General features: G+C 50.8%; 49 protein-coding genes and 1 pseudogene (2 of these 50 running past the window's edge). 31 read left to right on the top strand and 19 right to left on the bottom strand.

Features of this window, described 5'->3' with window-relative positions; all coding sequences use genetic code 11:
* From BR86_RS0103035 to BR86_RS0102910, 25 genes and pseudogenes are all read left to right on the top strand, one after another.
* Positions 1 to 334: the 3' end of a L,D-transpeptidase family protein gene (locus tag BR86_RS0103035; RefSeq protein WP_031471530.1), read on the top strand. It extends 983 nt beyond the left edge of the window; 334 of the gene's 1317 nt are visible here — the last part of the coding sequence; its start codon lies beyond the left edge, outside the window; its stop codon occupies positions 332 to 334.
* 190 nt (positions 335 to 524) lie between these two features.
* The gene (mutS, locus tag BR86_RS0103030; protein ID WP_031471529.1) at positions 525 to 3158 is read left to right on the top strand and encodes a DNA mismatch repair protein MutS; all 2634 of its coding nucleotides are present in this window, start codon (positions 525 to 527) and stop codon (positions 3156 to 3158) included.
* A 16-nt stretch (positions 3159 to 3174) separates the two neighbouring features.
* Entirely contained in the window at positions 3175 to 5418 is a 2244-nt protein-coding gene (gene mutL / locus BR86_RS0103025; protein ID WP_031471528.1) for a DNA mismatch repair endonuclease MutL, read from the top strand.
* Between the two features lie 29 nt (positions 5419 to 5447).
* Positions 5448 to 6395, top strand: a complete 948-nt coding sequence (miaA, locus tag BR86_RS0103020; RefSeq protein WP_031471527.1) for a tRNA (adenosine(37)-N6)-dimethylallyltransferase MiaA — start codon at positions 5448 to 5450, stop codon at positions 6393 to 6395.
* A 51-nt stretch (positions 6396 to 6446) separates the two neighbouring features.
* The gene (locus BR86_RS0103015) at positions 6447 to 7730 is read left to right on the top strand and encodes a methionine gamma-lyase family protein (RefSeq protein WP_031471526.1); all 1284 of its coding nucleotides are present in this window, start codon (positions 6447 to 6449) and stop codon (positions 7728 to 7730) included.
* Between the two features lie 175 nt (positions 7731 to 7905).
* A complete protein-coding gene (gene radC, locus BR86_RS0103010; RefSeq protein WP_031471525.1) occupies positions 7906 to 8604 on the top strand; it encodes a RadC family protein in 699 nt (232 codons plus the stop codon).
* A pseudogene (gene mreC, locus BR86_RS0103005) lies at positions 8605 to 9417 on the top strand (rod shape-determining protein MreC); the annotation flags it as partial. It lies immediately after the preceding gene.
* 227 nt (positions 9418 to 9644) lie between these two features.
* Entirely contained in the window at positions 9645 to 10154 is a 510-nt protein-coding gene (gene mreD, locus BR86_RS0103000) for a rod shape-determining protein MreD (protein WP_031471523.1), read from the top strand.
* Between the two features lie 15 nt (positions 10155 to 10169).
* The gene (locus tag BR86_RS0102995; protein ID WP_031471522.1) at positions 10170 to 13043 is read left to right on the top strand and encodes a penicillin-binding transpeptidase domain-containing protein; all 2874 of its coding nucleotides are present in this window, start codon (positions 10170 to 10172) and stop codon (positions 13041 to 13043) included.
* Positions 13044 to 13147: 104 nt separating this feature from the next.
* A complete protein-coding gene (locus BR86_RS0102990; protein ID WP_031471521.1) occupies positions 13148 to 14269 on the top strand; it encodes an FtsW/RodA/SpoVE family cell cycle protein in 1122 nt (373 codons plus the stop codon).
* Between the two features lie 76 nt (positions 14270 to 14345).
* Positions 14346 to 14741: a methylglyoxal synthase gene (locus BR86_RS0102985; RefSeq protein WP_031471520.1), complete on the top strand. Its 396-nt coding sequence runs from the start codon at positions 14346 to 14348 to the stop codon at positions 14739 to 14741.
* Positions 14738 to 15763, top strand: coding sequence for a D-alanyl-D-alanine carboxypeptidase family protein (locus BR86_RS0102980; RefSeq protein WP_081844012.1), 1026 nt, complete (start codon positions 14738 to 14740; stop codon positions 15761 to 15763). Before BR86_RS0102985 ends, BR86_RS0102980 begins: the two co-directional genes overlap by 4 nt.
* 99 nt (positions 15764 to 15862) lie before the next feature.
* Positions 15863 to 16282 carry a hypothetical protein gene (locus tag BR86_RS0102975; RefSeq protein ID WP_031471518.1) on the top strand — a complete coding sequence of 140 codons (420 nt, stop codon included), beginning with the start codon at positions 15863 to 15865 and terminating at the stop codon, positions 16280 to 16282.
* Between the two features lie 196 nt (positions 16283 to 16478).
* A complete protein-coding gene (locus BR86_RS0102970; RefSeq protein WP_031471517.1) occupies positions 16479 to 17912 on the top strand; it encodes a biotin/lipoyl attachment domain-containing protein in 1434 nt (477 codons plus the stop codon).
* A 138-nt stretch (positions 17913 to 18050) separates the two neighbouring features.
* The gene (locus BR86_RS0102965) at positions 18051 to 18569 is read left to right on the top strand and encodes a cell division protein SepF (protein ID WP_031471516.1); all 519 of its coding nucleotides are present in this window, start codon (positions 18051 to 18053) and stop codon (positions 18567 to 18569) included.
* Positions 18570 to 18680: 111 nt separating this feature from the next.
* A complete protein-coding gene (gene lspA / locus BR86_RS0102960; protein ID WP_051684545.1) occupies positions 18681 to 19184 on the top strand; it encodes a signal peptidase II in 504 nt (167 codons plus the stop codon).
* A 30-nt stretch (positions 19185 to 19214) separates the two neighbouring features.
* Positions 19215 to 20126, top strand: coding sequence for an RluA family pseudouridine synthase (locus BR86_RS0102955; RefSeq protein WP_143099306.1), 912 nt, complete (start codon positions 19215 to 19217; stop codon positions 20124 to 20126).
* Positions 20127 to 20520: 394 nt separating this feature from the next.
* Entirely contained in the window at positions 20521 to 21189 is a 669-nt protein-coding gene (locus BR86_RS0102950; RefSeq protein ID WP_031471513.1) for a cytidylate kinase-like family protein, read from the top strand.
* A 5-nt stretch (positions 21190 to 21194) separates the two neighbouring features.
* Positions 21195 to 21548, top strand: a complete 354-nt coding sequence (locus BR86_RS14490) for a GNAT family N-acetyltransferase (RefSeq protein ID WP_051684544.1) — start codon at positions 21195 to 21197, stop codon at positions 21546 to 21548.
* Positions 21549 to 22165: 617 nt separating this feature from the next.
* Positions 22166 to 24262: a hypothetical protein gene (locus tag BR86_RS0102935; RefSeq protein ID WP_161767265.1), complete on the top strand. Its 2097-nt coding sequence runs from the start codon at positions 22166 to 22168 to the stop codon at positions 24260 to 24262.
* Positions 24263 to 24482: 220 nt separating this feature from the next.
* Positions 24483 to 25268: a hypothetical protein gene (locus tag BR86_RS0102930; RefSeq protein ID WP_031471510.1), complete on the top strand. Its 786-nt coding sequence runs from the start codon at positions 24483 to 24485 to the stop codon at positions 25266 to 25268.
* Positions 25269 to 25536: 268 nt separating this feature from the next.
* Positions 25537 to 26574 carry a uroporphyrinogen decarboxylase family protein gene (locus BR86_RS0102925; protein ID WP_242841552.1) on the top strand — a complete coding sequence of 346 codons (1038 nt, stop codon included), beginning with the start codon at positions 25537 to 25539 and terminating at the stop codon, positions 26572 to 26574.
* Between the two features lie 69 nt (positions 26575 to 26643).
* A complete protein-coding gene (locus tag BR86_RS0102920) occupies positions 26644 to 27753 on the top strand; it encodes a tripartite tricarboxylate transporter substrate binding protein (RefSeq protein WP_031471508.1) in 1110 nt (369 codons plus the stop codon).
* Positions 27754 to 27808: 55 nt separating this feature from the next.
* On the top strand, positions 27809 to 28282 hold the full coding sequence (locus BR86_RS0102915; RefSeq protein WP_031471507.1) for a tripartite tricarboxylate transporter TctB family protein: 474 nt from the start codon (positions 27809 to 27811) through the stop codon (positions 28280 to 28282).
* A 16-nt stretch (positions 28283 to 28298) separates the two neighbouring features.
* The gene (locus tag BR86_RS0102910; protein ID WP_031471506.1) at positions 28299 to 29834 is read left to right on the top strand and encodes a tripartite tricarboxylate transporter permease; all 1536 of its coding nucleotides are present in this window, start codon (positions 28299 to 28301) and stop codon (positions 29832 to 29834) included.
* A gap of 58 nt (positions 29835 to 29892) precedes the next feature.
* Here BR86_RS0102910 and BR86_RS0102905 read toward each other — a convergent pair whose 3' ends face one another.
* The gene (locus BR86_RS0102905) at positions 29893 to 30516 is read right to left on the bottom strand and encodes a phosphatase PAP2 family protein (RefSeq protein ID WP_051684543.1); all 624 of its coding nucleotides are present in this window, start codon (positions 30514 to 30516) and stop codon (positions 29893 to 29895) included.
* A 191-nt stretch (positions 30517 to 30707) separates the two neighbouring features.
* Positions 30708 to 31232, bottom strand: coding sequence for a YgjV family protein (locus BR86_RS0102900; RefSeq protein WP_051684542.1), 525 nt, complete (start codon positions 31230 to 31232; stop codon positions 30708 to 30710).
* Positions 31233 to 31548: 316 nt separating this feature from the next.
* On the opposite strand from BR86_RS0102900, the gene BR86_RS0102895 reads away from it, so the two are divergent.
* From BR86_RS0102895 to BR86_RS0102885, 3 genes are all read left to right on the top strand, one after another.
* On the top strand, positions 31549 to 32451 hold the full coding sequence (locus BR86_RS0102895) for a LysR family transcriptional regulator (protein WP_031471503.1): 903 nt from the start codon (positions 31549 to 31551) through the stop codon (positions 32449 to 32451).
* Between the two features lie 281 nt (positions 32452 to 32732).
* On the top strand, positions 32733 to 33020 hold the full coding sequence (locus BR86_RS0102890) for a hypothetical protein (protein ID WP_031471502.1): 288 nt from the start codon (positions 32733 to 32735) through the stop codon (positions 33018 to 33020).
* Positions 33021 to 33060: 40 nt separating this feature from the next.
* Positions 33061 to 33321, top strand: a complete 261-nt coding sequence (locus tag BR86_RS0102885) for a TIGR03905 family TSCPD domain-containing protein (protein ID WP_031471501.1) — start codon at positions 33061 to 33063, stop codon at positions 33319 to 33321.
* Between the two features lie 263 nt (positions 33322 to 33584).
* On the opposite strand, the gene BR86_RS0102875 is transcribed toward BR86_RS0102885, so the two are convergent.
* On the bottom strand, positions 33585 to 34586 hold the full coding sequence (locus tag BR86_RS0102875) for an isocitrate/isopropylmalate dehydrogenase family protein (RefSeq protein WP_031471500.1): 1002 nt from the start codon (positions 34584 to 34586) through the stop codon (positions 33585 to 33587).
* A gap of 125 nt (positions 34587 to 34711) precedes the next feature.
* Entirely contained in the window at positions 34712 to 36013 is a 1302-nt protein-coding gene (locus tag BR86_RS0102870; RefSeq protein WP_031471499.1) for a CitMHS family transporter, read from the bottom strand.
* Between the two features lie 348 nt (positions 36014 to 36361).
* Here BR86_RS0102870 and BR86_RS0102865 point away from each other — a divergent pair, with 348 nt between their 5' ends.
* The 3 genes from BR86_RS0102865 (at position 36362) to BR86_RS0102855 (ending at position 40643) form a co-directional block, all read left to right on the top strand.
* Positions 36362 to 37057: a response regulator transcription factor gene (locus tag BR86_RS0102865; RefSeq protein WP_031471498.1), complete on the top strand. Its 696-nt coding sequence runs from the start codon at positions 36362 to 36364 to the stop codon at positions 37055 to 37057.
* 35 nt (positions 37058 to 37092) lie between these two features.
* Positions 37093 to 39372, top strand: coding sequence for an ATP-binding protein (locus BR86_RS0102860; RefSeq protein ID WP_031471497.1), 2280 nt, complete (start codon positions 37093 to 37095; stop codon positions 39370 to 39372).
* 221 nt (positions 39373 to 39593) lie between these two features.
* Positions 39594 to 40643, top strand: a complete 1050-nt coding sequence (locus BR86_RS0102855) for a tyrosine-type recombinase/integrase (RefSeq protein WP_031471496.1) — start codon at positions 39594 to 39596, stop codon at positions 40641 to 40643.
* A gap of 219 nt (positions 40644 to 40862) precedes the next feature.
* Here BR86_RS0102855 and BR86_RS0102850 read toward each other — a convergent pair whose 3' ends face one another.
* The 15 genes from BR86_RS0102850 to BR86_RS0102775 all read right to left on the bottom strand — a co-directional run.
* The gene (locus BR86_RS0102850) at positions 40863 to 41162 is read right to left on the bottom strand and encodes a HigA family addiction module antitoxin (protein WP_031471495.1); all 300 of its coding nucleotides are present in this window, start codon (positions 41160 to 41162) and stop codon (positions 40863 to 40865) included.
* Between the two features lie 15 nt (positions 41163 to 41177).
* Entirely contained in the window at positions 41178 to 41456 is a 279-nt protein-coding gene (locus tag BR86_RS0102845; protein ID WP_031471494.1) for a type II toxin-antitoxin system RelE/ParE family toxin, read from the bottom strand.
* Positions 41457 to 41682: 226 nt separating this feature from the next.
* The gene (locus BR86_RS0102835; RefSeq protein ID WP_031471493.1) at positions 41683 to 43113 is read right to left on the bottom strand and encodes an SH3 domain-containing protein; all 1431 of its coding nucleotides are present in this window, start codon (positions 43111 to 43113) and stop codon (positions 41683 to 41685) included.
* A gap of 346 nt (positions 43114 to 43459) precedes the next feature.
* On the bottom strand, positions 43460 to 44791 hold the full coding sequence (locus BR86_RS0102830) for an ATP-binding protein (protein ID WP_031471492.1): 1332 nt from the start codon (positions 44789 to 44791) through the stop codon (positions 43460 to 43462).
* 296 nt (positions 44792 to 45087) lie between these two features.
* Complete coding sequence (locus tag BR86_RS0102825) at positions 45088 to 45384, bottom strand: hypothetical protein (protein ID WP_143099299.1); 297 nt, start codon at positions 45382 to 45384, stop codon at positions 45088 to 45090.
* A gap of 143 nt (positions 45385 to 45527) precedes the next feature.
* Positions 45528 to 45953 carry a FoF1 ATP synthase subunit delta/epsilon gene (locus BR86_RS0102820; protein WP_031471490.1) on the bottom strand — a complete coding sequence of 142 codons (426 nt, stop codon included), beginning with the start codon at positions 45951 to 45953 and terminating at the stop codon, positions 45528 to 45530.
* Position 45954: 1 nt separating this feature from the next.
* Positions 45955 to 47343 (bottom strand): F0F1 ATP synthase subunit beta, encoded by a 1389-nt coding sequence (atpD, locus tag BR86_RS0102815; protein ID WP_031471489.1) that lies wholly within the window; start codon positions 47341 to 47343, stop codon positions 45955 to 45957.
* Complete coding sequence (gene atpG, locus BR86_RS0102810) at positions 47340 to 48278, bottom strand: ATP synthase F1 subunit gamma (RefSeq protein ID WP_031471488.1); 939 nt, start codon at positions 48276 to 48278, stop codon at positions 47340 to 47342. The genes atpD and atpG overlap by 4 nt, the downstream gene beginning before the upstream one ends.
* A 17-nt stretch (positions 48279 to 48295) precedes the next feature.
* Positions 48296 to 50134 carry a F0F1 ATP synthase subunit alpha gene (gene atpA / locus BR86_RS0102805; protein WP_081844007.1) on the bottom strand — a complete coding sequence of 613 codons (1839 nt, stop codon included), beginning with the start codon at positions 50132 to 50134 and terminating at the stop codon, positions 48296 to 48298.
* 10 nt (positions 50135 to 50144) lie between these two features.
* Positions 50145 to 50618, bottom strand: a complete 474-nt coding sequence (locus BR86_RS0102800) for an ATP synthase F0 subunit B (protein WP_031471486.1) — start codon at positions 50616 to 50618, stop codon at positions 50145 to 50147.
* A 13-nt stretch (positions 50619 to 50631) separates the two neighbouring features.
* A complete protein-coding gene (gene atpE, locus BR86_RS0102795) occupies positions 50632 to 50853 on the bottom strand; it encodes an ATP synthase F0 subunit C (RefSeq protein WP_031471485.1) in 222 nt (73 codons plus the stop codon).
* A 91-nt stretch (positions 50854 to 50944) separates the two neighbouring features.
* The gene (locus BR86_RS0102790; protein WP_031471484.1) at positions 50945 to 51631 is read right to left on the bottom strand and encodes a F0F1 ATP synthase subunit A; all 687 of its coding nucleotides are present in this window, start codon (positions 51629 to 51631) and stop codon (positions 50945 to 50947) included.
* 305 nt (positions 51632 to 51936) lie between these two features.
* Positions 51937 to 53094, bottom strand: a complete 1158-nt coding sequence (locus BR86_RS0102785) for an NAD(P)H-dependent oxidoreductase (protein ID WP_242841551.1) — start codon at positions 53092 to 53094, stop codon at positions 51937 to 51939.
* 59 nt (positions 53095 to 53153) lie between these two features.
* The gene (locus BR86_RS0102780) at positions 53154 to 54443 is read right to left on the bottom strand and encodes a Rossmann-fold NAD(P)-binding domain-containing protein (protein ID WP_031471482.1); all 1290 of its coding nucleotides are present in this window, start codon (positions 54441 to 54443) and stop codon (positions 53154 to 53156) included.
* A gap of 37 nt (positions 54444 to 54480) precedes the next feature.
* On the bottom strand, positions 54481 to 57671 hold the 3' portion of the coding sequence (locus BR86_RS0102775; RefSeq protein ID WP_031471481.1) for a nucleotidyl transferase family protein. The gene runs 1720 nt beyond the window's last position; the window shows 3191 of its 4911 coding nt (coding positions 1721-4911); the start codon falls outside the window, past its right edge; it ends in the stop codon at positions 54481 to 54483.

The raw sequence follows: 57671 nt of genomic DNA, 5'->3' as shown, positions 1-57671 counted from the left end.
CAAGTTCCGCTGGAGATTTATGATCGACGACAGCTATACCCAGTGGGCGACCAGAGTGGTCGGCGGTGTCATGATGCACTCCATCACCTATGCCGCACCGAACAACCAGACACTGAATACGGCCGGTTACAACCGTCTCGGTATTTCTCTGTCTCACGGCTGCATCCGCCTTGTGGCAAAGAACGCAAAGTGGGTATACGACAATTGTAAGCTCGGTACATCCGTAACAATCTATGAGGATGCAACCAATCCGGGGCCGTTTATGATTCCGGATCAGATTACGGTTCGCGATGACCAGAACTGGGATCCGACCGATCCGGAACTTGGAAACTGAGTTGCGTGAGCAAAATGCCGGCGTCCATGACCTGATGAGACGCTGACAGCTGCCGCGGAACGAGAGAATCCCGAAAACGGGACTCGAATCGTATATAGAAAAGCGCGGTGCGATCAGGGCCGGAAAAGCCCTGTTACACCGCGCTATGTCTGTCTATTAGAGGGGAGATCGACCAGTGGCACTTTCACCGATGATGGCGCACTATCTGGAGATGAAGAAGCAGTATGAAGACTGTATTCTGTTCTACCGGATCGGCGATTTTTATGAGATGTTTTTTGAGGATGCAAAGACCGCATCCCGTGAGCTGGAACTGACACTGACCGGAAAAGACTGCGGTCTGGAGGAGCGCGCGCCGATGTGCGGCGTTCCGTTCCACGCGGTGGACGGATATATAACCCGTCTGGTCAAAAAAGGATATAAGGCCGCGATTGCGGAGCAGGTAGAGGACCCGAAGCTTGCCAAAGGCCTCGTGAAGCGCGAAGTCATCCGCGTGGTCACTCCCGGAACGCTGCTCGGAGAGGGCAGTGTGGAAGAGACCAAAAACAATTATCTGATGGGAATTGTGTGTCTCGACCGCACCTTCGGCATTGCCGCCGTCGATGTCACAACCGGCGATTATCTGGTGACGGAAGTCTCCTCCAAGCGGAGCCTTACGGATGAGATCAACCGGTTTGAGCCGGCAGAGATCGTGTGCAATGAACCGCTGATGATGAGCGGTCTGGATATGGATGACCTGAAAGCACGGCTGAACATTGCGGTATCGGTCCTTGAACACCGGTATTTTTCCGATGACGTGTGCCGCGGTCTTCTCGAGGAGCATTTCCATGTCGGCAATCTCGGCGGCCTCGGTCTCGGCGATTATCCGGTCGGAACCATTGCGGCCGGTGCGGTTCTGTCTTATCTGTATGAAACGCAGAAAAACCATCTCGATCACCTGACACATATCACGCCATACACCACCGGCCAGTATATGATGCTGGACACTTCCACTCGCCGGAATCTCGAACTCACGGAGACGCTTCGTGAAAAGCAGAAGAGGGGTACGCTGCTCTGGGTTCTCGACCATACAAAGACAGCCATGGGCGCGCGCCTTCTGCGCAGCGTGGTGGAACAGCCGCTGATTGACCGGGAACGGATTGTAAGCCGTCAGAACGCGGTGGATGAGTTCAATATGAATTACATTTCCCGCGAGGAGATCTCCGAGTACCTCGGCCCCATCTATGATCTGGAGCGCCTGATCGGAAGAATCAGCTACAAAACGGCGAATCCCCGGGACCTGATCGCGCTGGCATCATCCCTTGAAATGCTGACGCCCATCAAAGATCAGCTGAAGAGTTTCACTTCGGATCTGATCCGTGAAACCGAAGAGGAGATTGATCCGCTGGATGACATCCGCACGCTGATCCGGTCCGCCATCAACGACGAACCTCCGGTCATGCTCCGGGAGGGCGGAATCATCCGGGAAGGATATTCCAAAGACGCCGACGAACTGCGCATGGCGAAGACCGAAGGCAAAAACTGGCTTGCGAATCTCGAGGCGTCCGAGCGGGAGAAGACCGGAATCAAAAACCTCAAGATCAAATACAATAAGGTCTTCGGATACTATTTTGAAGTCACCAATTCGTTCAAGGACCTCGTACCGGATTACTTCATCCGCAAACAGACTCTGGTCAATGCCGAGCGCTATACCACCGAAGAACTGAAGAATACCGAGGAGAAAATTCTCGGATCGGAAGACCGGCTGTATTCCCTGGAATACGATCTCTTCGTGGATGTGCGCGACCGGATCGCCGAACAGGTGACGCGGATCCAGAAGACGGCGCGTGCCATCGCCAAGACCGATGTGCTGGTCTCTTTCTCCGTCGCCGCAACCCGGTTCGGATATGTCAAGCCGGCCATCAACGAAAAAGGGCTGATCCGCATCAAAAACGGACGCCACCCGGTGGTGGAACGCATGATGAAAAACAATCTGTTTGTGGCAAATGACACCTTCCTCGACAATTCCCGGAACCGCTTTGCCATCATCACCGGTCCGAACATGGCCGGAAAATCCACCTATATGCGGCAGACCGCCCTCATCACGCTGATGGCGCAGATCGGTTCCTTCGTACCGGCGGACGAGGCGGACATCGGCATCGTCGACCGCATCTTCACCCGTGTCGGTGCTTCGGATGATCTTGCCAGCGGTCAGAGTACCTTCATGGTGGAGATGACCGAGGTCGCCAACATTCTCCGGAATGCCACCCGGAATTCCCTGGTCATTTTGGATGAGATCGGCCGCGGAACCAGTACGTTGGACGGAATGGCCATCGCCTGGGCGGTGGTGGAATTTGTGTCTTCCACGAAGACACTGGGCGCCAAGACGCTGTTTGCAACGCATTACCACGAGCTCACCGAGCTGGAGGGTGCCCTTACCGGTGTCACCAACTACTGCATCGCCGTCCGTGAACAGGGAGACGACATCGTCTTTCTCCGAAAGATCGTGAAAGGCGGCGCTGACCGCAGTTACGGCATTCAGGTTGCAAAGCTGGCCGGCGTTCCGGGTGCGGTCATCAGCCGTGCCAACGAGATTCTTGATCAGCTCAGCGATGCCGATATCGTCGACCGCGCCAGAGAGATTGCCGGCTCCAGCGCCACAACCCGAAAAAAAATCGAGAAGCAGGATGAAGTCGACCGCGGTCAGCTTTCCATGTCGGATACCATCCGTTCCGACGACATAGTCCGTGAAATTCTGGAACTGAAAGTAAACCAGATGTCCCCGTTAGAAGCGCTGAACGAGCTCGACCGGCTGCAGTCAAAACTCAAAAACCGGTGGAATAACTGACAGAAAGGAATGAGTCATGCCTGAGATTCGACTTTTGGATGCCGATACGATCAACAAGATCGCGGCAGGCGAGGTTATCGAAAGACCCGCATCTGTTGTCAAAGAACTGATGGAAAATGCCATCGACGCCAAAGCGACGGCGATCACCGTCGAGATCCGGGACGGCGGCATTTCCATGATCCGTGTGACCGATAACGGCTGCGGCATCGAGAAAGAGCAGATCCACACCGCATTTCTGGCACATGCGACCAGCAAAATCCGGGACGCGGTGGATCTGATCACGGTTTCATCCCTCGGTTTCCGCGGCGAGGCGCTCGCAAGCATTGCCTCCGTCGCAAAGGTTGAGCTGATCACCCGCACGTCCGATCAGGTCTCCGGCTCAAGATACCGCATCGAAGGCGGAAAAGAACTGGAACTCGAGGACATCGGCGCGCCGGAGGGCACCACGTTTCTGGTTCGGGATCTGTTCTACAACACGCCGGCGAGACGGAAGTTCCTGAAATCCGCCTCGACCGAGGGAGCCCATGTTGCGGTGCTGGTCGAGAAAATCGCGCTTTCCCATCCGGAGATCAGTTTCCGCTTTATGCAGAACGGGCAGAATAAGCTCCACACAACCGGAAATCACAATCTGAAGGATATCGTGTATACCGTCTACGGGCGGGAGATTGCCGGCAATCTCATGCCGGTGGAAGCCGGAGCGGAGCCGGTACGGATCGGCGGATTCATCGGTAAACCGATCATCAGCCGTGCCAGCCGCACCTTCGAAGTCTATTTCATCAACGGGCGTTTCATCCGCAATCCGCTGATCTCCAAAGCGATCGAGGATGCGTATAAACCCTACATGATGCAGCATAAATACCCGTTCACCATGCTCACGTTCCGCATCGATCCGGCTTTCATCGATGTCAATGTCCATCCGGCCAAGATGGAACTCCGTTTCCGGGATGACGAGCTGATCTACCGCATGGTTTTCCACACCATCTCCATGATCCTGCGCGGGCGCGAGATGATTCCGGAGGTGTCGGACGAGGAAACGTCATCCGTTTCAGTTCCGGAGGAAACGCCGCAGACCGGTCTTTCCTCCGGAAACCGTACCGCATCTTTTACCGGTACACCTGCTGCCTCCGGTCTGAAGGCAGTCCGTTTTCAGGCCCCGGATGCCGGAGGATCCAACGGCGCAGATTCCGGTTTGATACGCGGAAACCGGCCGGAGCCCTTCGAGAAAAACCGCCTCAGAGAGTCCGGTTTTCACTCGGTGAACGGAGCACTGAACGAGACCAATACCCAGCTTCCGCCTATGTCCGAATCCGCCCCGGCTGTACCGGGAATTGTCCGGGAATCCGGCGAAACCACCGTGATGCCCGCAAAGTCGGAATTCGATCGCGAAAATGTGGGCCCGACGCAGAAACTTGTGACGGCGGATGCACAGGAAGCGGAAAAAAGCGAACCGATGATGTCCGCCCCGGACGGATCCGAGGGGAGAGAAGTCATATCCGGTTCCGCCGGGGCAGCCGGCATCTCCCCTTCTCTGAAAGATCCGTCAGCGGAAATGAGCAGCCATTCTCCGGCTTCGTCCGGAGAGATCACCGGGGACATTTCCGGACTCCGGAACGATGGAAACAAACCGGAAAAACCGCAGCAGCTCGATTTCTTTGAGGAAAAACTTCTCTCGCCGAAATCAAGACTGCGCCACAAACTCATCGGACAGGTCTTTGACACATACTGGCTCGTGGAGTACAATGACAACCTGTATATCATCGATCAGCACGCGGCGCATGAAAAAATCCTCTATGAGAAGACCATGCGCTCGCTGAAAGACCGGACCTTTACGTCACAGCTTCTGAATCCTCCGCTGATCCTGACGCTGACAAAAAAAGAACAGCGGATCTTCGAGATCTACCGCGAAGAATTTGAAACGCTCGGTTTTGAGATCGAGCCGTTTGAGGGAAATGATTTCGCCGTGCGCGCCGTACCGGACAATCTTTTCTCTGTCGCAAAGAAGGATCTTCTCCTCGAAATGCTCGACAGCCTGACCGAGGAGAGCGGCGTCACCATCACGGAGACCCTGAATCACCGCATTGCAACCATGTCCTGCAAAGCGGCGATCAAAGGCGGAAATGAAATCTCGAGAGAAGAGGCTGACCATCTGATCGACGAACTTCTTCTTCTCGAAAATCCGTATGCCTGCCCGCACGGGCGTCCGACGATCATTTCCATGAGCCGGACGGAACTGGAAAAGAAATTCAAGCGGATCGTCTGATCCGCCGCCGAAAGGAATTCATACAGAAAATGGAGACCAGAAAACCACTGATTATCATCGCCGGGCCGACTGCGTCCGGAAAGACCGCACTTTCGGTCGAACTCGCCAGACGGATCGGCGGTGAAGTCATCAGCGCCGACTCCATGCAGGTCTACCGTTATATGGATGTCGGATCCGCCAAAGTCACACCGGAAGAAACCTGCGGGATTCCCCATCACCTGATTGATGTGCTGGATCCGACGGAAGACTTCAATGTGGTTATCTTCCAGAAAATGGCAAAAAAAGCCATGCACGAAATCTGGGACCGCGGCCATATCCCGATCATCTGCGGCGGAACCGGTTTCTATGTCCAGGCTCTCGTGCGGGACATTGATTTCACGGAAACCGAGGAGGACAGCCTTCTTCGGGAGGAACTGGAAAAACGGGCAAAACGGGAGGGCGCGGAAGCGATTCACCGTGAACTTGCCGCCGTCGATCCGGAATCCGCAAAGGCCATCCATCCGAACAATGTCAAACGGATGATCCGAGCCATCGAGTTTTACCGCCAGACCGGCATGACAATATCCGAACATAACCGTAGAGAGCGGGAGAAAAAATCTCCCTACCGCTGCTTTTACTATGTTCTGAACATGGACCGGTCGGTTCTGTATGACCGGATCAACCGCCGGGTTGATCTCATGATGGAACAGGGACTTCTGGACGAGACCGAAAAACTCCGGGATATGGGGTGCCGCCGCGAATCCACGGCCATGCAGGGACTCGGCTATAAGGAAATGATGTCTTATCTTGACGGCGAATGCACGCTGAAAGACGCAGTGGACGATATCAAAGAAAATACAAGACATTTTGCCAAACGTCAGCTCACGTGGTTTCGCAGAGAACAGGATGTCCGATGGATCTGGCTTCCGGATTATCCGGAAGGAGCTCCCGCCATCGCGGAGATGATCTCCCGGGAGATCGGCGGGTCCGAAGAATAACAGAAAGCAATCAACGCTCCGGACGGAGCGGCAGGAAGGAAACAGAATACAATGGAAACAAATCAGATGTACGCAGAAATGGGAATCTCTCCCGAAGTGCTGAAATTCGGAAATGATGTCCTTCGGGATCTCCGGGACCGTTTCGACCGCATCGACGAAAACACGGAATACAATCAGCTGAAGGTCCTCCGGGCTCTTCAGAAAAATAAAGTATCCGAGGCCTGTCTCCTCGGAACCACCGGTTACGGCTATAACGATATGGGACGTGAGACACTCGAAAAAGTGTACGCCGACATTTTCCACACGGAAGATGCCCTTGTCCGTCCGACCATCACCTGCGGAACGCACGCGCTTTACATCGCCCTCGCCGGAAATCTCCGCCCGGGCGATGAGGTTATGTCTCCGGTCGGCAAGCCCTACGACACGCTCGAGGAAGTCATCGGCATCCGTGAATCCAACGGATCCCTTGCATCCTACGGCATCACCTACCGCCAGGCGAATCTGAAGGAAGACGGTTCCTTTGACTGGGACGCCATCCGCGCGGCAGTCAACGAAAAAACCCGCCTTGTGGAAATTCAGCGTTCCCGCGGCTATGCGACCAGACCGACTTTTTCCGTCGAGCAGATCGGGGAAGTCATTTCCTTCATCCGCAAAATCAAGCCTGATGTCATCTTTATGGTGGACAACTGCTACGGTGAGTTTGTCGAGACGATCGAGCCGTCCGATGTCGGCGCGGACCTCGTGGTCGGCTCCCTGATCAAGAATCCGGGGGGCGGTCTTGCTCCCATCGGCGGATATATCGCAGGCAAGAAGGAATATGTGGAAAATGCAGCCTTCCGGCTCGGCGGCCCGGGTCTCGGAAGAGAGGTCGGCGCAACCTTAAATGTCAACCGGTCCTTCTATCAGGGAATCTTCCTCGCACCGTCCGTTGCCTCCAACGCGCTCAAGGGCGCGATCTTTGCCGCAAACCTGTATCAGAAGCTCGGCTTTGAATGTTTCCCGAAAGCAGAGGCACCGCGCTATGACATCATCCAGGCGATCAATTTCGGAACGCCGGAAGGTCTCTGCCGTTTCTGCGAGGGTATTCAGGCAGCGGCTCCGGTCGACAGTTTCGTCAAACCGGAACCGTGGGCGATGCCGGGATACGATTCGGATGTCATCATGGCAGCCGGTGCATTTATCTCCGGAGCTTCGATTGAGCTCTCCGCGGACGGCCCGTTAAAGCCGCCGTATACCGCATTTTTCCAGGGCGGACTTACCTGGCAGCACGCAAAATTCGGCATTCTGATGTCTCTCCAGAAGATGATTGACGCAGGCCTTGCAAAAATCAGCTGAATTCCGGCCTGAAATCCGGTTTTCTGTCCGCTAACAGCCCGGTTAAGAAAAAGTTTCATGGAAGTCGGATTGACTTTTATGGTAAAATAATTTTTGGCCCTTTTGACAATACTGTCAGAATCCGGCCGGCTTTCTGCAGCTGTGTATCGGGAGAGGCACGGGAAAGAGAGCCAATATGACTGATAATCTGAAAACCAATGATATTCCGGAAGCAGACCGTCCGGTGGAAAAATGTCTCCGGTGCGGCCCGTCGGGCTTATCGGACGCGGAGCTTCTGGCCGTCATTCTCCGGACCGGATCCAGAGGCGAGAATTCCCTGAATCTCGCCCGAAGGCTTCTCCGGACCGCAAGGCCCGAAGGAATCCTCGGCCTTCTTCATCTGAAGGGGCCGGAGCTCCGGAAGATCCGCGGCATTGGAAAGGTCAAAGCCGCGGAAATCCTGTGTATCGGTGAGCTGAGCAAACGGATGTGGCGCAAACTCGCCCGGACGGAAGTCCGGAGAATCCGGAGCGGAGAAGATCTGGCCGCGTTCTGTATGGAAGATATGCGGCACCTCGAACAGGAGGAATTCCGGCTGTTCATTATGAACAACAAAGGAATGCTGATTCATGAGGAAACGCTGTTCCGCGGAAGCGTCAACGCGTCCGTCGCATCTCCGAGGGAAGTGTATATCGAAGCGCTCCGCTGGCAGGCCGTATCCATTGCGGTCGTTCACAATCATCCCGCCGGGGATCCGTCTCCGAGTCCGGAAGACCGCCGCATTACGGAACAGCTCGCGGAAGCCGGCCGCGCACTCGGCATATATTTTGCGGATCATGTGATCATCGGCGATCAGGCATTTTTCAGTTTCAGAGATTGGGGTTTGATACGTTAAATGAAAAATGACAGATATATCATTGCGGGCATTTCCGCCTTGTGCCTGCTTCTTATCACCGTTACTTCGGTAAACAGCAGCTTTCTGATGCCGCTCCGGAGCGGAGCGGGTTTTTTTCTTGTACCGATGGAAAAAGGCGTCAATGCGGTCGGTTCCGGGCTGTTCGGCAATATTCAGGCGTATTCCGATCTCCGGGACGCTCAGGAGGAAAATGCACGCCTGAACGAACGGGTTGCGAACCTGACGGAAGAGAACAACCGGCTCTCGAGTGAGACGTATGAGCTCGAGCGGCTTCGGGAGCTCTACAAACTCGACCGGGAATATATGAATTATCCGAAGGTCGCGGCAAGAGTCATCGCAAAAGACTCCGGAAACTGGTTTCAGGTTTTCCGGATTGACAAGGGCGCGGCAGACGGAATCCGCGCCGATATGAACGTCATCGCCAACGGCGGTCTGATCGGCATTGTAACCGATGTCGGCCAGAACTATGCGACCGTCCGCGCGATTATTGACGACGACAGCAATGTCAGCGCAATGTCCCAGCGGACCGGTGAGACCTGCAACGTATCCGGAAGCATGGAACTGTTTGAAGACGGAAGACTCGGCATCGACCATGTGCGCAAGGATGCCGACATCGCGGAGGGTGACCGGATCGTGACATCCAACATCAGTGATGTCTACCTTCCGGGAATCTTCATCGGCTATGCGTCCGCGCTCTCCACGGATTCCAACAACGTCACAAAGTCCGGCACCGTCATTCCCGTCGGACAGTTCGACAACATCCGGGAAGTCCTGATCATCACCAAACTGAAAGGGGAGGAGATGCAGAATCAGGACGACAGCGATGCAAAGCGTTCCGCCAGTGAACACAACGATGTTCCGCAGGAAGAGACACAGGCGGAGACCGAACCGGTCATCGATCCCATCGCAGAACGGAAGACCGAGAAGGCTTCGGAGACTTCCGAGGAATCCTCTTCCTCCGGTGAGACCGTCGAGGAAGAGACCGGATCCAACGGATAAGCCGCAGGGAAGGAACACCGATGAGAAAAATAATCATTAACATTGTTCTGCTGATTCTGGCATTTACGGCGCAGGTCTGCCTGTTCCCCCAGATCAGCATTCTCGCCTCGTGGCCGAATCTGCTTCTGATCATCGTCTCGATCTGCGCATTCATCGAAGGGCGGCGGATGGGGATCATTTACGGCCTTGTGGCAGGACTGGTCATGGACCTGTTCTACAGCGGCGCATTCGGATTTTATACCCTGTTCTTTGTCAACATGGGGTTTCTGAACGGATGTTTTACCCGTTATTATTACGAGGATTACATCACGCTGCCGCTGACACTCGCGATCCTGAACGATCTCGCTTATAACCTGTATATCTATATTTTCCGGTTCCTGGTTCAGGGCAAACTGAATTTCGGTTATTACTTCGTCAAGATTATTCTTCCGGAAGTGATTTTCACCACCGTCACCACCCTGGTCATCTATCGGCTGCTTCTGTTTATCAACCATATGCTTACGGAATGGGACGAGAAGCAGACAAGGTAAGGAGAGTTTTTTACATTGTTTGGAGATTTCAGAGATTTTATCGTTGACCTCGTAAAAAAGATCATGACGTCCCGTATCTTCGGGCTCGGCGCGATCTTTTTTGCCATGTTCTGTTCGCTGATCGTCCATCTGTTTCAGATGCAGATCATCAACGGCGACAACTATCAGCAGGAGTATGTCTCCATGGCGGAGAAGGTGATCCGTACCGCCGGAACCCGCGGCAATATCTACGATCGCGCGGGAAATATCCTCGCAAGCAACGAGCTTGCCTACAACGTATCCATCCAGGATGTCGGCGCATACAGCGATTCCGCCTCCATGAACTCGATGCTTCTGCGTCTGATCCATATTCTTCAGAAACACGGGCAGAAGGCACAGGGCAGTCTGGAACTCGGCGTAAATGAAGAAGGAAATGTCATTTTTACATCCGAGAGTGAAAACGCAAGAAAGCGTTTTCTCCGGGACTACTATGGTCTGAAGAGCGTCGAAGAACTCGACGATGAGAGAGGGAAGTACCCGTCCGCCATCACCGCGGAAGAGCTCTATCAGAAGCTCTGCGACCGCTACAAACTCGACAGGACCCTGGATGAGAATAATCAGCCCTGGACTCCCGACATCCCGACGGCGCTTCAGATTCTCGACATCCGCTATACCATGCGTTTTACCGAATTCCAGAAATATGAGACCACAACCATTGCGGTCAATGTCAACGACGCAACGGTTGCCGACATTCTGGAACATCAGCCGCTCCTCAAAGGTGTCAGCATCGAAGAATCCACCAACCGTGTCTACCACGAGGCGCTGTATTTTGCGCCGATCATCGGATACACCGGAAAAGTCACGACCGAGCGGCTGGAAGAACTGAAAAAGACCGACTCCGGATATGAACTGAACGACATCGTCGGCCGCACCGGCATTGAGTCATCCATGGAACTCGCCCTCAAGGGAACCAAGGGTTCCGAGACCGTGTACGTCGACAATATGGGCCGGATTCAGCGGGTGATCGACCGGACCGAGCCGAAAGCCGGCAATGATGTCTATCTGACGCTTGATCTGAATCTTCAGAAGGGTATCTACAATATTCTGGAGCGTCAGCTCGCCGGTATTCTTCTGGGTACCATTGTCAATCAGGAACCGGGAACGATTCAGTATACCGACTCGTCGCACATCAAGATTCCGGTAAAAGATGCGTATTTCCAGCTGATCAACAACAATGTTCTGGATGAAAAGCATTTCTTTGCGGACGACGCTTCCGCGATCGAAAAGAAGATCGCTGCGGATTATACCGCCTCCCGCAGACGGATCGACAGCGAGATCCGCGAGCAGCTCACCGGAGCCGATCCCCGGCCGATGAACGAGCTGTCGGAGGAAATGCAGGCTTACATGAATTACATCTATACCTATCTGGCATCGGATGCCGTAGGGATCATTCATTCATCCGGCATTGACACGTCCAGTGAGGAATACGGCAGTTGGAAGAACAACACCATGAGTCTGCGCGATTACCTGTATTACGGTATTTCCGCCAACTGGATCGATACCACAAAACTGAATATCGAGAGCAAATACTCGGACGCGAATGCGGTCTTCGCCGCCCTGGCGGAATACGTCTCCAGGGCCCTCGCCGATGATCGTCAGTTCAGCAAGAAAGTATATCGGTATCTGATCAACAACAACGTGGTGACCGGACAGGAACTCATGCTCGCCATGTATGATCAGGGCGTCCTTGCCTGGGATCAGAGCGCGGTGGATTCACTCCGCGCAGGCGGAAATGATACCGCCTACTCGCTGCTCATGGCAAAGATCCGCTCCATCGAGATCACTCCGGCGCAGCTGGCTCTGGATCCCTGTACCGCAAGCTGCGTCATGACGAACGTCCGGACCGGTCAGGTGCAGGCACTTGTCACCTATCCGAGCTATGACAACAACAGGATCAATGACATCAGTTATTTCTCAAAGCTGAACAATGATCAGTCGCTTCCGCTCCGAAACAACGCGACACAGACCCTGAAAGCTCCGGGTTCCACGTTTAAGCCCATCAGCAGTATCGCCGGTCTGGAAGAGCATGCCATCTCCGTCGACGAAGAAATCGACTGTACCGGTATCTACGATGAGATCGACACGCCGGTTCGATGCTGGATCTATCCGGGCAAGCACGGCCCGCTGAATGTGATCGGCGGAATTGAGAATTCCTGCAACGTATTCTTCTCTGAGGTCGGCCACCGCCTGTCTCTGGATGAAAACAAGAATTACAACACCGCCACCGGCATTTCGCGGATTCGCAAATACGCGGCGATGTTCGGTCTGGACCGTGTATCCGGAATCGAGATCAATGAGTCCGAACCGCATATCTCCGACACCGATCCGGAGCGAAGCGCCATCGGTCAGGGAACGCACCAGTTCACAAACGTACAGCTTGCCCGCTACGTCACGGCACTTGCCAACCGCGGCACCGTCTATGACCTGAGCCTGATCGACCATGAGACCGATTCCGACGGCAACCACATCAAGGATTACACGCCGACTGTCAGTGATCAGCTGAAGATCAGCGATTCCACCTGGAATGCCGTTCACATGGGAATGCGCCAGGTTATCATGAACAGTTCGACCAACAAGATCTTCGCCGATTTCCCGCTGGCCGTTGCCGGCAAGACCGGTACGGCACAGGAGTCAAAAAAGCGCGGAAACCACGCGTTCTTCGTATCATTCGCGCCGTTTGACAATCCGGAAGTCGCGGTAACCGTCAACATCCCGAACGGATACTCATCCTCCAATGCGGCGATGGCCGCAAAGCATGTGTACAGCCTTTACTACGGCTTTACATCTCTGGATGATGTTATGGCGAGCGGAGCGCTGGATGCCTCCAACGAGAGAATCAACGGAGACTGATGGAAGACACCGAAAAGCCCCGGCAATGTTTGTAAAAAAGTACCAAATCAGTATTGTGATAATGATCACTTTAAGGTAAAATGTTATAAAGAAGGAAGTGTATAATGCTGTTTGATTATGATTTCCGGAATTACAATTTCAGGCTGCTGCTTTACATGGCAGCGCTCAGCCTGATCGGTATTCTCGCGATTTCAAGTGCATCGGGAGCGGACAGTTCCAGAATGATCAAGCAGATCGGCGGCGTGGTTCTCGCGTTTGTCATCTGTATTGCCATTTCCATGCTGGATTATCACCGCTACGAGCAGTTTGCGGCGGCAATCTATATTGTCTGCAGTCTGATGCTCGGTGCCGTGCTCATCATGGGTATCAGCACCAAGGGAGCGACGCGATGGCTGAAGATCGGACCGATTCAGATCCAGCCGTCCGAGTTTGTAAAAATCGGCCTGATTCTGGTCATTGCGATTTATCTTTCGAGGAATATCGATACCCTGAATCAGCCGAGAACACTCGCCCGCACCGCGGGAATTGCCGGAATTCCTCTGGCGATGGTTTTCCTGCAGCCGAACCTCTCGACAACCATCGTCATTTCCGTTATGATTCTGTGCATGGTCTTTGCCGCCGGCCTCAGCTACCGGTGGATATGGGGAACCGTCCTGGTCGGTCTGCCTGCTTTCGGAATTCTTCTCTGGGCAGCGCTTCAGGACCTGGTTCCGTTTCTGAAACAGTATCAGGCACAGCGAATCATGGCCCGCTTTTTCAATACCAGCGGGGATTACACGGACCTGAACCGCCAGCAGAACAATTCGATTATGGCGATCGGCTCCGGAAGACTGACGGGAAAAGGCCTGTTTAACGAGGCGCTCGGCTCCGTCAAAAACGGAAACTTTCTTTCCGAGGAACAGACGGATTTCATCTTCGCCATCATCGGAGAGGAGATGGGCTTTGCAGGCTGCGTGGTCGTCATTTCGCTCTACGCGCTGCTTGTATTCGAATGCCTGTTCATCGCTTCCCGTGCAAGAGATCTGGAAGGGAAACTGATCTGCACCGGCGTCGCATCGCTGCTTGCATTCCAGAGTTTTGCAAATATCGCGGTCGCAACCGGGATTTTCCCGAATACCGGTTTGCCGCTTCCGTTTATCAGTTCGGGAATCAGTTCCCTGCTCAGCACCTTTGTCGGAATGGGAATCGTGCTGAACATCGGAATGCAGAGAGCGAGTGCCGCCTGACGGCAACACTGAAAATCCGTACGTAACCATGCAACTGGCCCCGGCCTTTTTTACCGGGCAAAATAAGGAGGACACCATGAATATTGGCTTTGTTGCACACGATGCAAAAAAGAAACTGATGCAGAACTTTTGTATCGCCTACCGGGGCATCCTCAGCCGCCACGATCTGTATGCGACCGGAACGACCGGAAGACTGATCGAAGAGGTCACAAATCTCTCCGTACACAAATTTCTTCCGGGACATCTCGGCGGAATGCAGCAGCTTGGCGCGCAGATAGAAAACGACCAGATCGATCTCGTCATCTTTCTTCGCGATCCGCTGGCTCCGAAATCCCATGAACCGAATGTCAATGACGTCGTTCAGCTCTGTGATATGCACAATATCCCGATGGGAACCAATCTTGCCACCGCAGAGCTTCTGATCAAAGCGCTCGACCGCGGAGATCTCGAATGGAGAGAGATGTATAAATGAGTACACCGAATATAGCCGCAGGAACAATAAGATCACGCCGCGGTCGGCGCAGACGCCGCCGCAGGCAGCGGCGTCTGCCGATCTTACTGTTCCTGCTGATTTTATTCTGTCTGATCGGCACCGCTGTGTTCCTGCTGTCCGGCCTGAAAAAGAGCTACAGCATCGCAAAACGCTATCCGCAGTTCATGGACTCCGCCGATCTTCCGCTGATGACCGAAGATCTCGCTGTCATTGACCCTCAGGAAGAGTATGATACATCTGTGACCTCCAGTGAAGCTGGTATCGTCCTCAACACAACGGATAAAACCGTGGTATACAGCAAGAATCCGTATGAGCGTCTCTATCCGGCATCCCTGACCAAGGTCATGACTGCGCTTCTGGTCCTCGAAAACGGCGGTCTGGATGAGACCGTGGAAGTGACCAAAGATGCCGTCATCACAGAAAACGGCGCATCCCTTGCCGGCATCAAACCCGGCGATAAAATTACCGTCCGTGAACTTCTCTACGGACTTATGCTGCCGTCCGGCAATGATGCCGCGAACGCACTCGCCGTTCACACGAGCGGAAGCGTCGATGCATTTGTCGCTGAGATGAACCGGAAAGCAGCTTTGCTTGGATGCGCGGGAACCCATTTTGTCAACACCAACGGTCTTTCCGACGATCAGCATTACACAACAGCCTATGACTTCTGTCTGATCTTTCAGAAAGCGCTCGAGCATCCGGAGTTCCGCGAGATCGTCTCGACAAGACAGCACGTGGGCAACTGGATCGGAAGTGACGGTGCGGGAATCGCAAAAACCTGGGATAACAGCAACTGGTATCTCACGAAGAAAGCAGCTTCCCCGAAGACAGTCACGGTCATCGGCGGCAAAACCGGCACGACCCGCGCGGCCGGATCCTGCCTGGTAATGGCATCCGAAAACGAAGAGGGGAAAGAATTCATTTCCATCATCCTGAAAGCGGAGAATCACGACACGCTGTATCAGAATATGACAAACATACTCGGTAAAATTAAGGAATAGTGATTGCACTTTTCGTCAATTCATACTATAATTGTCTCAGAAATAAGTCGTTTTTATACTAATTTCTTAAAATTCAATCGCGTCGAGGAGGAAATTGTTATGGTTCAGATCGTTTCAGGAACAAAGGGTAAGGGCAAAACAAAGTATCTTCTGGATATGGCGAACAACGCCATCAAAACCGCTAAGGGTGATGTTGTATATCTCGACAAGAGCATCAAACACATGTATGAACTGCATAACAAAATCCGTCTGATCAATGTTCAGGATTATCCGGTTGACACGACAGACGGATTTATCGGTTTTATCTGTGGAATCATCTGCCAAAACCACGATCTGGAGCAGATGTATCTGGACAGTTTCCTCAAAATCGCTTTCCTCGAAGGACAGGATATTGAACCGACTCTGGCGCACCTGAAGGAGATCGGTGAGAAATATCACGTTGATTTTATTCTCAGCGTATCGCTGGATAAAAATGAAATTCCGGAGTCCGCACAGAAGGACATTATCGTTTCTCTGTAAGCCCGTTTCGTCCGGACTATGGATGATAAACATCTGCTTTACCGATGAGAAATCGCAAAATCGTGAAGGGCCGCATCGAAAGATGACGGTCCTTTACATTTTTGTGCTCAATCTCTATAATATATAAAATAGGCGGAACATTCCGGAGATAGCGGAATATCCCCTAAAACCACAGACGATTCAGAAGGCACATTTGATGGCAAAGAAGAAGAAACAGAAAGACAGAACGGTCGTCCGATACCGAAAACCACTCAACATCAATATCGGAATGATCATCTTTACCGTAATATTCTTTTACCTCATCCTGAATATTTTTACGTATTTCCGCAAACCGAAGGTTCAGTTCTATGAAGTCGCGGAGGGAAGTATTGTAAACAATCATACCTATACGGGCATCATCTTTCGCGATGAGAACGTGAAGTCGACCGAGAAGACGGGGTATGTCAATTTCTTTATTCGGGAAGGCAAAAGAGCCGCAAGGGGATCTACCATTTATTCACTGGATGAAACCGGAGAACTCGGAAAGTTTCTCGCCCAGAATTCCGGATCAAATACGGAGATGAGCAGCGACAGTGTCGCAAATCTGAAGCAGCAGCTGAGTTCGTTCTCCGTTTCCTACGGCGACTCGAATTTCTCCAACGTATACTCTGAACAGTACCAGCTTCAATCCGCCGTTGCCGAGTATATGAACCTGAATGCCCTCGACACCCTTGCCCAGGCGATGCAGGAACAGGGGATCAACTATACGCAGGTGACCACCGATCAGGCAGGAGTCATTTCCTATGTGATTGATTCCTTTGAGGACGTCTCGCCGGATTCCGTGACCGCGGAGACGTTTGACAAGTCGAAATATACCAGAGCAACCGCGCGGTCCGGCGATCTGATCGAACAGGGATCTCCGATCTATAAACTGATCGGAAGTGAAGCCTGGAGTCTGGTTTTTCCGATCTCGGAAGAAGACCAGAAGACGTTTTCCGAAAAGAAATACCTGACCATTAAGCCGTCCTCACAATCGCTGAAGCTGAGCGGGTCGTACAGCACGTTCACCGGAGGAGACGGCAGGACCTACGCCAAGCTGAATTTCAGCAAATATATGGTCCGCTTTGTCTCGGACCGGTTCCTGAACTTCGAAGTGATCACCAATGAGGCGACCGGACTGAAAATTCCTGTCAGTGCCGTTGCGTCCCATGATTTCTATACCATTCCGAAGGAATATCTGACCACCGGAGGAGACGCAGAATCGGGACAGAAGGGCTTCATGAAACAGACCTACAGTCAGAACGGAGAGCAATCCGTTGTCTTTACACCGGTCGATGTGGCCGATACCGATGACGAACAGGGTATTGTTTATGTGGAGAAGAAAGACGGCGGGCCGGTCGGTGACGGCGATTATCTGATCAAGCCGGATTCCTCCGGCACGGACGACCGTTATCAGGTCGGCAAGACGGAATCAATGTCCGGCGTTTACAATATCAACAAGGGCTATGCGGTATTCCGGGTGATTGACAAACTGACGGAGAACGGAGAGTACATTATCGCCAAGCCCAATTCCGCATACGGACTCTCCGTGTATGACCGTATTGTGCTGGACGCTTCGTCCGTCGTGGACGGTCAGCTTGTCTACCGCTGATCCGTTTTAAGGCCGACAGAAAATTGTAGGATTTAACAAGTTGACAGTATTAAAAAAATTAAAGATAATACTATTATGAACAAAAAAGTAGCAGCATTTTTTATATAAGAACGCTGTTAGGGGAATGGAGAATTGAAGATGAGTATTTTCAGCAAGCTAATGGATACCATGCGTCTGACCGAGGATGAGGAATACTACGACGAGGACGAAGAGTTCGAGGAGGAAGAACCGAAGTCCAAGAAGCATCTCTTCGGAAGATCCCGCGATGCAGAGGAGGAAGAGGAGCCGGAAGACAACGGCCGCAGCAGTCATTTCCTTTCCTCCAGACAGACATCCGGAAGCAAAGTGGTTCCGATGAAGCGCTCGATGGAAGTTTCGCTTGTGAAGCCGAGTTCCATGGAAGATTCCCGTGAGATCTGTGATCTTCTGCTTTCCGGCCGTGCGGTTGTACTGAACATGGAAGGAATGCGCATGGAGATGGCGCAGAGAATTATCGATTTCACCTGCGGTGCAACCTATTCCATGAACGGCAATCTGCAGAAGATTTCGAATTATATCTTTATCGCGACACCGGCAAGTGTTTCTCTGTCCGGCGAATTCCCGGAGCTGATGGCAGACGGTTCTCTGAACATCTCCGGTATGAATCTTCATCTTTGATTCACTCAGGCATGAGCCGAATAATATAAAAATCACAGGGGACAGACAATCTTCCTTTTCGGGAGATTGTCTGTTTGTGCAGTATGGCCTTATTTACAGGGGGAACAAATTTTGAAAGAGGATACATCTCGATTTACCACATATTTGCAGCTTGGCGTCTTCACACTGTTCGCCGTAGCGCTGGATCAGTGGACCAAACTTCTGGCAACCGTTCATTTGAAGGGATCCGATGACATTATCCTGATTCCGGGTGTTTTTCAGCTCCAGTATCTGGAAAACCGGGGGATGGCGTTCGGCATGATGCAGGGCGGATATTGGATTCTCTCCGCAATTACCGTCGTCATCATGGCAGCCATCCTGTATGTTCTGGCAAAGATACCGCGCAGTGCCCGGTATCTTCCGCTCAAGGCCTGCGCCTTCTTAATCTTTGCAGGTTCCGTCGGGAATCTGATTGACCGCGTAACCAATCAGTTTGTCGTCGATTTCTTTTATTTCAGCCTGATCGATTTCCCGGTCTTCAACGTCGCGGATATCTATGTCACCTGTGCGGCATTTGCCTTTCTCTACCTGATGTTTTTCCACTACCGGGAAGAGGAGCTGAATTTCCTAAAATAAACCGATGTCACAGAAACGGAGTAATCATTGATAAAACAGTATTACGTAGAACCGGATGAGGCGGGAGAGCGTATCGACCGATGGCTTTCCGAACAGGATGAAGAATTCTCCCGTTCCCGTGTTCAGAAATTATTAAAGGATGGCGCGGTCACGGTAAACGGATCCGCTGTCAAAAGCAGTTACAAGGTGGAAGACGGCGATGTCATAGAGGCCGATATTCCAGAACCGGTTGAAACCGAGATCATTCCCGAAGATATCCCGCTGGATATCCTGTATGAAGACGAAGATCTGATCCTCGTCAACAAACCAAAGGGAATGGTGGTTCATCCGGCGCCGGGGCACTACAGCGGAACGCTGGTCAATGCGCTCATGTATCACTGCAAAGACCAGCTCTCCGGCATCAACGGTGAACTCCGCCCTGGCATTGTTCACCGGATTGACCGGGACACCACCGGTGTCCTTGTAATCTGCAAGAATGATCAGGCACACCGCTCACTGGCTGAGCAGCTGAAAGTCCACTCCATCAACCGCAGGTATTATGCGATTGTTTCCGGGAACCTGAAGGAGGATGACGGGACAATCGACTCACCGATCAGCCGGCATCCGACCGATCGGAAGAAAATGTGCGCCGGCGCAAAGAACGGCCGAAATGCGGTCACACACTATCATGTTCTCGAGCGTTTTGGCCGATACACCATGATCGAGTGCAAACTCGAGACCGGGCGCACGCATCAGATCCGCGTTCACATGGCTTCCATCGGTCACCCGATCCTCGGCGATACCGTCTACGGCCCGGAAAAACAGCCGTTTCATCTGGAAGGTCAGACGCTTCATGCCGGCATTCTCGGATTTATCCATCCGCGGACCGAAGAATATGTGGAGTTTTCCGCCCCGCTTCCGGAATATTTCGAAGATCTCCTCGAAAAACTCCGGAAAATGTAACCGGCTGATTGAAACAGATCCGGCCGATCGCATTTTTGTGTATTACGTTATAATACGCAAAATTCCGCGTCAACGGGTCGAAACACGCTTCGCGTGTTTCGAGCGTTTCGCGGCGGTCGCCAGGGCCTCACCGGGGCATGGGCTTTGGTTCGTCAGCCGTGTAAATTAAGCGACACTTGTAAATCTACAAGTGACTTTTCTGACGATGGATGATATAATAATTGCATAAAAAGAACGAATGAACGGATCATTTGCGGAACCGCATCCGCAGCCGTCATTTGTCCGGACAACGAGGAAAACACACTTCAAACCGTATATTCCGGAGTGTGTTTCACAGGTTTGCATATACAGACCGCCTGGCGGTCCACGATTCCGGAAGGGAGCTGCTTGAATTATGAACAATAATCTGATCATCACCATTGGAAGAGAGTGCGGAAGCGGCGGCCGTCAGATCGGCCAGAAGCTTGCGGAGAGACTGGGCATCAAATGCTATGATAAAGAGTTGTTGAGCATGGCTGCAAAAGAATCCGGCCTCGCAGAGGAACTGTTCAAGACGCATGACGAAAAGCCGACAAACAGTTTCCTTTATTCTCTGGTTATGGATACATATTCCATGGGTGGATATTCCGCTTCGGCGTATATGGATATGCCGCTGAATCACAAGATCTTTCTCGCACAGTTTGATTCCATCAAAAAACTGGCGGATCGAGAGTCGTGCGTCATCGTCGGACGGTGCGCGGACTATGCGCTGGCAGACTACCCGAACGTTGTGTCAGTATTCATCCGCGGAGATGATTCCGATAAGATCCGTCATCTGGCGGCGAAGCATAACATCTCCGAGAACAGTGCAAAAGACATCATGATCAAAACCGACAAGCGCCGTTCAAGCTACTATAATTATTATTCCAACAAGCGCTGGGGAAGCTCCAAGAGCTATGATCTGTGCCTGAACAGCAGCGTGGTCGGATATGACGGTGCCGTCAATATCATTGAAGAATTTGCAAAGCAGAAACAGGCATATATCAAACATATGCAGGAAAAATACAATTCCGAGAAGAGGTAATTCCGATGAATTATGATGATCCGATCATTCAGACCGGAGCGAACCGTGTCTGGATCGAAGAAGAGGACGGAACGGTCATCGCAAAAGTGGATTTCCCGACCGTCGGCGAAGGACTTGTCAACATTTCCCATACGGAAGTGGCAGAAAAGCTTTCCGGCAGGGGCCTTGCGTCTCGCCTGATGCGGGAGACCGTCGAGTCCATCCGGCAGACCGGACGCCGGTGTCTCGTTACCTGTCCATATGCACAGAGCTGGTTCAGCAGCCATCCGGAATATATGTTCCTTCTGGTTGACCCGGACGAAGCAGCAGCCATGAAGGCTTCCGCAACCGGTTCATCCTGTTCGATCCGCCGGGATTAAACCGATGAAAGGTAGATACGGATTGATCGAGCCAAAGCAAACAATTGTTTAAACCACAGTTTTACGAAACCATTCAGGTCTTTCCAGTCCGAAAGATTCTGAATGGTTTTTTGTTTCATAAGTGATTTCTCCGGAATTCCAATGGAACAAACACGCTCCGCGAGAATGCGCAAAGCGTGTTTTACCTCGTTATGCATCAAATCAGTAATGAAAATCATTTGCGAAATCCGGAAGCTTCATAGATAATGAAAATGGGGAGAATGCTTTAATGATTATGGATAATTATATGTGGGGAAAATGTCATGAAAAGATTTCGTTTGCTGGCTTTATTGCTATCCTTTGTTTTTCTGTTTTCCAACCTGGCATCCGTATGTGCCTTTGCGGCAAATGATGCCGTCATCGACGCCGTCGAACGGGATGAATCCGGCAATATCGCCCTGACCGGGCTTTCCTTAACCGACGTTGAGGAGCCGCGAGAAGGAAAAGCACTGGATGACCGGGCGAAGATCACCACCGATCAGGGCGTCTCATGGGAGATCCCGGTTCTGTGGATCGATTCCGCCGGAAATCCTGTGGAAACCTTTTCGGAAGAGACTACCTGTTTTCCGATCTTTGTGGTGTATATTCCCACCGGATACTCCATCAAGACGTCGGCATCCGACGGCTCTTTTGCCATCTATCTTCCGGAATTTGTCAAAAACCTCTATGGTGATCGGGACGGATCCCTCTTTGTTTCGGATCCGGCCCTGGGTTTTCTGTGCATCACGCCGGTTCCGCTGAAATTTGATCTATCCACCAGATTTTCCAACCAGGCTCCGGACTCCTTTGCCGTTCCGCTGAATGAAAAGAAAGATTCAACGGATCAGCAACATCCAGAAGAAACCGACGATGATTCGTCCGATTCTCAGGAACCCCATCGTGAGACAATCGATCCGGATGATCCAAACAAAGATCCCGCGGACGAGCTTCCATATCTAGTGCGTATACACTGTGATAAATCCGCCATTGAGATGTATGATGCCGAATTCCTGAACGAATTTGTGACGCTTCTCCGGTATACCATCATTCCGCAGGCGGCCAAACTTTTGGAAGAGAGTTTCCCCAAATCCTTCGGAAGTGCGATTCCGGACAAGGAGATCGGAACACAGATTGGGCTGAATATCTATTACAATACGACCGATTATAGCGGAAAAGAAGAAGATTTGTCCGGTGGCTCCGCATTTTTTGCTGAAAAGAACAGCTCAAGCACTGCAACTTATATGTATACATTCCTAGTCAATACAGGAGCGATATTTATAACAGACTCTGGTGTTGAAAAAATCATCCAACAAGACGATAACGGAAAATGGACCCTGGTCGAAGGCGGAAGAAAGGCGTTAGAAAACATCATTCTTCACGAATTATTCCACGCATATATGTACGATTATAACCATCAGGGAATGTCAACCTCCGATAAAACGGGCGATCTGTTCCCATTTTGGTTCACTGAAGGAACTGCTTCATCAGTACAAAATGATTTTCAATCACGGGTCACTTTTTTTCGATACTTGCAGGTTGATAATGTACGTGATACTTGGGCTTATAAGATGGATTATGATACAGAGCACGTTCTTTCACGATACCTCGATACAGTTCTTCATGGTCCGACACAAGACTACACTATCTGCAACGACATCGAGCAGACTCTGAATGAAGACTTAGCTTCCGCAAACTATGTTTCCGGTTATCTCGCCAGCGTATATCTGGCAGGCCTCGCCGGTGTAAAATACTGCGATTACACCAGCGAAGATCTCCATGATACCCAGAACAACATTTACAATATGGAAGTCATCCGGGCCGGAATGGAAGAGATTCTGTCCCAGCTTCATAATAATAAGTCCCTGGATACCATCATTTCCGAAATCTCGGATGGGGCCTACAATGACACAGATGATTTCACTAAGCGATTTGTGAAAGGCATTCAAGATGAACAGGGGGTATATCAGGGAGATCAAAGTTCCCTTCAGTTTGTGGCGGATTATCTGAACTTCCTGGAGGATTCCACCACAATGCAGCCAAACGGGTCCATTCTCCGTCAGGAGCAGGGATATGTATCGCCGCTCACAGATGAAGTAGTAAAAAGCACCTTTTTTAACGTTGTCGATTCGAGAACCTATGTGCCATCAACCGCTGATTATTACACTGCTCTGGACACGGCCGGAAAGTCAACCACAACCGGATTGGGAAGCAATTCTACTGAAAACGGAACGGCAATGGCGGCAAGTATTATGCATCAATATCCCGAGATCAATTCAGTTTCGTTGAAAGCTGGCAACGAGATGTCAGACGATGCTGAAGTGAATCCTGATTCCGTTGATGATGAGGTAATCTCAAATAATACAGATAAAGCGAATGCTTCGGGAGATTCCAATGCGGTAGTTGATTCCGATGAAGCCGAAAATGCAGATGCAAAAGACATTACGGATACACCATCGGAAGATGGGCTTCCTTCGGACAGCATTTCAGAAAACAGTTCCGAATTACAGGAAACAGCAGGCGTACCGGAAGATACCTCGACCACGGCATGTCCGGAAGAGGAGCCCGATGACAAGAACCGGAAAGAATCTACACCGGAGTCGGATCCTGAAATTCCTTCCAACCGAGATATCGCAGCTGAAAACTCACAGGATAAAACCGGGGATCCTGCAGACGATGCAACGCAAGAGGATGCGTAAATTACACCAGTAAATCCACTAGACTCGAGAAAACCTGCCCGTATCGGAATTCATCCGTACAGGCAGGTTTTTCATAAATAACGAACCAAAACACTTGTTTATTAGGAACGAAAAAATGGGTAATAAAAAAATATGCCGAGCAGTATTGTATTACTACGCAAACGTAGTATAATAAAGATATAAATCTTTCCGTTACAAATTAGGAAAAGGAGGAATCTTCATGAGAGATAATTATACAGCAGAAAATCTGTTTTCTCTTTTGGACAGTGCCGGATCACCGGTCACCCTGGATGAGAGAGGTCAGATCGAGGAGGCAGTTCCGGAAGATATGATCCCGTTAAAAGACTGGGCCAAAATGCATGATCTTTCTCCGGCTACCGCCCGTCAGAAAGCGCTTCGCGGAGGCTTCCGCACTGCGCGTAAGATTGGAAGAGACTGGATGATCTCCGCCGGAGAGCCCAATCCCGACCACCGCCTTCGCCTGACCGCGGAAAAAGAGCCTCTTCTGGAGGGCCCGGTATGGTTCGATCAGGTGATGAATTACCTGCTCGCCCTGAATCCCAATTCACTCCCGGATACCTGGTCGCAGGATAATTCTCACCGGGATTACTGCAGAAAGATCTACCGGACCCTTCGGGGCGAAATGCACGGAAATGAAAAAGTCCTGTTTGATCTGATCTGTACCTCGATGAAAGAGCAGCGGACATCCGTCTGCTTCATCCCGCACCATGTGATCATGGATCATTTTGACGATGAGGCCTGGCACACCACCAACAGCGGTTCTCCGTTAAATTCCGGCATCACGATCGACTTCGACGACTATCTCGCCGTTCTGAAGAATACCGTAAGTGATCTGCTGTCGGAAGTTGTCAGCATTCCGATTCATCACGGCATGCAGGATCTCTATATGCCATGGTATCATTCTGTGACATGGCGGAAAGAAGCCACGGACGGTCTTTATTTCGTTCCGTCCGACTTTTTCCGTACGGTAATGATGGGGCTGTAGCTAAATGTTCCACGGATAAAAGAAGGTAGCAGGCAAATTGCCTGCTACCTTCTTTTATCCCCTGATATTATCTTAAGATTCGGACTATATATTATTTTTTTATATTTTTCCATAACTTTTGTGTATTTTTTATCAAAACATTTCTGTGATACAATTCCTACCATTCACATATACATACTATTTATATAGGTTTAGTAGTAGAACGATGTTTTGTTTTTACTTCACAAGCATTTGCAAAAAACAGCATCAGTCAAAGAGGAGTATCACCATGGAAATGACAAAGAAAGAGCGGATCATGACCGCAGTCCGGGGTGGAAAACCGGATAAGACTCCGTACAGTCTATGGAGTCATATGCCGCAGTTCGATCATGACGCCGATCAGATTACAGATCAAACTCTTGCCTTTTATGAAAAATACGATCTGGATTTCATCAAGACAATGAATAACGGAATGTATTCCATCGAAGATTTCGGAGTAGAAATCGATTATTCCACGGTTGCGCAGGGTGGAAAAGCAGAGCTGGTCAGCACACCGGTTCACACCGCTGCCGATTGGTTGAATCTTTCCCGTCCTTCCATTCAAGAGGGCGCACTGGGAAGAGAACTCCATTATCTGCAAATGCTCAAACAGCGTCTTGGAGAGGACGATGTGCCGGTGATCTTTACTGTTTTCAGTCCAATTTCGACGGTCAATAAACTCTGTGGTGGAAATGCAGCCACATATATTCATGACGGACACGGAAACGAGATCAAAGCAGCACTGGAGCTGATTACCGAAGTAACCTGCGACCTCGCAAAGGAAGCCATTCATCTCGGTGCCGACGGAATTTTTCTCGCTGCACAGATGAGTAATTATACAAACGAGATGGCCACGGAACCGCTCAAGGAAAACGAATATGAGGAATTTGGGAAACCCTACGATATTCGTGTTCTCGAAGCGGCACGGTCTGCCGGCGGCTGGATGAACACCCTTCACTGCCATGGAACAGACATTATGTTTAATATCCTAAAGGATTATCCGGTAGATGTATTCAACTGGCATGTATGGGAAACTTATCCGACGTTGGATGAGACGCTGGAGTTCACGGGAAAATGTCTCATGGGCGGATTAAAACGTTTTGATATTACCCATTGTCAGTTCAACGCCATTCACCATCAGATTTATAAATGTCTCAAAATAACCGGAGGGAAAAATCTTATCCTCACACCGGGGTGTGTCATCCGTTATCCTCTCAATGAAGAAATGCTTCATTACGTCAGGAAAACGCTGGAAGAAGAGGAGCGCATCCTGAAAATTACTTCGTAATGCAGCAGACCGGGTCAAACCTCAGCCTGCTTAATATAAAAACTATTTAATGGAATGAAAGGGGAAAACATGAAAAAGACAGTATCATCCATTACCGCAGTTATTCTTGCCGGCGCTATGAGCGCTTCACTTGCAGCTTGCGCAAATTCTGCCGCCGAAAGCACAACGAAGGCAGCCTCCGTTTCCGAGAGCACGGCATCCGAGAATGCCGGTTCCGAAACAAAGACAGCAGAAAGCTCTGTTTCCTCCGGAAACACATCATCATCGTTGGAAAAAGTCGGTGACTTCCCGAGCGAGACCATCACGATTCAGGTACCGTTTTCTGCCGGAGGTGCAACGGATATCGGCGCACGTCATCTCGCAACCGCGCTCACAAAAGTAACCGGACAGAATGTTGTCATTGAAAATCCAACCGGTTCCGGAGGCTGGGTATCCTGGTCCGATCTCCTGGGAAATGCGGATAAATACTCTGACGGCTACACCCTTGGACTGGTAAACCACAACTTTGTATTCGGAGAGTATGACGAAGGAAACCAGCGCGAATACGGACTCGATGATCTTCAGCTGATCGCAAATCAGTGTATCGACGCCAACGCTCTGGTCATCCGTAAAAACGAAGACCGTTTTTCCGATGCGTCAAGCTTTGTTGAGTATGCAAAGAGTAATCCGGTTCTGATCTCCGCCCAGGCCACCGGAATCACTGACGGAGATGCTTCGACTGCAGAGTGGTTTAACAAGAATTTTGACGCCAAAATCACGGTCGTACCGGTCGACGGTTCCGCAGACGGAAAGAGCATGTTCCTTGCCGGAGATACGGATGTATACTTCTGCAATGTCTCCGATATTCTGTCCGGTGACAGTGATGAAATGACGCCGATCGCGGTATTTACCGAAAAACGAGTTGAACAGCTCCCGGACGTTCCGACCATCAAGGAAGCTACCGGAAAAGAATATCTCGGATTTTCCGACAGAGGCTACTTCTATCCGAAGACCGTAGATCCGAAAAAGGCAGAGTATATGGCAAAAGCAATTCAGATAGCCTCCGAAGATCCGGAATATATCAAGAATATGTCGGAACTGGGCATCACACTGGATACTTCCACCGGAGATGATTTCCGAAAGACTCTGGAGAATCAGCTGGATATCCGTCTTGACGTATGGAATCTTCAGAAAAAGTAATATCGAATTATTAGATACCCCCCTGAACGATCAGGGGGAGGAAAGAGGTTTCAGGATGAAAACAAAACATCCGGATTTTTACATTGGGATCGTCCTTTTCTTTGTCAGTCTATTGATCATCTGTTTTGCCCTCGGAATCAGCGGTGAGGCGAAAATTGTGCCGACCTCCCTCGGAATCGCCATGCTGGCGTTTTCGGCCGTGATTGCCCGAACCGGGATCACCGCCTCTGAAAAGAAGGATGACAAACCGGAAACCTTATCCGGCCTGTTCCGTGGAACAAAAACTGCGCTCACCTTTACCTTGCTGACTTTTGCGTATTTTGTCGCATTTGAAGTGATCGGATACTGGATCGCAACATTAGTATTTATGGTGGTCTTCCAGTGGTATATGGGTGTACGGTCCGCAAAACAGATCATCCTGGTCACAGCGGTCTATCTGATCGCATCCTTTGTTCTGTTTGTGGTCATCCTTCAGCTGCCGATCTATAAAGTCGGCCTTACAGGACCGCTGTTCCGATTTATCCGATAAGAGAAAGGGAAATACTATGGAATACATTATTTCGGCATTCGGTTCTTTCACCGATCCGCAGGTCCTGATCGCGCTTATCATCGGCGTTGTCTCCGGCATGATCATCGGAATCATTCCGGGCGTCGGACCATCCGTCGGAATCTCCCTGCTGATTCCGGTAACATTTACCATGTCACCAATGGCGGCTCTGGTAATGATGGTCGCGCTTTACACCACCGGAGTATACGGCGGATCCATCACCGCCGTACTTTGTCACACCCCGGGAACGTCCGCTTCCGCAGCGACAGCCGAGGACGGATACGCCATGACCGAGCAGGGGTGTGGCATGGAAGCCGTGTCGATCGTCACCGTGGCCAGTACCGCCGGCGGTGTGATCGGTGCCATCTGTCTGCTTCTTTTTGCGCCGATGCTCGGCAGGGTCAGCCTGATGTTTTCTGCGCTGGAATATTTTCTTGTGGCCTGCTTCGGACTTTTGGTCGTCGCCGGCCTTACCGGTGAAAACCGTGCAAAAGGAATTTTCTCTGCGCTTTTGGGACTTGTGATCGGTTGTATCGGTCTGGATAAAATCACCGGCGTTCCGCGATTTACCTTCGGTCAGCTCTGGCTGGAGGACGGACTGGATTCCACCCCGATCCTGATTGGACTTTTCTCTATCTCTCAGTGCATGATTCTGGTAGAAAAAGCCGCGAGCGGAAAAGGAAATACCATCATTCGGGACCCAAGGGAAGGACTTCGCGGAAAGAGATGGGAAAAGGGACTCGGCAGAAAGATCCTGCCGACCATTCTGAGAAGTTCGGTCATTGGCTCGGTCATCGGATTTATTCCTGCTGCCGGTGCATCCATCGGATCCTGGATGAGTTATTCCACCGATAAAAGGCTCTCCAAACATCCGGAAGAATACGGCCACGGTTCCAAGACAGGTATTGCGGCATCCGAGGCTGCCAATAATGCCTGCTGCGGCGGCGCAATGATTCCGCTGTTCACTCTTGGAATTCCGGGTTCTCCGGTTACGGCGATCCTGTACGGAGCCATGATCATGCATGGACTTCAGCCGGGCAGCAGTCTGTTCAGCGGAAGCAAAGCCAATACGACCTATACCATTTTCATCGGCTATCTTCTTGCAAATCTGCTGATGGGTGTCATCGGTGTAGCGCTTGCACGACAGATGGCGCGGATCTGTATGGTTCCGAACCACATTCTGGTTCCGATCATTGTTGCCCTCGCCAGCATCGGTACTTACTCCCTTCAAAAGAGTATGGCGGAAGTTCTGATCATGTTGATTTTCGGACTGATTGGATATTTGATGAAGATTACCGGATTTGAGCCGGCTCCGCTGGTTCTCGGTGTCGTTCTGGCCGACATTCTGGAATCCAATTTCCGCAGAGCACTGATCATGGCAGCGCCAAAAGGCGGACTGATTGCGTATTTTCTCACCAGACCGGTATCAATGATCATTGTACTGGTCATTCTGGGATTTGCGCTTGTTCCGACCGTTCATAAATGGAAGAAAAGAAAAACGAAGGCATCCTACCGGGAAACCGCAGCAGTCTGAATGAAAAACACAGAATAGAAGCGATTCATTTGCTTCCTCTGATTTCAACAGATGACGATTATGCCGTGACCATATTCACAAGCCACTGCGCCGGCAGCCGCTGACCGATCAGCCAGCAGAGCGCCGCCAGCGGAAGAGCGGAAGCGGCGTCGACAAACGCATGCTGCTTTGTAAACATCGTCGAGAGGACAATGGCAGCGGCCACAAGAACCGACACCAGTCGTACGCCGATAGCAAGTTCCGGACAAAGTGCGCAGCCGATGATGACCAGATAGCACATCGAGCAGTGCATGCTCGGCGCGCAGTTTACACCGCGAAAGCTTCCCTCATAAACTTTCTTCATCAGGTTTCCGGTAAATGTCTCCGGCGGCACCGGCCGCTCAAAAGATGTGGGCCATACATAATAAATCAAGGTACTAATGACAATGTCTGCCAAAATGGCGGTGATGTAGACCGAATAGATCGCGGTATTTGCCGAAAATGTAAGGACCGGAAATACCGCGATCAGCGGAAACCAGAGAACATAGGCATAGACCCAGCAAGGGGAAAACGGAAGATAATCATCGATCCGGGTCAGAACATTATGCGTTTTTCCCTCAAATATCTCTACGCCAAAGTAGAGGACACACTGTATCATGAGCAGGATCGCCTGCACAAGGATTACTTTCAGTAAAATTTCCATGAAACTGCCTTTCTGTTCGGTAAATGATCTGCATGTGGGGTTAGACGCCATAGACATACGATCTTGCGTACAACGGCAGCGTTTTCCTGCAAATCATGTATAAAAATGTGGGTATGTGAATTTCCTCACATACCCGCGAATTATATCATATTTTGTCCTCCAGGCTCAAGCAGACAAGCTTGCGTCCTCACTCAAACCGAGAGTTCCCCGGCCCGTCTTGTGTTCCTCCACACCCGGTAACTGCTGTAAATCCCCGCGCTGATGGAAATGATCTGTCCCGCAACGGATGAAAAATCAAAGATAAAAAGCGAGTACACCATCCACATGGCGGTATTGAGAAGAATACTGAAATGGATGGCATTCGGATTCTTCAGGTAGTAGTTGCACAATGTGAGCTCAATGGTCGCAACGATCGGAATAAGACCGATCAGGTCGCGGTTGTTCACAATCAGACCGATGATGACGATCAGAACGGCACTCAGAATCATATCCAGAAAGGTGTATCTCTTTTTATAGACCTTCCAGTTACGGTAAATAGCGATAAACTGCGTCGACAGACCGGAATAAGAACCGAAAAACAGAGACGCAACCGTGCAGAGAACCGTTTCATACAATTGGAAACGATACATCTTTTCCCGGTCTCTTGCCGAACAGCTTGCCACAAGACACAGCATGGCAAAAAACGAAATGATATTTCCGATGATGATCGCTTTCATTGCTTCCTCCTTCTTCGATACTACTGCAACATCTTAACGGAAAAAACCAGGATTGTAAATCGGCTTTTCCGGCCCGGGCGTTTACTTCTTTTCTATAAGCAATTATAATGAAGGCAGGAATTAAAGTAAAACGAGGATTTCTTTTGAAATTCTAAAGAAGTTCTTTAATTCAATTCCGAATCAATCCGTTTTTCTTTATAAAAATCGAAAACCTCAGCATCCGCCGTTCAGAACGCGGGACGGGTTGTCCGGGTTCGTTTTCCCGAAAACGTTCTTCGTTTACGGCCAACTGTCATTCATCAAACGGAGGAACGACATGGAGAAAATCAACACGGAAGTCTTTCTCACCGCGGCAGAACTCGGCAGCTTTAAGAAAACCGCAGACCGACTCGGATACACGCAGGCCGGCATCAGCTACATCATTTCCTCCATGGAGGAAACCATCGGACTTCGTCTGTTTGACCGGGAATACGGCGGGATAAGACTGACCTCCGAAGGGCGGGAGCTTCTGCCGGTAATCCGTCAGCTTGCCGGTTCGGAACGGCTTCTTATGGAAAAAATCCGGGATCTGAAGAATCTGGACACCGGCGAGATCCGCGTTCTCGTGTTTTACAGCATCGCCATCCGCTGGATGCCGGAGATCATCGCCCGATTCCACAGGGATTATCCGAACATCCGGATTCATCAGGTCACCTGTGACAACGGGGAGCAGGCGGAAATGCTGACCTGGACCGGAAATGTGGACTGCGGTTTTTTCGTCTTTCCGCTCACGCGTAAGCTCGATGTGATTCCGCTGATGCATGAGCCGATGATGGCATCCTTTGCCCCGGAACATCCGGCAGCCGGTCTCAATGTCTTTCCGGTAAGCGATCTCGGAAAATATCCCTATATCAGTCTTTCCTATGACGACGAATCCAACGCGATCTTCCGGAAGTACCATATCAAACCGCAGATTGCCTATTCCTGCGAAAATGATCTCGGCGCACTGGCGATGGCCGAGCAGAATCTCGGATACTGCATCAATCCGAAAATCCTGCTCGAGGGTTGTCCCTATCAGCTGAAATCCATGGAATTCGACGAACCGGTTCACCGGACCATCGGCATGGGAGCCCGGTCCATGGAAATGTGTCCGAAAGCGGCGAAAGTATTCATGGAATACGCGAAAGCCTGGGTAGAAGAACAGTACGGCCCATATGATGACATTCCGCAGGCGAAATGAACCTGTCCATTTACGGTGACCAGCGGCTGCGCGAGAAAATCCATTAAGCTCCCCTGTGTGATGGATAAACGGATGGGAGAGCCGAAGTCTGCTTACGGAATTTGTGCTAAAACAGGATGTTCACATATGCAAAAACATAGTATACTGTTGCAGACAGTACTATTATGGAATATATTCCGGCAGCAGGGCCACCTGACAAGATATTTGGGATCGGTTCGAACCGATCTGCTTTCACAGCACTTCGGTTCGTTCCTCCTGCCGAAAAAAGAAAGGTAAGAATCATGACAACCGGAGAGATCCTTGACACATTACTGAATAAAGCCAGACACGACAATGCCCTTCGGGATCGTTTTCTCGCCACCGAAGGAAGCGAGCACGCATTGAGAGACTTCTGCGCTGTCTGTACCGGGGAAGGCTATCCGCTCTATGAGATGGATATACTGAGCGCGGGAGAAGATTATTACGCTGCCATGCGGCGCTCCACCAACGGCGGCGGAGAGAATTCACCGCTTCTTCAGGGAGAAGACGATTACTATGAAATGTTTCTGAATGAATTAAAGACCATTTGAACAAACGAAACAAATCATGCGAAAAAAGGAGAGTAGAGACATGTTTGTATACAAAACCTTCGGAGTCTGCAGCAGAAAAATCACCTTCGAGATTACCGACGGCATTCTGCACAATGTCCGCTTTGTAGGCGGCTGCAACGGAAACACACAGGGAGTCAGCCGTCTCTGTGAAGGAATGGAAGCGGAGACCGTCATCGAGAGATTAAGGGGCGTTGACTGCGGCGGACGGGGAACATCCTGCCCGGATCAGCTTGCAAGAGCCGTCCGGTCCGCGCTGGACGGAACCTGTGAGACCTGCTGACCTGACCCGATTCCTGAACATTTTTAACACCAACAGAAGAGTATCTATTATACGATTGATTTTGCACACGGTGGTTGACATTCTGATCCTCATCCGGATCTGGAAATGGCATATGAAAAATGTAGACCTGAAAGAGATTCGCAGAAACTGGTAAGTGTACAGAGTAAAGTCAGAGCCCACGGCCGATTGCTTGACCGTGGGCTCTGACTTTATAATTCAATTCTTAGGGGGAAGATTCTTATCTGTTATTCCTGTCCTTGTGATCAAAGCTTTTCACAGATCGCATCGACAAATTCATCCATTCCGGCATTGCCGTGAAGATCGCGTGTCAGATGCTTTCCTTCGTTCAGAACCTGATCGATGGCTTTCCGGATCCGGTCCGCACAGTCTTTCTCGCCGAGATGATCGAGCATCAGGCAGGCAGACCAGAGAAATGCAGTCGGGTTCGCAATGCGCTGTCCGGCAATGTCCGGCGCACTGCCGTGAACCGCCTCAAACATCGCGTGATCCGCACCCACATTGGAAGACGGAACCACGCCGAGTCCGCCGACAAGACCGCTGCAGAGATCGGAGAGGATATCGCCGTAAAGATTCTGCATTACCATGATGTCGAACTGCTCCGGCCGCATGACAAGCTGCATACAGGTGTTGTCAATGATCTTGTCATCAGCCTCGATGTCCGGATATTCTTTTGCGATGTCACGGAAGATGGAGAGGAACATTCCGTCCGCACGTTTGATGATATTTGCCTTGTGAACGCAGGTCACTTTCTTTCTTCCGTTCTTTACCGCGTAATCGAAAGCCGCACGAATGATGTTCTCACAGGCCGGTCGGGTTACAATCTTTAAAGCGTGAACCTCATCCTCGCTGATGACGTCCTCCACTCCCGCGTAAAGTCCCTCCGTGTTCTCACGGAAGATGACAATATCCACGTTTTTAAACGGCGTGTCGATCGCCGGTATCGTCTTTACCGGACGAATATTGGCATAGAGATTGTATTTGCCCCGAAGCGTGACATTCAGAGAGCGGAAGCCCTTTCCAACCGGAGTGGTGATGGGGGACTTCAGCATCACGCGCGTCCGCTCAAACGAAGCAAGTGCCTCATCCGGAATCAGCTTTCCGTTTCGCTCATATTCCGCCTCACCGACATCAAAAACCTCATAAGACAGCGGTGCGCCCGCACAGTCTAAAACTTTCATCGCTGCTTCCACCAGTTCCGGTCCGATTCCGTCCCCGCGGAAAACTGTGACAGTATGTTTATCCATTCTTCTTTCCTCCATTCAGGATTCATTCATTTCATCCTTATATCAAACTTAATCGCTGTCATCATGCGACAGAGATTTCTCTGAATGAATCCTGATTTTACTTCTGATTTTAGTTCAACATTGTATCAAAGCTTCACAACACCGATCACGATTCCAAGAAATACCATCAGTACACTGGTAACGTAGTACGGCGGGATGCTGAATTTCATGTGATCCTTGAGTTCGGTGCTGGTCAGTCCGATTGCAAGATAGGTGGCCGGAACCAGCGGGCTTACCATAAGTGCCAGGTTCTTACCGATAATCATTGCAATTGCCGTGTTCAGAGAAGCAACGCCGTAGGTTTCACCGACCTGCATAACCAGCGGCATGATACCGTAGAAGTATGCGTCGGTTCCGATGCAAAGACCAAGCGGAAGAGCAAGAATACCGAAAATGATGTGAATATACTGGCCAAGAGCCGGCGGGATGATTCCCATGATGGCAGACGCCATTGCTTCCAGCATACCGGTTCCGTCAAATACACCAACCATGGCACCTGCCGCAAAGAGGGTAGCAGAGATGGCAATTGCGCTCGGTGCGTGCTTTTTGATGAGTTTCTGCTGTGTCTTCTGATCCGGATAGTTGACCGCGAGAAGAACACAGAGTCCCAGAAGGAATACGACATAGGATTTACCGATTCCAACGGAGAGTCCGGCAATCACAACTGCTGTCAGCAGGAAATTGAAGAACAGCATCTTCGGTCCCTTGCGAAGAGCATCGTCCTCTTTTTTCTCTGCCTGTGCGCTCTCAACCTCAACACCTTTTCCTGCACCGGCGCCCATCTTGATGGCAATCATTCCCATGACAACTGCCAGTGCAATATTGATGATGCATCCGATGACCTGGATCGGGATCAGCATGTGCCAGAGATCATTTGCGTCCATCTGAAGAACCGTTGCCGCGCGGGCCGTCGGACCGCCCCACGGGAGAAGATTCATAACACCCATGCAGGCACCGGTGATGCAGAGAAGAATTCTCTCATCAATGTTCATCTTCTTATAGACCGGATACATGGACGGAATGGTGATCAGAACCGTAACTGCGGTCGTACCGTCCAGATGCGCGATGGTAGCAATGATTGCTGTCGCAACCGTGATGGCGATTACATTGTTTCCGGCCTTCTTTACCAGCCAGTTGACGATGACGTCAAACAGACCGGTATCTGCGAGAACGCCAAAATAGATAACCGAGAAAATAAACAGAATACCGTTCGATGTTGTTGTGCCGATTCCGTCGGCAATGAATTTCATGATATCCGGAAGACCGAATCCGAGAATCAGCGCGGCAAGCGCCGGAATCGCCGCCAGTACAACGACCGGTGACATTTTTCCTTTCAGTAAGAGAGCCACGATCGCGACGATCATGAGAAAACCAATAGCTGCAGTCATGAAAAAGTACCTCCTTGTTTTTTACTGTTTAACCCCCATGAGCTGTATCGAAGTTTACAAATACATCCTAAAAGACCGGAATGACAGCGACGTGACAGAATAATGACAGTTTTGTCACAATCGGCGGATCGGTTTACGAACTTCAATGAAACCATTATATTTATAGTAAAAGCAAACGAAATACTGACAGAATGATTTACCGGGTGCGCCCCTTCGCGACAGAATCGCCGCCGGAGCGCTGACATTTGAGCCGATAATGGTATTCTTTGGCCCGAAACATCCGGCGATTGGTATCAACGCCAATGACAACATAGGACTTAGATGACAACATATAAGGAAGCGAAAAATATGAGTGACGAGAGAATCCTTGTGGTGGATGATGAAAAATCCATACGCACGGCAATCCGGCTGGCCTTCAAAAAAGAAAATATGACGGTGATCGAAGCGGAAGACGGAGACGAAGCCCTTCAAATCCTCCGGTCCGAACATTTTCATCTGGTTATTCTGGACGTTATGATGAAGCGGGTCGGTGGCTATCAGGTCCTGCAGACCATGAGAGGCAATGGAGACAGCACCCCGGTCATGATGCTGTCCGGTAAGTCCGACGAGATGGATCAGGTGCTGGGACTCGGTTTCGGCGCTGACAGTTACCTGACGAAACCATTTCACAATTCCGTTCTGATCCAGACGGCAAAGGCACTCATCCGGCGAAGCGAAATCTACAGCAGGCTGGCGCCAAATGAAATCCGTCAGGGTCCATTTTCTGTGGATACACTGCGGATGACCTGTCTGAAAAACGGAAGCGAACTCGCTCTGACCGGCCGGGAGCTGACCCTGTTCCGTTTCTTCATGGAACATCCCGGGCAGGTTTTTACCAAGGACCAGCTTTACAGTCAGGTATGGGGCGATTCCATCGTCGATGACAACACCATCATCGTCTATGTGCGGCGGATCCGGGCCAAGATCGAAGAAGATCCGAAAAATCCGCAGTACCTCAAAACCGTTCGCGGGATCGGATACCTGTTTGAAGTTTCTGGCGTATAACAGCGCGCCTTATTACAGGAGAAATACAGTCAACCATGAAAAAAACCAGACAAAACAACCTGCCACGGCGCTACGGACGGTTTATCATTCTTGCATTCGCAGCGATCTTTCTGGTGTCACTGGCAGTCTTTTCCGGATGTTATCAGTTTTATGTCCGGTACCGCGATTCCGTCATCCGCAGTGAGGAGAAACAGCTGCAGACCATCGCCGACACCATCGGACAGAATGTCGGCGATTTTATATTGGCGAACCTGGGAGAAATCGACCTTTTCTATGACGAGATTGCTTCTGAGAAAAGAGAATCCGGTTCGGACGAAGGATTACAGCGGAAGAATTCCGCATTTCTGAGCCGGAGACATAATCTTTACAGCGGACTGATCCTTTGGCAGGAAGACGGATCAGTCTTATATTATGACCGGAACGGGGAGATGGTATCCCAACATGAAGCCGATCCCGACCTGCGGACCTTCGCAGAAAGTACAAACCGGCTTTCGGGCGGCTTCCCGGAACCGGATGCATTATCGAACGCAACGTTCGTTTCAAATCCCCCGGCGGAAAAGCCGGCAGCAGCTGCAGGCTCGGAAAGCAATACGGAGATCGAAGCGGAAATCATCGGAAAACGGCAGATTTCCGGCGGTCAGGGATATCACATGTATATCCGGAAATATTTTTCCTACGGAACCGAACGGTGCTGCGTTCTTTTGGCGATGGATCTGAATGAGATCTATCGACGGATTGTCGCACCGGTCCGCATCGGCACCGGCGGATATTCCATCGTCAAAGATCAGGATCTGACGATCCTCATGCACCATGTAAAAAGCCAGATCGGTCTGGATGCCATATCTGACCGCGCACGGATCTACCCGAACCTTGATCTGACAGACCTGGAAAAATGGGTGACGTATCAGACCGAACACGATTCGGGAAGCCAGGTTCTTCATACTTATGACTGGGATCAGAACCCGCCGCAGGACATCACGAGAGTGATCGCATTCACTGCCATACGGTTTCGCGGAGAAAAATGGATCATCAACTCGACCCTTCCTCTGGAGGAATTACAGGAACCACTGAACAGCATGATCTCCGTGCTCACCCGTATTCTGACGATTTACGTCCTTTTGGTGCTTGTTGTAATGTATCTCATTATACGGATTACTTTTCGGGCCCGATCCCAGGAGGACAAGATCCATTATCTTCAGGAAATCAACCGGGGAATGGAGACAATCGTACAGAAAAATGAAGAAATCCGGCATTATCAGCGCATTCAGTCCCTCGGTATGATGTCGAGCCACATCGCGCACGAATTCAACAACTACCTGACACCGGTTCTGTTGTACGCGGATATGCTTCAAAACGATGAGACCCTGTCTGAAGACGGAAAAGAAATGGTCCGGGAGATTTCTTTCTCCATCGACCGTGCGGCGGATCTGTCGCGCCAGCTTTTGGAATTTTCGCGCCAGGATACCGGCATCCGTCTGAGTGAACTCAACCTGACCGAAGAAGTGCGGACCGCCTCCAACCTGATCCGTCAGCTTTGCCCGGCGCGAATCACATTCACCGCCGATATCACGACCGAAAACATTTTCTGCCTGATCCGAAAGGGAATGGTTGAACAGATCCTGATGAATCTGGCCAAAAATGCGTTTCAGGCGATGGAAGAGACGAAGAATCCGATCTTTTGTATACAATTCGGACGCAATAACAGCGGACAGCCGATTCTTTTCGTGAAGGATAATGGATGCGGCATTCCGGAACAGGCGCTTACAAGGATTTTCGATCCGTTTTACACCACAAAAGGGTCGCGCGAGGGAACCGGACTCGGTCTTTCCGTTATACAGAATATTCTGAATTCCATTCATGGTTCTATTCGTGTATACAGCAAAGTCGGAGAGGGCACAGAATTTCGGATTGAGATCCCGGAAATCACGGAAAACCGCGGGGTTGGCGGTCGAAAGCGGCTCAACTCGATCAAAAATGTCGGAATCGTTTCTTCAGATCCAAAAATACGACAGTACCGGGACTTTTTTCACAAAGCCAATATGAATGTCTCTGTATTTGAGCAGTCTGCGCCGGTCCTTGACCGGATCACGAAGGAACCAACCATTTTTGATCTGATGCTGATCGATTTTCAGCTTCCTGCGATGAGCGGCATTGATCTGGCGGAAATCATCCGAAGACAGAATCCGGAGATCCGTTTGATCGTTCTGGTGGAGACAATGGATCCGGATCTTGGATGGTATCAGAATAACGGGATCATCGACCGGTTTATCATCCGTGATGAACTGGACGGGGAGATGAAGATTCTGTTTCAGTGAGTTTATGAGTCATGGTCTGATCGATGACTCCAATTATAAAACACTATTAACGAGTCAAAGAAAGTGATATGCAGCACATTCTGCGGGGGCTTTAACCGTATGTTATTTACCTTGTGGAATGTGCATTTGAAAGAAGAGCAGATCTATTGTTTTTTAAAACTTTTCGCAAAACATACATTTTACGAAAAGATGTGCTATAATAGAATCCTGGAGGTAAAACCATGAAAAACGATTCGACCTATAAGCGCGAAACGCTTGCAAAATATAACGAAACGCTGAAGGAACTGATGACGCGTCTTCCGGAATTCATGCAACCGTATTTCGTTTCCAAGAGAAAACATTGCCAGACATCCACATTATGTGGTTATGCAGAAGATCTGATTATGTTTTTAGAATATCTGATTCAGGCAAATCCGAGTCTTCAGAACACAAACACGCGGGACATTTCGCTTGATGATTTAAATCAGCTGACATTTATGGATATTGATGAATATGCAGATCAGATGCTCCGCGTTGATATGCTCCAGCCGGCAACCGTCCGGAGGCGCCTTTCCTCAATCCGGACATTTTTCCGTTTTGCATATGTACATGAGCTTTTATCTCATAATGCAATGGATGGCGTCGAGGGTGTAAAGGTAAAGAAAGAAAAGACAATCAATCGGCTTTCGGTCAGCGAGGCAAATCGTCTTGTGGATGCAGTTGAAAATACCCGTGCAGAAAGCGTCCACCGCGAAAAGTATCTGGAAAAAACAAATTTAAGAGATGCAGCGATTGTTACGCTCTTGCTGCGGACAGGAATCCGTGTTTCAGAGCTCGTAGGTCTTGATGTGACCGATGTTGACTTCCATGAACTCAGAATTCGTGTAATTCGAAAAGGTGGTCAGGCCGATATGGTCTACTTTGATGATACGGTTGCAGCTGCTCTGGACGATTATATCCAGCTGGAACGACATCTTTTCCTCTCCGACCGGGATCCGGATGCACTTTTTCGATCGATGCAGAAACGTCGGATGACCGTTCGATCTGTGCAGCTTATGGTTAAGAAGTTCGCAACGACCGCAATTCCAGAGCATCGAGGAACCACCTGTCATTCTCTCCGCCGAACTTATGGCTCTCTTCTATACGAGGCAAGCGGCGGCGACATCCGAATGGTTGCAAAAGTCCTTGGTCATGACCGAATCGAGACAACATCGGCGCACTATATCGCAGACGGCACGGAAAAAGAACGCGCTGCGAAGCTGGACCCATATAGGAAAAATGACTTAAAATAGTTCCTGTCTCGATTACGGATAATAAAGTCGCATTCCAACTGGGCAATCCCGCCAGCACGAACAGAGCAATCACGAGAACACGCGCCAAAAACCATATTCTCACTTATTTTTTAGTTAACGTTAGCAGTTTTGACTTTTTTGCAATAATGCTAACGTTAACTGCGATTTATAAAGCGATTAGAAAAAACAAAATCAAACGTTACCGATTTCACTCGGATTTTATCCTTCCATTACTTTTTTGGGCATCGGAAATATTATCACATTCGTCGGTTCATGCTGACTTACGTTCCATAATGTAAGTTTCTGCTGCATATTGAGCCAGCTTTCTGCCGAGGTATTGGTCGCCTTACTGATCCGCAAGGCCATCTCCGGACTTAATGCAGCTTTTTCATTTACAAATTCTGACAACGTTTTCCGGCTGACTCCTAACATTTTTGCAGCCTCTGTAACAGATAATCCTAACGGCTTTAGCACGTCTTCTAAAAACACACTGCCAGGATGGGTCGGTTTTCTTGTCATGATACATCCCTCCATTCAATGATAATCCATGTAGTCCACCAGAAAGGCATCATTCCCTTCAAAGTAAAATGTCATACGCCAGTTCCCATTAACCGTAACAGACCACATTTCTCTCAAATCACCCTTGAGCTGATGTAGACGATATCCGGGTAAATTCATATCATTCGGGCATGTACTGGCGTCAAGCCTGTCCAGCATTCTTGCTAACTTTGGAGCGTGATCTGGCTGAATTCCTTTTTTTGATCCAGTCTCAAAGAAATCCTTTAATCCTTTGTGAGAAAATGATTTAATCATACTTAGATTGTAACCTCATGCGTATCACTTTTCAAGATAATTCCATTTTTTGTTTCTGATCTCCATTCCGTAATTATTGCGTTTCTCCCGGCTCCAGATATAAATGGTCATAATAATAGACCAGTACGGACTGGGCATCCCCAAGGGTACTGGTCTATATATGATTCTTATTCAGTTATACATTTTTCGCCATGAAAAATCCAAACCTTATATTTTTGTGCGTTATTTATTCCGCCATTGGCTCCTCATACGGAATCTGAGCCCGGTAAAGGCTCGCCAGCCAGCTGAGCCCGTTCATACGATATGTGTCCTCCAGACTGCTGACCACCACGCTTCGAACACGGAGTTTTCCGGTTCCGGAAGGCTGACGCATCGAGCTCACGGCGCTGAGGACAAAATGTCTCCCACGGACTTCCCCGAGGTACATCATTTCATGTCCCTTAAAGAATAGCGTTGCACCCGGTTTTAACGTATTCAGAATTGCCTGCTTTTCGGAGTCCGTTTTTCCCTCCAGCTCAATGTTATGAACCGGCATGGACGCCTGCCAGGTCGTGTTCCGCGCAATATTCAGGCCAAAGCACCGGTAAATATTGCGGATATAGAAGGAGCAGTCAACCGAAGAAAGCATTCCGCCCCATCCGTATGTATCTCCGAGCATCGAATACGCTGTCTTCAGGATATTGTTCGTTGTCAGCGGCAGATATCCTTCCGAAATTGCATGGTGCTGCGAAATCAGCGCCTTTTTCTTCGCATAGGTTCCGTCAGCCTGACGAACCGGAATGTATACCGGATAATTCTGATACGGAGAACGGTTTGCGACAAGACCGCCGCCCGTTGTGTCCGCGGTCTCCAGAATGGTTCCCATCGTCAGCATGGTCTCGGAAATATCGGGATTGGTCTGGGATTCTTCCAGATACACTTTTCCGGCGGTGACCACAACACGAGTCGGAGCAGCGATATCCCATGCCGACTTCCACTCATTCCGGCTGTGACAGATCGCGATATCTTCCGTCTTAACCCATCCGGCCACCAGTTCGGATGTGATATAAAGCCACGCGCCGTCCGCGGAGCGGAAATTGATTCGCACCGGTTCATTGACCAGAAGTGCCGACAGAACGCCGTTGTCAAAATCATTGTCGCCGGGATCATCAGCAATAATCATCGATGACGGATAGGCGCGAATGTCCGTTCTCTTTACGCAGATTCCGTACCCTCTGCTCTGGGACGCCGTCGCCGTCGGATCAAAACAGTTTTCAATCACCGGATCCAGCATCACCTGGGTCATCACAGAGCCGTCAGCGGCATAATTGCCGCCGGTCGCGTATGCGGCAAGCTCCTTGCGTGTCGATTCACGGATTTTTGACGACATCTCCGCTGCATTGATCGTTGCGCTGAGTGAGTCCAGATCAAACATATTGGATCCCTCGGAAGCCCGGATCCGCTGGTTCAGCAATGCAATTTTGGATTGGTCCGCCAGAATATCATCGGTTCCGGTCAGATCCCGCATCCAGTAAGACGGATCGCTCATCTCGGCCGTGACACCCGGAAGAAATTTCACTGCCGCCGGTACACTCATCGGATTTGCGATTCCGATCCACGCCGATGTCGCAAGTATCAGCCCCATTTTGCCATAGAAACGATTTCTGTTCTTTTTCATAATCTTTCTAACCCTTCCCTCTCCATAAAAAATGTATTCGTTTGAACAAAGTCTGCACGCGGATTTCGGCCCCCTCCACTCAATCCTGAGAGGATCGCCACGGACTTTGCGCGCCGCCGCTTGTCACAGAAAGGTGACATCTTCCTTGGCGAAGCTCTTAGCAACACATATTTCACTTAGCAGCTTTGCCGCTTAGTGAAATAGTGTGCTACGGCTGGTTTTCTCGAGCTTAGTGAATTTGCTTACAGCGATGCGCGTATCCTCCAGGAGCATTTCTTCCCCGGGAAATGCATAGCACTTTCCTGTGAAAGAATCCAAACCGGAGGATACCGGCTGCTCACGGCTGTCACTTTCCCGGAAGAGAATCCACAAGAATGATATGCGATTTCTTTTTCGCGTACTCTCTCATTTCCCCGGTGAATCCGCCCTCGGAAAACAGAATATAATGTTCTCTCCGGCCTCCGTTCTTCGGTGCCCAGTCAACCTTCGCCGCAGCTCGTTCCAGATCTTTCTGATCACTCACATCCAGCTTCCGCTCCGGGTCCGAACAGGTTGTTCCGAACAGAATATCGGTTCCGTCCGAACGGTATGCCACGATGGGGATCCGGACACTTCCGCGATTCCACCAACGGCCGACACGGTCGTAATCAAAACATTTTTCGGACATTGACCAAAGCGATGAACGGCAGATATCCTCGTAAATCTCCGGAATCTGTTTTTCTTTCAGAACCTTCGAAACAATGTACGGAATGCCCTTCTCCGTGCAGAATTCAATCTCCCCCATGTTCGGATAAATTGCGCGAAACCAGAACCGGAGCCATGGATCCGGAATGACATACCGTCCGTTTCGAGAATTCTGACGGTACTTTTCCGTCACAGGATTCTCCCGGACGATCAGACCGTTTTCCACCAGAATGTTCAGATATTTGGGCAATGAAGTCGTCGCCATGCCAAGCCGTTCCGCGATGCTGCTCATCCGGTCATCGCCGCAGGAAATCACCTGCATGATCCGGTAATAGGGGGCATTTTCCTGCGCAAATGAATCCATACGGTAATACGGCTCTTTGATCAGCGATCCGTCCAGTCCGGCGATCTCACCATGATCGTGAATCTTTGGAAGAATCGCATTCAGGATCTTCGGATTACCGCCGCTCACCGCATAAGCCGTAAGCGGAAGTCTTCCATTCCTATCCGAAATGTCTGCCGTTTTCAGATATGGCTTTATATTCCACCAGGAAAAATCCCCAAGTTCGATCTTCACCGCAAACTGTTCCCGTACCGTGCTCCGACGTCCCGTGAGCTCCTCTGTCACATGGTCGGACATTCTCCCCGAAAACACTGCCGTCCTTTTCTTCCCATCCGAATTTTCAGAGAGCAGTCGGAGTATTCGAGACTCATCCAGATTCTCTGCCTGATCGATCAGCAGAATCTCATTGGACTGTCCGGCGTGAAGAAAGGCGTCCTGCAGGACGGTCTCTTCCTCCGGCCGGTATCCGCCTCTCGGAACGCTGAAGATCCGAAAATGCAGCTCCGGATTCTGTCGGATCAGCTCACGGAGAAGTGCGGTTTTTCCGACTCCGATCCGTCCGCGGATCAGCGCGCTTGCCCCGGTTCCCGCCCGGATCAGTCCGTTCAGCTGATTCAACTCATGTTTTCGACCGTAGAAAAAGGAATCCATGACGCCTCCTGCATAGATTTTTTCATATTGATATCATAACATACATTATCCTTATATGTTTAATTATACCATATCATATTATTCTGTTTCGTATATTTTTTTCAGAATCTTTTAAAATGTTTTAAAAAACAAAAATCCCGAAGGGAAGAACCTGTCTTCCACTTCGGGAGTCAAAATCATTCGTAGCGCGTCAAACAGCACGGATGAAAGAATACGTTTATATCCGATCGATCCATATTCTCTGCAATCCAGGAGTTTTCACCGATTCTGTGGTGAAACCGCTGTCATCCGGGTATTTACATCGGCAGTGCCGGAGCAGTCACTGCTTCCTGAGTGCCAACCGCCGCCGTGTCAAGCACTGCACCGGACATCGGGAGAGCCGGTGTAAGAATCATCAGTCCGGTCGCCGGATCGAAGACTGCGGTAAATCCATTGTAAACAATGGGAGCTGATTCGACGGGAGTACCCTCATCTGCCATCGCACTCATACTCATCGCTCCGGACAGACAGACTGCCGCAGCAAAAGTCATTACCCATTTTTTCCAGTTCATACTCATTCCGGTCACCTCGAACCATTCCTCTGCGTGAATCAAGTCATCTCTGCAGATCACGCTTTTTCTGTCTATAAATTTAGCACACTTGTCTGTACTATTCCACACAGAAATCATAAATATTCCAGAATAATGGTTTTTATGATTCAAATTATGACCGTTATTTTTTTATGAAGCACTCTGCATTATCGAAAGTTTTTTCCCTTGAACTGAAGCCGTGACATGGCACGCGCCATCGCTGTCTTGTTCAGCATATATTCCCGGAGACTCTGCTTCTGCCGCATCCGCTCTTTTGCACGTTCCAGAGCCTCTGCCGCACGCCTTTCATCCAGCTCTTCCTGTGTCTCACAGGTATCGACCAGAACTGTCGCACGGTTGTTCGCAAAAATCATGGTGCCAAAACCGGCCACGACACGGATCAGATTTCCTTCCGCATCCACAATCCGGAGTTCTCCCGGGTCGACGGCAAGAATAATCTGCGCGTGATGGGCCAGAAACTGCTGCTGACCGTCCAGAGTCTGAACGGTCAAAGACTGGGCGCGGTCGGAAAAAAATGTCTTATCCGACGCGATCACCCGCAGTCCAAAGGTTGCTTTTGCGTGATCCGCCATATCATCTGCCTTCCTTTGCCTTCTTGATCACCTGGTCAATCGTTCCGACATTGAAAAAGCAGTTTTCCGGATACGCATCCATATCTCCGGCGATGATCGCCTGAAATCCCCGGATTGTCTCCGCAATCGGAACGTATTCTCCCGGAATTCCCGTAAACTGCTCTGCAACATGGAAGGGCTGTGACAGGAAATTCCGGATTCTTCTTGCCCGGGCCACAATCTTCCGGTCTGCCTCCGACAGTTCCTCCATGCCGAGAATGGCGATGATGTCCTGCAATTCCCGGTATTTTTCGAGAAACTGAAGAACCTTCTGCGCCGTCTCGTAATGCTCTTTTCCGACAATACTCTCCTCCAGAATTCTCGACGACGACTCCAGCGGATCCACGGCCGGGTAAATTCCCTGCTCCACGATTTTTCTCGACAGAACGGTGGTGGCATCCAGATGGGTAAATGTTGTCGCCGGGGCGGGGTCCGTCAGGTCATCGGCCGGAACGTAAACCGCCTGCACCGATGTGATGGAACCGTTCGTCGTCGACGCGATTCTCTCCTCAAGTGCGCCCATCTCATTGGCCAGCGTAGGCTGATAGCCCACCGCGCTCGGCATGCGCCCCAAAAGAGCGGACACTTCACTTCCCGCCTGTACAAAACGGAAGATATTATCGATGAATAACAGCACGTCCTTATGCTGAACGTCGCGGAAATACTCTGCCATCGTCAGCCCGGTCTCCGCAACGCGCATTCTTGCACCCGGCGGCTCATTCATCTGACCGAACACGAGCGCCGTATTCCGGATGACACCGGATTCCGTCATCTCGCTGTAGAGGTCATTGCCTTCGCGGGAACGCTCTCCGACACCGGTAAAGATGGAATATCCGCCTCTCTCCTCGGCCACATTCCGGATCAGCTCCTGAATGAGGACGGTTTTGCCGACGCCGGCACCGCCGAACAGACCGATCTTTCCGCCTTTTGCGTATGGCGCAATCAGGTCGATTACCTTGATTCCGGTCTCAAGAATCTCCTGCACCGGACTCTGGTCCGTGAATTTCGGCGGTTTCCGGTGAATATCCCAGGTTTCCGTCGTGGTAAGCGCCCCTTTCCCGTCGATCGGATCTCCCAGCACATTAAAGAGTCTTCCCAGATTCTCTTTTCCGACCGGAATCTGAATCGGTGTTCCGAGTTCAAGGACCGGCATGTCCTTCTGGAGTCCTTCGGACGGGGAAAGCATGATACAGCGGACCGTATTGCCGCCGATATGCTGTGCCGCTTCCATCATGACTTTTTCTCCGTGGTTGTCCACCTGCAGGGCAGACCGGAGTTCCGGAAGCGGTTTTCCCTCAAATTCTGCGTCTACGACCGGACCCATGATCTGAACGATCTTTCCTATTCTCATGGTTCTAAGTCCTTTCTCGTCTTTCTTGCACGTTCCAGCTGCTCGCGGCGCGCCCTCGCTCCGGCAGCCACTTCCGTGATCTCCTGCGTGATCCGGGCCTGACGGCTTCGGTTGTATTCGATCGTCAGATCGCGGATCAGCTGATTTCCGTTCCGGTTCGCCGCATCCATCGCCTGCATGCGGGCAAAATGCTCCGCGCAGTAGGACTCAACCAGCGCACTGTAGATATATCCGTTCACAAATTCCGGAACGATGTTGTCCAAAAGTTTCGTCGGCGTCGGCTCAAGGGAAAAGGTCTCCTGAATTGTGTTTACGGGCAGTTTACCCGCATTCATGAGATCGCTGTCGAGCTGAACAAGCGGAAGAAGCTGGATCAGTTCCGGAACAAACTCCGCCTGATTCTTCATCCGCGTATACACAACATAGACTTCATCCACCTTCTTTTCCCGGAACAGAGCCAGCATTTCCATCGAAATATGTCGGGCACGCGAGAGAGTCGGCTTCTGCGCCGTATAGTGAAATTCTCCGTCCAGATCCACATTCCGGTGAAGAAAATACTGCCTTCCGACTTCACCGACCACATACAGGTGATCCCGTTTGCCGTTCCCCATGTGGGATTCCGCCAGTTTCAGCACATTGGCATTATATGCTCCGGCCAGGCCTTTGTCAGCGGTAATGCAGAGAAAGGCGCGTGACCGCTCCCCTTCCGGGATCTCGGTTCTCCGGTCCAGATACGGATGGGAAAAACCGCTCGGAAGATGACGGAGAATACGCTCAAACATGGACTGGAGCGTATAGAAATACGGTTCGGTTGATTTCAGTTTTTTCCGGGCTGTATTGAGCTTGGTCGATGAGATCATATACATGGCATTGGTGATCTTCATCGTATTTCTGACACTGTCGATTCGATCCCGGATCTCTCGTAAAGCTGCCATAATTTTTCCCTCCCGGTTTACGCACGAGCAGGATTATCCTTCGCCCGTATCGGATCCTCCATCGAAATCGAATTCTTTTCGTTCGTGCCGTCCTCCGGCTTTACGGAAGCCGCAAATTCATCGCACGCCGCGAGAATCCGTTCTTTCAGGTCATCCTCCAGCGTTTTTGTCATTTCAAGCCGCGCGATGAGATCCGGGTGGCTTTCATGAAAGAACCGGATGAGTTTTCCCTGGCATTCCTTGACCGGCAAATCCTCTATGTCCGTAAAAAGATTGTGTTCTGCCGCGATCAGTGAGAGAACCTGTTCCGCCATCGACATCGGCTGGCCGAGCGGCTGACGAAGAAGCTCCATCTGCGCTTTTCCCTTTTTCAACAGCTTCTGCGTTGAGGAATCCAGATCCGAGCTGAACTGTGTAAACACTTCCATCTCACGGTACTGCGCCAGATCAATTCGCAGAGATCCTGCTGCCTTCTTCATCGCCTTCGTCTGTGCGGCACCGCCGACTCGTGATACGGAAAGGCCGACATTGACCGCCGGACGCTGTCCCTGGAAAAAGAGATTGGATTCCAGAAAGATCTGTCCGTCTGTGATGGAAATGACGTTGGTCGGAATATAGGCCGACACATCGCCGCCCTGCGTCTCAATGATCGGAAGCGCAGTGATGGAGCCGCCGCCAAGACGTCCGGACAGCCTTGCGCTTCTCTCGAGAAGCCTTGAATGGAGATAGAATACATCTCCCGGATACGCCTCACGCCCCGGTGATCGGCCGAGAAGAAGCGAGATGGTCCGGTAAGCAACCGCATGCTTGGAAAGATCATCGTACACGATCAGAACGTCTTTACCCCGGTGCATAAAATACTCCGCAAGCGACGTTGCCGAATAGGGTGCAATATACTGGAGCGGCGCCGGATCGGCTGCTGTAGATACCAGAACCACGGAATACTCCATCGCCCCGCTCTTTTTTAACTGATTGACCAGTGAAGCCACGGTCGATGCCTTCTGGCCGATCGCCGTATATATGCAGATGCAGTTTTTGCCCTTCTGATTCAGGATCGTATCGACAGCAATCGAAGTTTTTCCCGTCTGCCGGTCTCCGATGATCAGTTCCCTCTGGCCGCGGCCGATGGGAAACATCGAGTCAATCGCGAGAATTCCGGTCTCCATCGGTTCACTCACCGGCTGTCGGTCAATGATCCCCGGAGCCGGTTCCTCGATCGGCCGGTATTCGTCGGCTTCGATCCGCGTGCCTCCATCGATCGGATTGCCCAGCGCATCGACAACTCTTCCGAGATATGCATCGGAAACCGGTATTCCGGCACGTTTTCCGGTACCCGTCACCCGACTTCCCTCACCGATGGTCCCCTCCTGATCGAAGAGGATGGCCCCGACATGGTCACGCTCGATATTCTGAACCATTCCCTTTACGCCATTCTCAAAGAGAATGATCTCTCCGTACATGACATGGTCCAGTCCGCGGATTGTCACAATTCCGTCGCCCGCAGTCTCAACCGTTCCGACCTCGGATTTCTGCGCCAGAACACGAAACTCACTGATCGCGCTCTTCAGCATCGGCAAAAGATCGCCGCGGCTCTTTTTTCTCGCCTCATCGATCGCCGTCTCAAACTGACGCTCTCTTCCGTGTGTGGACCAGTCATACTCATCACTGCCTACATCCAGGATAAAACCGCCGTGGATTTCCGGTGTGACCCGGATCTCCAGCTCCACATTTTCCGGTCCGCCCGCATGATAGGTCCGGTCCAGAAAAACCCGGAACTGTTCCTCCTGCTGCGGGGTCGGACGGGTGACGCACTTTAAGAGCGCGCGCACGCCCGATGTCCCGATATGTTCACTCATATTTGACGCCTCATTTCTCTTGGTTGACTTCTCTCAGGAAATCATCGTACATCTTCGAATCATCCTCGGATTCGGCGATCTTTGCCGCCGCGCTCTTGATCATCTTCACAATGTCCGACTCTGCCTGCCGGCGCTCTTCATCCGCAGCCGCCGCTGCGCGCTCTTTGGACTCCTGAATGATCCGTGACGCTTCCTTTCTTGCATCCGCAAGAATACGGTTATATTCTTTTGCCGCGTCACGCCGTGCTTCTTCTTCGGCCTGCTTTTTCGCCTCGTCAATATTTCCAAGCTGTTTTCTGTACTGTTCCTTGTATTCTTCCGCTTCTCTGCGGTCCTGATCGGCCTCTTCAAACGAGTTCCGGATGTCATCCGCTCTCTTTTCCATGATCTCGCGGACCGGCTTAAAGAGAAATCTGCGGAGAGCCCAGAACAGGATCAGAAGATTCACAATGGTAAACAGTATATTGTAGTCGATTCTCAGCATTTCACCCGCCTCCTTACTTGAGGAAGAAGATAATCAGAATGCCGAGTACAAAGCCGTAGATCGCGGTTGCCTCCGCAAGTGCGCATCCCAGCAGCAGGTTTCTCATAATCTTGCTGTCTGCCTCCGGCTGACGCGCGATGGCGTCAACTGCGTGTGCGGTCGCAATGCCGATACCGATACCTGCACCGAGGCATGCCAGTGCTGCAATTCCTGCTCCCAAAGCTGTAACGTTCATATGATTCATCCTTTCTGTGACCGGAAAAAACCGGTTCTAATGGTTCTAATGGTTCTAATAATCCTTATATTTTTTATGTGTCTGACAATCCTTACTCTACCGCTTCCGCGATAAACAGTGATGTCAGAAAGACAAAGACATACGCCTGAATCAGGCCGTCAAAAAGATCAAAATACAGGCTGAACACGGCGGGGAGTCCCACCGGAAGCACATATTTGATCAGCTCCATGATGACAAAAGCGCCGAGAACGTTGCCGAAAAGCCGCATACAGAGTGACAGTGGGCGGATCACAATCTCAAGAATATTGATCGGCGCGACAATCGCGATCGGCTGGGCAAAGCTCTTCATCCATCCTTTGGTTCCCTTCTGCCGGATGCCCGCTGCCTCGATCAGAAGAATGCTCATGACCGACAGCGCAATGGTCACGTTCATGTCTTTGGTCGGCGGCTTCAGACCGAACACGCCGATGATATTGGCCAGGCCGATGTACAACAGCACCGTGGAGACGTATGAGCTGTACTTCTTTCCGTGCTCTCCCAGCATCTCACCCGTAAAACCGTCCAGCCATGACACGATGAATTCGGCGGCAAGCTGACGTTTTCCGGGATTCTGAACCCGAAGATTTCTCGTCAGAAAGATCGCACCGAGAATCAGCACCGCCATCACAATCCATGAGACAGTGACCGATTCCGCAACCTCGATTCCCCCCAGAATCGGGATCGTAAAAGCGGTCTTGACATTCAGCTCTTCCAGAAGCCTGGAAGCCAGTTCCTCCATGTTTTACTACCTCTCTTCCTGATGTATTTCCCTGTTCAGCATGGTGTGTACTAATATTTGTACAATGTCATGCAGGCTCTATCATACCCCTTTTGGCCGGCAAGTTCAAACGAATCCTGTTATTTTTAACAGCTTTATAATGCCGTAACCGGCATATATTGTGCATTATTTATAATTAATAATAATAGATATAAAATGAATGAATATGCGTTTGCTTTTTCCTGTCGGAATTTCGGAGAAATTCTCATACAAAAAGCACTGCTCCGCACTCCATGAAGAGCGCAGGCGCAGTGCCCAAAACATAGTCAGACTTCACCGGGATGACGGCTGACCAGTGTCTTTTCAATCCGGGCGGCAAATTCTTCCACCCGGTTCCGGATCCCCGGGAGCTTCTCAGCGGTTCCGGGATCATTTGCCGTCTCCATGATGCAGAAATGCGGCGGCAGATAAAAATTCTTATTCATATTCAGGGCGGCGATGAGCTGCCTTGCGATGATGTCCCCTCCGGAATATCCGGATACAATGATGGCAAACAGCGCCTTGTCATAAAACTGCCGTTTCCGGTAGAGCGCCGTCAGCCGGTTGATGAAACCGGTCAGGTTCGCCGAGAGCGCGTCATTGTAATTCGGACATACCATCAGAATGGCATTGGACTCACGGATCGCCGGATAAACGTTTTCCACCATCACTCCGCCGTAAAAGCAGCTGTCTTTCTCCCCGTAATGCAGACACATCTGATAAGGACATCCCGAACAGTCGTATATGGTTCCGTTTCGCAGTCCGATCTCGGAACAGGTCGTAGCTTTCAGATGTTCCCGGACATCCCTCCAGAGAGCAAAGGTGTTCGACGTCTTGTGACTGGACGCATGAAGACACAAAAGCGACGGCTCCGGAACCGCATATCCGCGAAAATCCAGCATCGACTGAAGAAGACGTCTCGCCATTACACGGTACGCTTCCAGATAATCGGTGGTCCCGAGATTTTTCGCCGCAACGCGGAAATCTTCCAGAGATCCGGTCCCCTCCACAAGCGGTTTCCCGACAAACGCACAGCCAGACTGATTGGCCGCGAGAACCAGCTCCGTCGCGGTCGATTTCGTGTAAAATTCGGAGTCGGCATCCGTAATCACACCGCCGATATATCCCTCCAGCAGATGCGGGTTCCCGCGAAGAAGCCGCAGAATCCGCACATATTCGATGTTTACGCCGTCTTTTCCCAGACGAACGGCAAAAAGCACCGGCCGGAGAGATTTCCGATCGGAAACCGGCGATTTTTCCTGAAGAAAACTGCGGAATTCCTCCGCCGTATGAACGCGACAGATCCGGATATTCCGCGGTATAATCTCCACTGTTTCCACAAATTTCAGAACCAGATCCAGACGTTCCGATCCCGAATCGGTTTCCGAATCCCGGGGGATGACCATAAGTAGACTGCCGGTTTCCATAGTTACTGTCTGTTCCATGATGTCACCTCCCTGTATTACACTTCGGCTCCTTCCGATGATATGACGATCTTTTTCGTTTAATTGATCGCATGAAGGGCCGTTTCCGCATCCCGAATGCGATCAAACAGTTCTTCCGGCATCTTCAGGATCTCCGTCTCCTGTCCGTTTACGGTATACCGGTTCTTTACGCCCATATAGATACCGCCGAGAAAGACGGAACTGCAGTGCCATTCCCCCCGGATCGTCAGGAGAATGGAAAGTGCGCCCGAGGAATAGGCCGGTGCGACAAATGGTTTAAAGCCGATCTCCCGCATCCTGAGATTGGCGGTGACGGTCAGTTTTGTCAGCTCTTTCGAAAGCGCATCGTCATAATGTTCCACCGAATTGGCGACAACGAGTTCCTGACCGTGCGGTCCGAAAGTTCTGCCCTCGGAAAGGAAACTGCGGAACCGTTCCTCTTTCTTCGCGTAATATGCAGCTCTCGCGTTCATGACTCCGAGACCATATCCCTGAATCTGTTCCGGAACAAGACCCTTCCCGTCAAAGTTTCCGTTTTCATCGGTATTGCTCGCGAGATACGCTGCCTTGCAGAGCGGATCAACCGGATCTGCCACTTCGCAGAACAGTCCCTTGAAGTGTGCGTCTCTCGCCATCTTTGCGTACTCGGCAATAATCTTCGAATTCTTTTCAAACTGATACATCCGGACATCTTTGATCCCGGAACCGACCGGCGGAATGCCGGCGCTCGCCACAAAGACAAACACATCGCAATCAAAGAGATGTTCCCTGTCCACGACATAGACTTCCGGAAGCGCATCATAGTCCCATGGATAGGATATCTGGTTTTCCTCAAATTCCCATCTCGCCGTTACTTTGTCGGAAATGTCACAGATACCGATCCGGCGGATACAGTCTCCGCCGAGAAGATGCAGTCCGGTCAACACATTGCTTCCGACATCGCCGATTGCCAGAATATGTACCGTTTTTTTGGTCATCTCGCCGAGCGGAAGATGTTCATCCATGATCTCCGGAAACCGTGGATGCGCCATATTGACTGCGCTGAGATGACCGGACTCGATCGCTGCCAGCACTTCCGGATCGGGGATCCCCTGTTCAGCCGGGGTATCCGGCAAAATCCCACGGTCTGCCGCAGCTGTCAGCCGGCCGAGGGAAAGCCACTCCGCCGATTCCTCTTTCTGATAGAGCAGAACGGGATGATTGATCAGAAACACCGCACGGCTTTTCGCCGGATCCCGCCGGAACAGAAAACTGCTGACTTCCGCTCTCTCTTTGTCACCAGCCGCCGCAAACGGGAGATCCCCCTCCCATGCGCAGCAGACATGTCCGTTGATTTTATAGTAAAACATCGTTAGTTTCCTCCGATTCTTTTTTGCGTCGTTCTGATTACCACGGTTTCGTATACTGATCACGGGTCAGCATCAGAAGGTCATTGTCCAGATATACACTGGCCGGGAGCGTCGGATCGTATCCCATACATTCGCCATGGTCCGGGCAGAGCGGCGCGATAACTGCCTCCGACAGTCTCTCGAGGGTGAGATTCCGGCCGAAATGTGCCCGATACGTCTCTTCCAGTACCAGAAAGAGATCCCTTGCATTCCGGATACAGGTTGCGGAGAATGCGAACATTGCATCCCGCTCCGCTCCCGGAAGACGCGGATTCATGTACGGAAAAATCTGATTGATGGACGGTGAAAGTCCGGCCACCTTGGCCATTTCCCTCTTTACGGTATCACCGCCGATAAACGGGTAGAGCGAGGACTCCACGTACCAGTGCCGGATGTTCGGAATATAGTAGACACTGTCGACATCAACATTCTTCTGTGTCAGTGTATCCTTTCCGAGTCCGGTCAGAACCCCGAGAACAACCTGGCGGATCTTCACGTTCTCCTTCCGCAGCATCGGTTCCAGCGCTTCAAAGCGGCCGGCACTGTTCATGATGTCGTCCACCAGAATGACCGGCCGGTCAAAGGAATGAATCATGCGGATCTGTTTTTCCAGCGGCGTATAGTTCGGGAATGCCTCAATCCAGCTCTCTTTAAGGTCCGGTGAAAACACCTTATCGGTGTGAAGCGTCTTCGTCACCGTATTCGGGATGATTCTGTCGCGCAGAATCTTTCCGTAGGGAACACACATACACGGACCCAGCTGTCTGGGCACAAGCTGAACATTCGGCACACCGTTCAGCTTCGTCACTTTTTCCATCAGCCGCGGATAGATGGCCGCAGAACTGAGGGAAAGGACAAGCTGTCCCGGATAGAGTCCCGTCATCGACATCTGCAGATCGTGATGGGTCTTGTCCAGGATCCGCAGAACGTGGCGGTCGTCATTCATCGGCGCCTTGATGGTTGTTCCCAGGTTCCGAAGAATGACCAGTGGCTCATGCATATCCACAAGCCACATCTGTACTCCGCCGTGAAGTTTTTCCTGCGGCACGAACCCCTGCCTCTTTACCGCATCCAGTGAGGCCGTCGACGGCTTCATCAGCTCCGGAAGGAACATTCCGAAGGTGCAGCCATATCGGAAGGAATTCACAATCACCTCGCTCAGAAGGAACTGCTCCGGATCACGGATATGCTCGTCATGACAGGAATATATTCCGCTGATCAAAAGGATCGAACCCGTGGTTCTCCGGCGAACCTGATCGGCCAGCGCCACATGTTTCAGAACATCCAGAAGGTCGCCGGACTGCATGATACGGTACGTGATCATGCCCACAAGAGAATCATTTTTCAGGCTGTTCCGCAAAAGCATAACCTGCTCTCCGGAATTCCGGATGGACTCAATCAGTTCATTTTTGTTTTCATAATAAGCAAAGACGGTCTTACGGCATTCCGCGCTCCATTCCTCGGTAAATTCCTCCAGCTTCTCAAAACTCAGTATTTTTCCCGACACCAGAGGTTTATACTCCGGCTCGCGCAGATACATACCGCTGCTGTAAATATACCCCTGCGCCATGGGATCGATCAGATTGCTGATATCCCGGTTCATATCGACATTGTCGCGAATGACCGTGGAACTGACATCCTCAAATTCCGGCGGAAGCTCCAGTTCAAAAATCTTACCGGTGATGCATTTCAGCATATCGCGGTTCCGGTGAGAATCCAGCCGGTCATTGCCGACTCTCCGGAAGATCAGATGATTCATGCTGTGGATCGAATCCGGCACCGGATCTTTTTTGTAGAACGACGCGTTTCCGACCACATCACTTCCGACCACCATGTATACTTTCCGGTCGGCAAAGATCCCCTTGAGGGCCTTAAGGTCTGCGGGATTCCCGATGTTGATCGGAATATCCAGCGGAAAGACATTGACGTGGAACTCATCGGCAACGGACATATTCAGGATCTTGCGTCGCACCATGTGGGGCTGCGCTTTCTTGGACCACGAGAACTCATCCACCGCCAGATAAAGTTCAAATCCCTTGTCCCGGATCTCCCGCACAATCTCTTTGTGTGACTTGGTGAACGGATCAAAGGTTCCCGGGAAAAATGCAACTTTCTCCCGCTCCGGAATGGAGACATCGCCCTTTTCCATGCGAAGCCGAACGATATAGGTCGAGAGTGCCGATACCGCAAACGCCCGGTAGAACATGCCGATGGAAGACATTTGCCCCTCATTGAGCAGATACAGGAATTTCCGGTATCCCATCTCAAACAGCGCATACTTGTCATCGGCGGACATATCCTTCGAGGCGAAAATGTTGCCGAGAACCAGCATTGCCTCGCGCTTTGTCATCGGCTGATAAGCCGCCATTCCGCGGAGAATCATGCCGAGAAGCTGCTGTTTATCAGCTTTCATCGTCTCATCGCTCACGGAGAAATGGATCCCGTATTCCGAATAATGTTCCAGAATAATGCCGATCGTGTCCAGAACACCGGATGCAACCGAATCCGAACCGGACGAGAGAATCCGGCCAAGGTAGGATACCAGCTCTTTCATCTGCTCCGGCGGGAGCCAGAGCGCCGTCATGCCGAGACATCTCGGAAGGTGTCTCGAATACTGGGCATCCCCGAGTTCCAGCGCCCGCATCAGTTCCACCGCAATCTCATTGCGCTCATCCGAGGTCAGAAACGGAACAAGCTCCAGAAGCGCATCCGCCGCGTCACGCCGGATCACCATGTGCTCACTGACTTTAATCAGATTCGACAGGTGCGCGGCGATATGGAGGTGATGTTCTTTTTTTATCAGCATACTGCAGTGCTTCAGAAGCTTGATGTTCACTGCTTTGATGATCCAGGGCGTCGCAGCCTTGAGGTTGTCGAGAAAGATGTCTGAGATCACATCCGGTCCGCAGATGATCTTCTCTTCTTCTGTCGTATCCTTTCCAAGATTTTGAAGGATACGATACTTCAGAAAGGTCAGTGTGATATTTCCCTTTGGATCAAATGCCTCCACACGCGCTCCGATTTGCTCGCATACCGGAAGATCCGCCGTATAGGATGTGATCACTTTCTCCGCTCTCCACGCAGCAATGGCCGCCTCCACATCCGCAGAAACCGCAACCGCCTCGGCAAACTGGCCGACGTCATTGAGCGATTCCCGGCTCATCTCCGCGAGCGGAAGGTCAAACACCG

Origin of the sequence: [Clostridium] aminophilum DSM 10710 (assembly GCF_000711825.1) — a bacterium.
In the GTDB taxonomy this organism is placed as follows: domain Bacteria; phylum Bacillota; class Clostridia; order Lachnospirales; family Lachnospiraceae; genus Clostridium_R; species Clostridium_R aminophilum.
The sequence above is the reverse complement of the archived record's forward strand: the minus strand, read 5'-3'. Positions and strand labels throughout refer to the sequence as shown.

Coding starts and splice junctions, on each gene's coding strand:
- BR86_RS0102980 (WP_081844012.1), top strand. CDS start 14,738: ATGAGTACACCGAATATAGCCGCAGGAACAATAAGATCACGCCGCGGT.
- BR86_RS0102910 (WP_031471506.1), top strand. CDS start 28,299: ATGGAATACATTATTTCGGCATTCGGTTCTTTCACCGATCCGCAGGTC.
- BR86_RS0102845 (WP_031471494.1), bottom strand. CDS start 41,456: ATGATTAAATCATTTTCTCACAAAGGATTAAAGGATTTCTTTGAGACT.
- BR86_RS0102985 (WP_031471520.1), top strand. CDS start 14,346: ATGAATATTGGCTTTGTTGCACACGATGCAAAAAAGAAACTGATGCAG.
- atpE (WP_031471485.1), bottom strand. CDS start 50,853: ATGAACGTTACAGCTTTGGGAGCAGGAATTGCAGCACTGGCATGCCTC.
- BR86_RS0102890 (WP_031471502.1), top strand. CDS start 32,733: ATGACAACCGGAGAGATCCTTGACACATTACTGAATAAAGCCAGACAC.
- BR86_RS0102950 (WP_031471513.1), top strand. CDS start 20,521: ATGAACAATAATCTGATCATCACCATTGGAAGAGAGTGCGGAAGCGGC.
- BR86_RS0103015 (WP_031471526.1), top strand. CDS start 6,447: ATGGAAACAAATCAGATGTACGCAGAAATGGGAATCTCTCCCGAAGTG.
- atpD (WP_031471489.1), bottom strand. CDS start 47,343: ATGAGAATAGGAAAGATCGTTCAGATCATGGGTCCGGTCGTAGACGCA.
- BR86_RS0102905 (WP_051684543.1), bottom strand. CDS start 30,516: ATGGAAATTTTACTGAAAGTAATCCTTGTGCAGGCGATCCTGCTCATG.
- BR86_RS0102785 (WP_242841551.1), bottom strand. CDS start 53,094: ATGGAACAGACAGTAACTATGGAAACCGGCAGTCTACTTATGGTCATC.
- miaA (WP_031471527.1), top strand. CDS start 5,448: ATGGAGACCAGAAAACCACTGATTATCATCGCCGGGCCGACTGCGTCC.
- BR86_RS0102780 (WP_031471482.1), bottom strand. CDS start 54,443: ATGTTTTACTATAAAATCAACGGACATGTCTGCTGCGCATGGGAGGGG.
- BR86_RS0102900 (WP_051684542.1), bottom strand. CDS start 31,232: ATGAAAGCGATCATCATCGGAAATATCATTTCGTTTTTTGCCATGCTG.
- BR86_RS0102915 (WP_031471507.1), top strand. CDS start 27,809: ATGAAAACAAAACATCCGGATTTTTACATTGGGATCGTCCTTTTCTTT.
- mutS (WP_031471529.1), top strand. CDS start 525: ATGATGGCGCACTATCTGGAGATGAAGAAGCAGTATGAAGACTGTATT.
- atpA (WP_081844007.1), bottom strand. CDS start 50,134: ATGAGTGAACATATCGGGACATCGGGCGTGCGCGCGCTCTTAAAGTGC.
- BR86_RS0102875 (WP_031471500.1), bottom strand. CDS start 34,586: ATGGATAAACATACTGTCACAGTTTTCCGCGGGGACGGAATCGGACCG.
- BR86_RS0102925 (WP_242841552.1), top strand. CDS start 25,537: ATGGAAATGACAAAGAAAGAGCGGATCATGACCGCAGTCCGGGGTGGA.
- radC (WP_031471525.1), top strand. CDS start 7,906: ATGACTGATAATCTGAAAACCAATGATATTCCGGAAGCAGACCGTCCG.
- BR86_RS0102990 (WP_031471521.1), top strand. CDS start 13,148: ATGCTGTTTGATTATGATTTCCGGAATTACAATTTCAGGCTGCTGCTT.
- mreD (WP_031471523.1), top strand. CDS start 9,645: ATGAGAAAAATAATCATTAACATTGTTCTGCTGATTCTGGCATTTACG.
- atpG (WP_031471488.1), bottom strand. CDS start 48,278: ATGGCAGCTTTACGAGAGATCCGGGATCGAATCGACAGTGTCAGAAAT.
- BR86_RS0102870 (WP_031471499.1), bottom strand. CDS start 36,013: ATGACTGCAGCTATTGGTTTTCTCATGATCGTCGCGATCGTGGCTCTC.
- BR86_RS0102830 (WP_031471492.1), bottom strand. CDS start 44,791: ATGGATTCCTTTTTCTACGGTCGAAAACATGAGTTGAATCAGCTGAAC.
- BR86_RS0102975 (WP_031471518.1), top strand. CDS start 15,863: ATGGTTCAGATCGTTTCAGGAACAAAGGGTAAGGGCAAAACAAAGTAT.
- BR86_RS0102850 (WP_031471495.1), bottom strand. CDS start 41,162: ATGACAAGAAAACCGACCCATCCTGGCAGTGTGTTTTTAGAAGACGTG.
- BR86_RS0102920 (WP_031471508.1), top strand. CDS start 26,644: ATGAAAAAGACAGTATCATCCATTACCGCAGTTATTCTTGCCGGCGCT.
- mutL (WP_031471528.1), top strand. CDS start 3,175: ATGCCTGAGATTCGACTTTTGGATGCCGATACGATCAACAAGATCGCG.
- BR86_RS0102930 (WP_031471510.1), top strand. CDS start 24,483: ATGAGAGATAATTATACAGCAGAAAATCTGTTTTCTCTTTTGGACAGT.
- BR86_RS14490 (WP_051684544.1), top strand. CDS start 21,195: ATGAATTATGATGATCCGATCATTCAGACCGGAGCGAACCGTGTCTGG.
- BR86_RS0102790 (WP_031471484.1), bottom strand. CDS start 51,631: ATGGAGGAACTGGCTTCCAGGCTTCTGGAAGAGCTGAATGTCAAGACC.
- BR86_RS0102855 (WP_031471496.1), top strand. CDS start 39,594: ATGAAAAACGATTCGACCTATAAGCGCGAAACGCTTGCAAAATATAAC.
- BR86_RS0102895 (WP_031471503.1), top strand. CDS start 31,549: ATGGAGAAAATCAACACGGAAGTCTTTCTCACCGCGGCAGAACTCGGC.
- BR86_RS0102885 (WP_031471501.1), top strand. CDS start 33,061: ATGTTTGTATACAAAACCTTCGGAGTCTGCAGCAGAAAAATCACCTTC.
- BR86_RS0102860 (WP_031471497.1), top strand. CDS start 37,093: ATGAAAAAAACCAGACAAAACAACCTGCCACGGCGCTACGGACGGTTT.
- BR86_RS0102800 (WP_031471486.1), bottom strand. CDS start 50,618: ATGCTGAGAATCGACTACAATATACTGTTTACCATTGTGAATCTTCTG.
- BR86_RS0102820 (WP_031471490.1), bottom strand. CDS start 45,953: ATGGCGGATCACGCAAAAGCAACCTTTGGACTGCGGGTGATCGCGTCG.
- BR86_RS0102865 (WP_031471498.1), top strand. CDS start 36,362: ATGAGTGACGAGAGAATCCTTGTGGTGGATGATGAAAAATCCATACGC.
- BR86_RS0102965 (WP_031471516.1), top strand. CDS start 18,051: ATGAGTATTTTCAGCAAGCTAATGGATACCATGCGTCTGACCGAGGAT.
- BR86_RS0102835 (WP_031471493.1), bottom strand. CDS start 43,113: ATGAAAAAGAACAGAAATCGTTTCTATGGCAAAATGGGGCTGATACTT.
- BR86_RS0102970 (WP_031471517.1), top strand. CDS start 16,479: ATGGCAAAGAAGAAGAAACAGAAAGACAGAACGGTCGTCCGATACCGA.